Here is a 56,119-nt window from a genome sequence, read left to right as displayed (position 1 = left end):
GGCATCAACGCGCTGCTCAACTACCGCAACCTGGCGCGCGCGCAGGACGACATCCTGGCCAGCACCTGGCTGGACTATCTGCAACGTGGTCGCACGTTTGAGTGGTCAGCCGAGATGGACAAGAAGATCTCGGCCCTGACGCCAGATGCGGTCAACGCCGCGCTGCGCAAGTACCTGCGTCCCGACGGCTTCAGCACCGCCGTCGCCGGCGACTTCAAGAAGAAAGCCGCGCCTTGACCTGAACCGATCCGGGTACTGCCGGCGCCTGAGCGCGCCGGACCCCGCGGTTACGCCCTAGCCCCTGCCGGATGACGGCAGGGGCTTTTTTGCGCCATCTGCCGTCCCGGCGGTAAGGAAAGTTTCCCTGGAGGGCCGCGACCATGCCAAGACCATGCCAAAAACGGGGAGATTTTTCACTATCACGCTTATTACTCGGTTATTTGGAAAGATGTTTTCAACAAGCAAGGGTTTATCCCAGGTTGGATCAAGCGCAGAATTCAGTCATCGGGAACAAACAACGAACCACGACGGAGGGCCGCCGGATTCGGTCCCCATCCAAGATGATACGGAGGTCTCAATCATGAAAACCCTAACCACCACCCTGTTGCTATCCCTGGCGCTTGTTGGCGTTGGCGCCCAAGCCGCCGGTCTGGAACAAGCCAAGACCCGCGACCAGGTCGTGACCGAATTGCAGCAAGCCAAGGCCAGCGGCCAATACACGTTTGGCGAACTGGACTACCCGCCCGCCCAACCCCAGGCAGCCAGCCTGAGCTCGGACGAAGTGCGCGCCCAGCTGCAACAAGCCAAGATCAGCGGCGAATACACCTTTGGTGAACTGCAATACCCGCCCGTCATTGCCACCTCGGCCAGCGCGAAGTCCCGCGCCCAGGTGCAGCAGGAACTGGCGCAAGCCAAGGCCAGCGGCCAGTACACGTTCGGCGAGCTCGAATACCCGCCGATCACCCGGTGAGCTGCTTGCTGTAGCCCGGCCGGTCTCGGGCGGCATCATGGCCTGGGACCGGTTTTTTCCGGCACAGCGGCAACCGCAGTAGTAGTAGCAGTACTTAGCAGTTGAAGTACCAGCAGTTGAAGTACCAGCAGTTGAAGTACCAGCAGTTGCAGTACCAAGCAGTTGAAGTACCCAGCAGTTGAAGTACCCAGCAGTTGAAGTACCAGCAGTTGAAGTACCCAGCAGTTGAAGTACCAAGCAGTTGCAGTACCAGCAGTAAGGCCGCGGCGAGCCAGCCGCGGCCTTTTTACGTTGGGCGATCCTCCACGCCTCCGGGGCCAGGATGATCGCGCATTGCCAAACGCCCCCCAAAAAGAAAAAGCCGCGATTTCCATCGCGGCTTTTTAGCGTCCTTCAACCCGATCAGCTGAAGAATTCCTTCACCCGATCCGTCCAGGACTTGCTTTGCGGCGAGTGGCGATCGCCCCCGTCGTTCAGCGACGTCTCGAACTGGCGCAGGATGCTCTTCTGGTCTTCGCTCAGGCGCACCGGCGTTTCCACCACCACGTGGCAGTACAGATCACCCGGATAGCTGCCGCGCACGCCGCGGATACCCTTGCCGCGCAAGCGGAAAGTCTTGCCCGACTGCGTGCCCTCGGGAATCGAGATCTCGGCCTTGCCACCCAGCGTGGGCACCTGCAATTCGCCGCCCAGTGCCGCCGTGGTGAACGGAATGGTCAGCTCGCAGTGCAGGTCGTCGCCATCGCGCTGGAAGATCTTGTGCTGCTTGATGTGGATTTCCACATACAGGTCGCCCGGAGGACCGCCGTTGATGCCCGGTTCGCCATTGCCGCTGGAGCGGATGCGCATGCCGTCATCAATGCCGGCCGGAATCTTCACCTGCAAGGTCTTGTTGCGGCGGATGCGGCCCACGCCATCGCACGACGGGCACGGGTCGGTGATTTCCTTGCCGTTGCCGTGGCAGGTCGGGCAGGTTTGCTGCACGCTGAAAAAGCCCTGCTGCATACGCACGGCGCCCGAGCCACCGCAGGTGCGGCAGGTCTTGGGCGACGTGCCGACCTTGGCGCCGGAGCCGTGGCAGGTGTCGCAGTTTTCCCAGCTGGGCACGCGGATCTCGGTGTCGAAACCGGCGGCAGCCTGTTCCAACGTGATTTCCAGCGCGTATTTCAGGTCGGCGCCACGATACACCTGCGGGCCGCCGCGACGGCCGCCGCCGCCCGCGCCGCCAAAGATCTCGCCAAAGATGTCGCCGAAGGCGTCGGCAAAGCCGCCGCCCATCCCTGCCCCGCCCATGCCGGCGGAATTGGGATCCACGCCCGCATGGCCGTAGCGGTCATAGGCGGCACGCTTTTGTTCATCGCCCAGGACCTCGTAGGCTTCCTTGGCTTCCTTGAACTTCTCTTCGGCTTCTTTGCTGTCCGGATTGCGGTCCGGATGGTATTTCATGGCCAGCTTTCGATAGGCCTTCTTGAGTTCGTCGTCCGAGGCGTTTTTTGCTACGCCCAGAACTTCGTAATAGTCGCGTTTTGCCATGATCCGTGGGCTCGAATAGAGCCGTCTTTTCAGTGCTACAGAATGAGTACGCCCGGTAGGCGGATTTCTCCGGCTACCGGGCGGCAGAGGCTGGTCAGCGCCCGGCCATTATTGGTCGCGCTTGACTTCCTTGAAGTCGGCGTCGACGACGTTGTCGTCCACCGGCTTCGCGTTATCGGCCGCTTGCTGCTGGCCGGCGGCTTGTTGCGCCTGCATGTCGGCGTACATCTTTTCGCCCAGCTTCTGCGACGCGGTCGACAAGGCTTCCACCTTGGCGTCGATCGCGGCCTTGTCGCCTTCCTTCAGCGTGTCTTCCAGGTCCTTGATGGCGGCCTCGATGCTTTCCTTTTCGGAAGCTTCGAGCTTGTCGCCGTACTCGGTCAACGACTTGCGGGTGGCGTGCACCAGCGCATCGGCCTGGTTGCGCGACTGAGCCAGTTCGGCAACGCGGTGATCTTCCTCGGCGTTGGCCTCGGCATCCTTGACCATGCGTTGGATCTCGTCTTCCGACAGACCCGAGTTGGCCTTGATGGTGATCTTGTTTTCCTTGCCGGTACCCTTGTCTTTCGCGGACACATGCAGGATGCCGTTGGCGTCGATGTCGAACGTGACTTCGATTTGCGGCATGCCGCGCGGCGACGGCGGGATCCCTTCAAGATTGAACTCGCCCAGCGCCTTGTTGCCCGCGGCGATTTCGCGTTCGCCCTGGAACACCTTGATCGTCACGGCCGGCTGGTTGTCGTCAGCGGTCGAGAAGGTTTGCGAGAACCGGGTCGGGATCGTCGTGTTCTTCTGGATCATCTTCGTCATCACGCCGCCCAGGGTTTCGATACCCAGCGACAGAGGCGTCACGTCCAGCAGCAGCACGTCCTTGCGGTCGCCCGACAGCACGGAACCTTGGATGGCGGCGCCAGCGGCGACGGCTTCGTCAGGGTTCACGTCCTTGCGCGGATCCTTGCCGAAGAATTCCTTCACCTTTTCCTGGACCTTGGGCATGCGGGTCATGCCGCCGACCAGGATCACGTCGTCGATGTCGGAAACCTTCACGCCGGCGTCCTTGATGGCGACGCGGCAGGGCTCGATCGTGCGTTCGATCAGTTCTTCAACCAGCGCTTCCAGCTTGGCACGCGTGATCTTCAGGTTCAAGTGCTTGGGACCCGAGGCATCCGCCGTGATGTACGGCAGGTTGATTTCGGTCTGCTGGGCCGAGGACAGCTCGATCTTGGCCTTTTCAGCAGCTTCCTTCAGGCGTTGCAGCGCCAGCACGTCCTTGGACAGATCAACGCCTTGTTCTTTCTTGAACTCGGAGATGATGTAGTCGATGATGCGCTGGTCGAAGTCTTCGCCGCCCAGGAAGGTGTCGCCGTTGGTCGACAGCACTTCAAACTGCTTTTCGCCGTCAACGTCAGCGATTTCGATGATGGACACGTCGAACGTGCCGCCACCCAAGTCATAGACGGCGATCTTGCGGTCGCCCTTTTCGGTCTTGTCCAGGCCGAACGCCAACGCGGCCGCGGTGGGCTCGTTGATGATGCGCTTGACTTCCAGACCGGCGATGCGGCCGGCGTCCTTGGTGGCCTGGCGCTGGCTGTCGTTGAAGTAGGCGGGCACGGTGATCACGGCCTCGGTCACTTCTTCGCCCAGGTAGTCCTCGGCGGTCTTCTTCATCTTGCGCAGCACGTCGGCCGACACTTGGGGAGGCGCCATCTTCTTGCCGCGCACTTCGACCCAGGCATCGCCGTTATCGGCGCGCGCGATGGTGTAGGGCATCAGGTCGATGTCCTTTTGCACGGCCTTTTCTTCGAACTTGCGGCCAATCAGGCGCTTGACTGCGTACAGGGTATTGCGGGGATTGGTCACGGCCTGACGCTTGGCGGGAGCGCCAACCAGGGTCTCGCCGTCGTCCATGTAGGCGACGATCGAGGGGGTGGTACGGGCGCCTTCCGCGTTTTCAATGATTTTGACCTGCCCGCCGTCCATCACAGCCACGCAGCTGTTGGTCGTGCCCAGGTCAATGCCAATAATCTTGCTCATGGTGGGTTACCTTGAATTGATCTATGAAAATAGAGAGAAACTTCTTGTCCCCACATAACTGGGGTTAGTCGCAGGGTTTTCAAGACGCCTTGCCGGAATTTTCCGCATTCGGGTCCTGCAACCGCGAAATTGCCGCCGTGAACTGGGGCAATCCGGGCCAACCGGTGATACGACCCAGCCGTTTGCCAGCCCGGTACAGCACGAAAGTGGGGACACCATGCAGGGAAAAGCGCCGGCCCAGGGGTTCGTCGGCGTAAACGTCGGCCTCGAACCAGGTCAGGCCCAGCTTCAGCAACGTTTCCTGGTGCAGCAGCGCCGCCTGCTTGAAAAGATTGCAGTTATAGCAATCCTGTCCCCATAAAAACACACAGCGCAGATCCGTTCCCGGCGCCTGGACCACGGTGGCATCAAAGCCCTCGGTGTCGACATGACGCATGCCGAACACCTGGAAGACTTGAGCCGGATCGAAACGGGGATCGGTCATGACACGCGGCCGGCGTTTCAGCCTTGGCCGGCCGATACGACTACCAGCGCCGGACGCAGCGTGCGGTCGGCAATGGCGTAGCCCTTTTGCAGCAGCTGCACCACCGTGTTGGCGGGTTGCTCGTGGGGGATCGACGAAATCGCCTGATGCAGGTGCGGGTCGAATTTGTCGCCCTGGGCCGGCGCGATGTCCTTGAGCATGTTGCGCTCGAACGCGGCCGACAACTGCTTCAGGGTGACTTCGACGCCTTCGCGCAGCGTCTGGACGGTCTGGTCGGGCTGGGCCAGGGCGGCTTCAAGGCTGTCCTTGACCGGCACCAGGCTTTCGGCAAACGATTCGATGCCGAACTTGCGCGCCTTGGACACTTCTTCCTGCGCGCGGCGGCGCACATTTTCAGCTTCGGCGTGCACACGCAGAAGCTGATCGTGCTGCTCATTGACGGTAGCTTGGGCGGCGTCCAGCTGGGCGCGCAACTCGTTCAGCTCGGCCTCTGCCGCGCCCTGGTCGGCGGGTGCCGCGTCGGCGTTCTGGCCGGCTTCGGGCGTCTTATCTACAGGCTCGTGGGGTGCCGTCATGGGGAATCCTCCAAAAAGAATGGCTTTCGCAGACATGAATGGGGGCCAATACCCCTATTTCAAGCCCGGGAAAGGGAAATATTCCCTGACGGCGCCCGCCCGAGGCAGCAAGCCCGCCCGGGCTTGGCCCGGCGGGGCCGGCTGCTTACTTCTTGTGGGGCTGCGCCGGGGCGACCGGGTCGCTGGCGGGGAAGCTCTCTTCGAGCCCGCGATCCACCTTGTCGTCATCGTCGTCCGGTTCAGGACGGATGGCGATGGGATCGCTGGCGGGAAAGGTCTCGGCTAGCGCTTCATCCAGATCGTGTTCGACCTGATCCTCGTCCACCGGGGTGGCAACGGTCCCCTTTTTTACGCTCTTGCCGCTCTTGGGATCATGGTGCATGCGCCTTCTCCTTCAAGTCCGTGTTGGCCTGGATCTTCAACGGCCAGCCCTGCAAGTTGCGTTCCACCAAAGTGGCCAAGCCGGCGATCCATGCGGGATCGTCGTTCAGCGCAGGGATGTAACGAAACTGCTTGCCGCCCGCCTCAATAAAGGCGTCCCGGCATTCCAGGCTGATCTCTTCCAGGGTTTCCAGACAGTCTGCCACAAATCCCGGGCACACCACATCCACCTCGGTAACACCCGAAGCGGCTAACGCTTTCAGGGTCGGTTCGGTATAGGGCTCAAGCCAGCGGGCAGTACCAAAGCGGCTTTGGAAGGTGACTTCGATCTGTTCGCGCGGCAGCGACAGCCGCTGGGACAACAGGCGGGCCGACTCCATGCAGTCGCGGTAGTAGGGGTCGCCCAGTTCGATGGAATATCGCGGCAAGCCGTGAAAGCTCATGACCAGCTTCTGCGGCTTGCCGTGGTCGCGCCAGAACGACTCGATGCGGGCGGCCAGCGGGTCCAGCCAGGCGGGGTCCTCGTGAAAGCGCTTGGTAAAGCGCAGTTCAGGCTGATCCCGCAGGCGCCCGGCATGGCGGGTAACCGCGTCCACGACCGTGGCCGTGGTGCTGGCCGCGTATTGCGGGTACAGCGGCACGGTCAGGATGCGTTCGCAACCGGCCGCGCGCAAACGGGTGATGGCGTCGGGGATGGACGGGTTGCCGTAGCGCATGCCCAGTTCCACCACGGCGTCGATGCCCGCCGCCTCCAGCGCGGCGCGTACGCCGTCCGCCTGACGCTGGCTATAGACCATCAGGGGCGACCCTTCTTTCAGCCAGACGCCCGCATAGCGCGGCGCCAGCTTCTTGGGTCGCAGCGTCAGCACCAGCCCGTACAGGATGGGTTTCCATAAATAACGTGGAATTTCAATGACGCGGGGGTCGGACAGGAATTCGCCCAGGTATTTGCGGATGCCCTGTTTGTCCGGCGTATCCGGCGTACCCAGGTTGACCAGCAGCACCCCGACTTTGCCGGGCGCGCGGGCCGGCGGGTCTTCGTTGAAGGGGTCCTCCTGCTCGGCTTCCGGCAGGTAGCGTTCAGGCCACAGGTACTTGAACAGGCGAAGAAACACAAAAACTCCCCTTCCTCCGCGAGGAGGATGTAGCTTTGAATGGGACTACTGGTTGTGGCTGAGCGCGTTGGACAGCAGGCGCGCCGTGATGTCCACGATGGGAATCACGCGTTCGTAAGCCATGCGGGTCGGGCCGATGACGCCCAACGTGCCCACGACCTTGCCGTCCACGCCATAGGGCGCGGTAATGACCGAGACCTCTTCCATGGGCACCAATTGGGAATCGCCGCCGATGTAGATCTGCACGCCCTGTGCGCGGCTGGACACGTCCAGCAGTTGCAGCAGGTCGGTCTTTTTCTCGAACAGCGAGAACATCTTGCGCAGCCGATCCATGTCGGACGCGATATCGGTAACGTCCAGCAGCTTGCGCTCGCCCGAGATGACCATGGTGTCGCCGTCTTCCGCGGCCTCGGCGCTGGCCTCGACCGCCGCCTGCATCAGCCGCGAAATGTCTTCGCGCAGCTGGGCCAGTTCGGTCGATAGCGTCTGGCGCACGGCGTTGAACGACTTGCCCGCGAAATGCATGTTGAAGAAATTGCCGGCTTCCAGCAATTCCGCCTCGGCGTAATCGCGCTGGACAAAGAGAATGCGGTTCTGGACATCGCCATCCGGCGTGACGATGATAAGCAGCACGCGCTTGTCCGACAGCCGGATGAATTCGATCTGCCGGAACACCTGGGCGCGCTTGGGGGTCAGCACCACGCCCGCGAATTGCGTCAGGTTGGACAGCAACGCGGCGGCGGCGTTGACGGCGCGGGTAGGTTCGGCCGCCGACAGCATTTCGCCCATGTTGTGCGGTTGCAGCTGATAAGACTGCACGGCCAGCAGGGAATCGACGAACATGCGATAGCCTCGCGGCGTAGGCACGCGGCCGGCGGAGGTGTGCGGGCTATGGATCAGCCCCAGCTCTTCCAGGTCCGCCATGACATTGCGGATGGTGGCCGGGGACAAGTCAAAGACTTTCGATAGCGTCCGCGAGCCGACGGGCTGCCCATCGGCGATGTAGCGTTCTATCAACGCTTTCAGTAGTGCGCGTGCGCGGTCATCCATAGCGGGCATTTTAAGGAATCTTTTAGGATAAAGGCGATTTTTGTCCCGCAAGCAGATATGCGGCCCCATATAATCGGCTAATCGGCCCATTCCGGGCAGGTTTTGGCTTCGGCTTCGCCCTTTTGATACGCCCGCATCCATGCACTTTCCTACCGTCGCCCTGATCGGCAGATACCAGGACACCGGCCTGGACACCCCGCTAAGAGCCCTTGCGCACGCGCTGACGCAAGCGGGCCGGCATGTGCTGATCGATGCCGACACCGCGCGCAACACCGGCCTGACCGAATACCCAATAGCTACCCTTGAAGAGATTGGCCAGAACGCATCGCTGGCCGTCGTGATGGGCGGCGACGGCACGGTGCTGGGCGCCGGCCGGCATCTGGCGCCATTTGGTGTCCCCCTGGTGGGCATCAACCACGGGCGCCTGGGCTTCATCACCGACATCCCGCTGCAAGACGCGCACGGTGCATTGGCGCGCGTGCTTGAAGGCAGCTTCCAGATTGAAGAACGCATGCTGCTGGAAGGCAGCGTGTGGCGTGGCGACCAGAAAATGTATTCCGCGTCGGCGCTCAACGACGTCGTGCTGAACCGCGCCGGGCGCGGCGGCATGATCGAAGTGCGTGTCGAACTGGACGGCGCCTTCATGTACACACAGCGCGCCGATGGCCTGATCATCGCCACCCCTACCGGCTCGACCGCGTATGCGCTGTCCGCCAACGGCCCCATCCTGCACCCCGGCATGAACGCCATGGTGCTGGTGCCCGTGGCGCCGCAAACGCTGTCGAACCGCCCCATCGTCATCCCGGACACCGGTGTGCTGAACATGACGCTGACCGCGATGGGCCGCGTGGAAGTGGGCGCCAGCGTGCATTTCGACATGCAGACCTGGTCCGACCTGCAACCGGGCGACCGCATCGTCGTGCAGCGCGCGCCGTACACCATCCGCTTCGTGCACCCCGAGGGCTACAGCTTCTTTTCCACCTTGCGCCGCAAGCTGCATTGGAACCTGATGCCCCAGGCCACCGACAACGTAGAGTAGTAAGCGCCCCGACATGCTGCGCACCCTGCATATCCGCGACTTCGTCATCGTCGAACAGACCGAAATCCATTTCGGCCCCGGCTTCACCGTGTTCTCCGGCGAGACCGGGGCGGGCAAATCCATCCTGGTGGACGCGCTGGCGCTTGCGCTGGGCGAACGCGGCGACGCCAGCATGCTGCGCGAAGGCGCACCGCGCGCCGACATCACTGCCGTGTTCGATACGCCGAAGTCATTGCACAGCTGGCTGAACGAACGCGAGATCGACGTCGATGACGAACTGTCGCTGCGCCGGGTCATCGACGCGCAGGGCCGCAGCCGCGCCTACATCAACGGCACGCCCGCCACCGTGGGGCAGCTGCGCGAATTGGGCGACAGCCTGGTCGACATCCACGGCCAACACGCCCATCAAAGCCTGATGCGCCCCGACGCACAGCGCGATCTGCTGGACGCGCACGGCGGCCATGCCGATCTGCGCCAGGCCGTGGGTCAGGCGTGGAAGCAATGGCGCGCGCTGGCGCGACAACTTGAAGCCGCCGAAAAAGACGCCGCTAGCCTGGCCAACGAACGCGACCGGCTGCAATGGCAGGTGGACGAACTGGATCAGCTGGCACTGGGCCCCGACGAATGGGAATCCTTGCAGTCCGAGCACACGCGCTTGTCGCATTCGCAGTCGCTGCTGGACGGCGCCTCGCAAATCCTGGAAGCGCTGGACGGCGAAGGCGATTCCGCGCACCACCGCGTCACAGCCGCCAATCACCGCATTCAGCAAATGCTGCGGCATGACCCCGGCCTGCAAGGTGTGTACGACGAACTCGAGTCCGCCCGCATCGCCATCAGCGAAGCCGTGTCCGACCTGAACAACTACGTCAGCCGCGTCGATCTGGACCCCAAGCGCTTGGCCGACGTCGAAGCACGCCTGGGCCTGGTGTTCGAGACCGCGCGCAAATTCCGCGTCGAGCCCGACGCCCTGTGCGAATTGCGCGATTCCCTGCATGCCGAGCTGGCCGCCTTGCAAGCGGCGGGCGATATCGATGCGCTGCGGGCTCAGTCAGTTGCGGCGCAGTCGCAATACGACACGGCGGCGGCCAAGCTGACGAGCGCCCGCCGCAAGATTGCCAAGGACCTGGGCAAGCAAGTCACCCAGGCCATGCAGACGCTGGCCATGCAGGGCGGCAAGTTCGAACCCACCTTGACCGCCGCCGCGCCGTCCGCGCACGGCAACGAGCAGGTTGAATTCCTGGTGGCCGGCCACGCCGGCACCACCCCGCGCCCCCTGGCCAAAGTGGCTTCGGGCGGCGAGTTGTCGCGGATTTCGCTGGCGCTGTCCGTCATTGCCAGCCGCGCGGCGCGCGTGCCGACGTTGATCTTCGACGAAGTCGACAGCGGCGTAGGCGGCGCGGTGGCCGAAGCCGTGGGCAAGCTGCTGCGCGAGCTGGGCGAACGCCATCAAGTGCTGTGCGTGACCCACTTGCCCCAGGTAGCCGCCTGCGCGAACAACCAATTCCTGGTCAGCAAGACGGAATCTCGCGGCACCACGCGCTCCAGCATCGAAGAACTGGACGCGGCGGCGCGTGTTGAGGAAATCGCCCGGATGCTGGGCGGCATCAAGCTGACCGCCACCACGCGCGAGCACGCCCGCGAAATGCTGGAAGGTTTCGGCCAGCCCGCGGCCTGAGCCGGTTGAGCGCAGCCGGGGGCAAGTCCAGCCCTGGCTCCAAGGCAAATTCGCGCGAACGCCGTACAAAATGCGGCCCGAAGCCGCGAGAAAGCCATGCAAAAACCAGGCAAAGCCAGGCAAAAGCCCCGCCCCCTCGCAGACAAAAAAAAGCCCCTTCATCAAGAAGGGGCTTTTGATCTCACTGGCCCGCAACGAGCGCGGCCACGGACCGTGGGGCGGACGCTAGCGGTTTAGCGCCCTTTCACGCAGCTGCTGCACACGCCGTACAACACCATCGCGTGGCTTTCCAGCGCGAAACCGTTGTCCTTGGCGATCTTCTGCTGGCGCTTTTCGATCTCCGGGTCTGAAAACTCGACCACGGTGCCGCAATTCGTGCAGATCAGGTGATCGTGGTGATCGCCGTCGTTCAGTTCGAACACAGCCTTGCCGCTGTCGAACTGGCTGCGGGCCAGGATGCCGGCCTGCTCGAACTGGGTCAGCACACGGTAGACGGTTGCCAGGCCGATTTCGACGTTTTCGCCGATCAGCGCGCGGTAGACGTCTTCGGCGCTAAGGTGGCGTTGGTCGGATTTGCGGAAAATATCAAGAATTTTCAGGCGCGGAAACGTCGCCTTCAAACCCATGTTCTTCAGTTCGCTTTGGTCGCTCATGGTGTAATCGCTCTCCGTCCGCGTAGGCATGGGCAGGATCAAGGGTGCACCGCGAGTCGGCTCACCTGATTTCATGCCGCCTCGCGGAACTATCCTTATGAAACCTTTATGATAACGGTTTTGTCTGCTTCCAAATAATAGGGGCGCGTAGTGTCCATGATTGCACGAATTCCCTCCCGCTCGCTGAAGACCGGATTGGCCGTCGCCGCCCTGGCCATTGCCCTTGCCGGCTGCTCGGGGGACAAGTGGGGCTTCCCCTACAAGGCCGGTGTCCAGCAAGGCAACTGGATCACCCAGGAGCAAGTCGCGCTGCTCCAGCCGGGCATGAGCCGCGAGCAAGTCCGCTTTGCGCTGGGCAGCCCTACCCTGACCAGCGTGCTGCACGCCAACCGTTGGGACTACCCCTACTATTACAAGCCCGGCTATGGCGAAGCCCGTGAACGCAAGTTCACCGTCTGGTTCGAAAACGACCGCCTGACCCGCTGGGAAGGCGACAAGCAGCCTGATTTGCAGCCCTATCAGCTGAACACGCCCAGCAGCACCGCCGACGAAAAGGCGGACAAGCGCCTGGACCAGGACGAAACCCGCATCCAAGAAGAGGAAGACCTGAAAAAGCGCGATGCCGCCGCTCCGGTCAGCCCGCTGAATCAGTACCCCGGCCAACCGGGCAACGCGCCCGAGCCGCTTCGGTAACCCCTCAAGGATTTTCTTCATGCGTATTGCAATTGCCGGCGCCAGCGGCCGTATGGGCCAGATGCTGATCGACGCCATCCTCAAGTCCACCGACCTGCAATTGGCAGTGGCGTTGGACCGCAATGGGTCGACGTCGCTGGGCCAGGACGCGGGCGCCCCGCTGGGCCAACAGACCGGCGTGCTGATCACCGATGATCTTGACGCGCTGGCCAACGCCGATTGCCTGATCGATTTCACGCGGCCCGAAGGCACGCTTGCCCACTTGCAGGCCTGCGTGAAGCACGGCACGCACGCCGTCATCGGCACCACCGGGTTCGACGACAACGGCCGCGCCGCCATCGAAGTTGCCGCGCAGAAAATCGGCATCGTGTTCGCGCCCAACATGAGCGTGGGTGTGAATGCCACGCTCAAGCTGCTGGACATGGCCGCCCGCATTCTCAATTCCGGTTACGACGTTGAAGTGTTTGAAGCGCACCATCGCAACAAGGTCGATGCGCCTTCGGGCACCGCGTTGAAAATGGGCGAGACCATTGCGTCCGCCTGGGACGTGGCGCTGCCGGACGTGGCCACCTGGAGCCGCCATGGCGACACCGGCGTGCGCAAGCCCGGTACCATCGGCTTTTCCGTGCTGCGCGGGGGCGACATCGTGGGCGACCACACCGTGTCGTTCTGCGGCATTGGCGAGCGCATCGAAATCACGCACCGTTCCAGCAGCCGCGCCACCTACGCAGAAGGCGCCCTGCGCGCGGCACGCTTCCTGCAAGACAAGCACAACGGCCTGTACGACATGCAATCCGTGCTGGGCTTCTGAGCCAGACGGCGGCGGTGCACGCCGCGCCGCCGGAGCGCCGGCCGCCGGATCGCCGGGCGCCGGATCGCCGGCCGCCGGAGCGCCGGGCGCCGGAGCGCCGGGCGCCGGAGCGCTCGCCACAAAACCAAAAAGGATCCCTCGGGATCCTTTTTTATCGCACCGTTCGCACCGCGCCCTACACCACCACAGGCTCGGGTTCCAGCATGACACCGTAGCGCGCCTGCACCGACGCTTGAATCGCGCCGGCCAACGCCATGATGTCGGCAGCGTTGGCGCCGCCGCGATTGACCAGCACCAGCGCCTGCCTGTCATGCACCCCCGCCGCGCCCAGGGCCTGCCCCTTCCAGCCGCACTGGTCGATCAGCCAGCCGGCTGCCAGCTTGTAGCGGCCGTCCGGTTGCGCGTACGACACCAACCCGGGAAAGCGTTCGGCCAGATCGTCCCGCACGTCGGCGGTCACGATGGGGTTCTTGAAAAAACTGCCGGCGTTGCCGGTCACGGCGGGGTCCGGCAGCTTTGCGCGGCGAATGTCGCAAACCGCGTCGAAAATGTCGCGCGCGCTTGGCACGCCATGGGCCAGCCGTTCGTGGCGTTGCAGGTCCGGGTAGCCCAGCACGGGGCGCCAGGGGCGCGGCAAGGCGAACCGCACGCTGACGATGATCCAGCGGCCGGGCGCGTCGTGCTTGAAGGTGCTATCCCGGTACGAAAAGCGGCAATCGGACGGGCCCATTTCAACAAGCCTTGCCGCCGTCACATCCCAGGCAGTCAGGCTATGGAAGCGCTGTTCGAACTCGACGCCGTAAGCGCCGATGTTCTGCACCGGCGCGGCCCCGACCGTACCGGGAATCAACGCCAGGTTTTCCAGGCCATCCCAGCCCTGATCGACGCAATGTTCGACAAAGCCATGCCAGCTTTCGCCACCCGCCGCTTCCACCAGGCGGACGTCGGGCGCGTCTTGCAACAGCTGCACGCCCCTGAAAGCCACCTTGGCCACCAGGCCGGAAACGCGTTCGGGCAGGACAACATTGCTGCCGCCGCCCAGCACCAGGAGGCTGTCCGCGCGGCGTGCCAAGTCGGACAAGGCCGGCAATTGCGCGGCATCGTCCAGTGTGACGAAGGCTTCAGCTTGCGACGCCAGACCCAGCGTATTGAGCCGGCTTAGATCGTGGGCGGCGGGAGTCAGCGCGGCTGGCGCCGTGTTGATAGCAGGGGCAGTTGACATGGGTGCTACGGGCTATGCTATAGTTTCGGTCTTCGCTCATATTACTTGATTGAGTGTTTTGGTTTGAGTACCCCGCTTTTCAACAGTCGCTCTTTATAGAGAACACGGCGAAAACGCGAAAAATCTCAGCCCAATGACAAGCTCGAAAAAATCATGTAAGATGCGCGCCTTCTGATCGATAACCAAGTTGATCAGAGTGCATAAGAAAACGGTTCTGAGCAGTTCATGACGGAACCCATGCGGGAGTAGCTCAGTTGGTAGAGCGCAACCTTGCCAAGGTTGAGGTCGCGAGTTCGAGACTCGTCTCCCGCTCCAAATTCAGATGTGCAGCGGTCAAGCAACCCCGTGTTCTTGATCTCTGCAGTCACCTAAGAAGGGCCCGACACTTGTTGTCCGGCCCTTTTTTCATTTCCGCCGCCATTAGCTGTGCCCGCCATTAGCTGCCCCCGCCAAAACCAGACCCCTGCCATTACCAGACTCCTCTGATTGCTTCTTGCGGATCCGGATGCTCTGCTCTTGGGTTGCATCGCGGACGCCGCGTCGCCGCGTTCGCCGCGCTCCGGAGGCTTGGCCATGACATTGACCCGCGCGGTGTTGCTGCACCGCTTGAAAACCGCCTGCTACACCATCAGCTCCATCGTGCTGATCAGCTGGGTGACCGATGCGCTCAATGAAGGGCTGATGTTCAAGCCTTTGCTGCGCTACTTCTACCCCACCACCGTTGAAAAGTATCAGCATCCGTTCACGGACCACCCCAGCCTGTTGATCTGGCTGGTTCCGTTGCTGGCGGGTTTGTCCTTGACGATTGCCTCGTCGGCGATGGCGGTGCACCACCTGAAGCGGCGGCCTCGGTATCGGCTAAGCGCCGCACCCGCCCCACCCTCACAATTGATCGGGCTGGCATCGGGCGGCCGCGCGCTGTCTTCTTTCTGCGCCGCCCGCGGTTCCTTCCAGCCACGCACATTCCATGCCCTGTATCGGCACGCCGACGAGCTGGCCGCGCTTGAAGCGCCATGCGCGGCCGCCGGGGTGCACCTTCAAGGCCATCCGTTGCCAGACGTGCAAGACATGCAAGACATGCAGCAGCATCACGCCCGCCTGCACCATCTACTGGCCGGCATCCGCCGCGCAGCTGGCCCCGACGCGGCCATCGGCTTTGACCTGAGCGGGCTGCCGGCCGAGCTGGCCAGCATCGCCACGCTGGCGGGTCCGCAGCACGACATCATGCTGTGCCAGGTCGACAAGCAGGGGCAAGCACGCACCTATCGCGTGGTGGCGGACATGCACGCCTGAAGCCCATGAGAGCCGCTCCGCCAAAAAAAAGCCCCCACCGGAAAACCGGCGGGGGCAGCGCATCACGCAACCATCGCGCGACGCTTAACGCTTAGTGCTTAACGCTGCATCCACGCATCGCGCCAATGCGAACCCGTGCCGGGCGCATAGTGCGACGGCGACTGGCTGCACCAGCCGCTGTACGGGAAGATCTTGCATTCAAACGTCTTACCCACGTTCACGACCTTGTCACCCGCCTTATAGATGGTGCCCGCCTTGTACTGCGGGTGCCCACCCACGGCTGCCTGCGCCTGCACCGTCACGGTGTGGCTGGCCTGGACTTCGCCGCGCGAGTTGCTCACCGTCAACGTAAAGCGGTAAGGCGTGTCCTTCGTGCTGGTCGGCGCGACAAAGCTGATGTCCGCCTGGTCCAACGCACCGGCGGAGATACCCGCGGGCACGGTCCAGCGGTAGCGCAGGTCCGTTCCGGTGGATGCCTTGCCGGACAAGACGACGCGCTCGCCGCCCTTGACCGTGGCGGGGCCGCTCAACTTGGCTTGCGGCGCAATGACTTCAGGCACCACGACCTTGGCCTTGGCTTTCACCACGTGAGTGGCGGTTGCGGTACGACCGCGCTCGTCCGTCACGGCCAGCTTGAACGTCAGGTTGCGATCCTGCGCCAGCGGGGGACCATAGAACGTAACGGTTGCGCCGTTGGCCTGTAGCCCGATCTCGTCCAGGCTCGTCCACACGTACTTCAGGCCTTGGCCCGTGGAACCGCTGGCCGACAAGGTGGCCGGCTGCAACGCCGCGACTTCAGCGGGACCGCTGATGCGAGCAACGGGCAGCGGAATCGGCGTGGGCTCCAGGTCGCAGGACTCGGGCATCTTCCACGGCTTGCCGTACTGCGCCGAGTTCTTGTCCGGCGCGGCGTCCACGTTCCAGTAGTTCTGGTGGTAGACCTTGCCGTTGTACGACACCGCTTCGTTCGGCACGTTGTACACCTTGCGGGCATCCCACGCGGGCGCGTTGGCGCACACGCCCGCCGCCTTCGCCTTGACCAGCACACCATGGTGCGTGGACGCGCTGCGCCCTTGCGAGTCGGTCACTTTCAGCGTGATGCGGTAGGCGACGTCCTTTGCGTTTTCCGGTGCAACAAAGCTGCCGTTGACGCCCTGCTCAACGAACGTCAGCGCGGGCTGGCTGCTCCACGCATAGTTCAAACCCTTGCCAGTCGAATCCGCGGCCGACAACACCACCTTGTCGCCCGCATTCGCTTGCACCGAGCCGACGACATGCGCTTGAGGCGCCTGCCCGCCGACGCTGTCGCCGCCCAGCAGCTCCGCCGCACGCACCAGATCGGGCTGCACGCCGATCGGACGAGCCGGATTGACGATGGGCACGGGGTTGCCGCTGTCCACCAGGATCTGCCGCATGACCTTGGGCGGGATATTGCCCAGGCCGCGCTCGCGCGCCAGGCTTTGCAGCCACGCCACGCTACCCGCAATGATGGGGTTGGCGGACGACGTGCCGCTGTACGCCGTGGTGTACAGGTTGTGCTGACCTTCCTTCCAGTCGGTGGTGGTGACGCGCCCACCCCAAGAGAACATATCGACGCGGCTGCCCGTTTCCGAGAACCACGCGACCTGGCCCTGCACCGGGTCGGCCGCGCCGACGTAGATGGCGCCCGAATCGCGCTTGGTACGGTCATAGCGTCCACGGAACCACGGGTCGTCCAGGTTGGCCGCGCCGTTGGCCGCCGCCAGCACCACGTGCACGCCCTTTTCCTTGGTCAGATACGAAATGGCGTCATAGACCACATCCACGTGTTCCACGGGCAACCAGCATGCCGTGGTCGGGCCGCAGCCGTTGCTGAACTTGTAGTGCACGCCGATCTGCACCACGTCGCCGGCCTGCAGCACGTTGCGCAGATCGACCATGCCGCTGGGGCTGTACTTGGTATAGCCGGCCTGCGCTTGCGGCACGATGCCCGTCACGCCATAGCCGTTGTCCTGCCCGAACATGATGCCGGCCGACATCGTGTCGTGCGAATCGGGCTTTTCCACATACTGCCCGTGATGCAGGAAAGGCTTGGGCAGATCAACGTGGTCGAAATCCCAATGGTTGATCTCGTTCGAAATCAGACGCACATTCGCGCCATAGTGCCCGGTCAAGCGCTGCGCCTCGAAGGCGTTGACGCCGCCCAACGGCCAATAGCCGGGCTTGGGCGACTGCATATAGTTCTGGCACGTCGGCGCCATTGCGCCGTCGCACTTGGTGTAGTCCGGCGTGCCGGGCGCCGCGCGCGTGATCGCCATGGCGGGATCGGCTTGCAGGCCGTCACCAATCGACATCGGCACGGGCTCGATCTGCGCGCTTTCCACCAACGGGTTTTCAAGCAGCTGCTTGACCAGCAATTCCGCGTCGCGGCCGCGCATCATCTCGGCCGAAATCTTGTAGTAGCGCGTAAGGTTATGGCGTTCCAGTGCCGCGATATCCTCGTAGTTGCGCATCATCGGCGACATCGGGATCAGCGGCTCCATGCCGGGCGTCAGGCGCGTCAGCGCATCCATGGCGCCGGCCACTTCGGGCGTGGGCGCCGTGCGCTGGGCCGGGTTGGGAGCTTCGGCCTTCAGCCGAACGTAAATAGGCCGGGGTTCGTCGGCTGACGCCGCATGCCCCGGAGCGGAAAACGCCGTGCCTAGTGCCAGCACGAGCATCGAAAACGGTATTTTGTTTTTCATGGCTATTCAGTGATTCGCCTTGACGGCGAATCCAACAACGCAAAAAGAAAGCCCACCTCCCATCGCTGAGAGGGGGCTGGCGTCCAACGCGGGCCAAGGCGTGTTGACCCTGGCCCGCGACACAACGACGGCTTACTTCACCAGATCCCAGGCCTGGGTCCAGTAGCCGCCCTTACCGGGCTCGTAATGGAACGGCGACTGGCCGCACCAGTTCGTGTAGGGCCACGGCTTGCACTCGTAGACCTTGCCCAGGTTCGTCACGCGCTCAAGCGCCTTGTAGGCAGTGCCGGCCTTGTAGGCGGGCGGCGTATCGCCGGTGCCACCATTGCCACCGTTACCGCCGGTGCCGCCATTACCGCCATTACCACCATTACCGCCTTCGTCAACGATGACTTCCGGCTTGCCCTTGACCGTCACAACGTGGGTCGCATCCGATGCGCCCTTGTCGTTACGCGTGGTCAGCATGAACGAGTACTGCTGGTCCTTCGTTTGCGTCGGCGCCACGAAGCTCAGCGTGGGCTGGTCCTTCACCGCGACGGTGATGCCGGCCGGCACGGTCCACGAGAACTTCAGGTCGGTACCGGTCGAGGCCGAGCCCGACAGCTGCACCTTCTGACCCGCTTGCACATTCACCGGGCCGGTGATGCTGGACAGCGGCGGGATCACCACGGGGTCCGGCTTGATCTCGGCCGCTTCCTTGGTCACCACAAAGTGGTACTTGCTGCCGTCCATCGAATAGACGTGCGACTTGTCCACACCTACGATCGGCGTCACGGTCTTGCCGTCAGCGCCCAACTGGCCGATGCGCACGCGCTTGGACGTGCCGTTGACGGCATTGCCCAGCACTTGCGTCCAACGCTCGCCCTGCACGGCGTTCTCGTCCAGCGGCACGCGCAGCTGTTCCAGGTATTCGCCGTTGCGCTTGGGGTCAGCCAAACGCCACACCAGCGAATCGCCCACCTTGGTTTCACCGATGGAGTACAGCGCGCCGATATCCGACGGCTTGATGACGTTGGACACGCCCTCGATGTTCACGTCGCCGCAAGCGCGATAGGACTCGCCCGAGGTCACGCCGTCGCCCACGTGGTTGGTGTTCCAGACGCTCATGATCAGATGGCGGCCGGTCTTGCCGGCGGGCAGCGTGCAGCTGTATTCCTGCTCACGACCTTCGCCCGCCGCGGCCGGCGTGAAGTCGCGCTGTTCGCAGAACTTTTCAAAGTCGGAGAATTGCAGCGGCTTGGTCGAGTCATACGGCATCTTCGTGATGAAGAATTGCAGCGACTTGGTGCGGTGGGCCACGGTGTGGTTCCACTTCAGCGTGACGTTGCCATTGGCGTCCGGCTTGAGCGTGGTGATGGGCCATTGGGCCAGCGCGTTCAGGCCGCGATGGGACGGCTTGGTGCCACCGTCGCACAGGCGGTCGCCCGGCGTGGTGGCAACGGTCTTTTCGCCGCCCGGCTTCTGCCAGACTTCACGCCAGTCGTACACGCTGCCGCCCTGCGCCTTGAATGCGGCGCAACCTTCGCTCTGACTGCCCGCGTGGCAATGCAGGATGCGCGCCTTCGGATGCGACATGGTGCCGTGAGCCAAAACCGAACCGGATACGGCCGCCAGTACCAGGCCGCCCACCAGAGTTAATTTGAATTTCGCCATTTTTTTATAAACACTTCAGAGTGAGGTTGAATAAATCACCTTCCATGCAGCACGCAGGACAAGGTGAATTCATTCTCGGCCGGAAGCCCTTTGATAATCAAAGTTGATAAACGATTCCTTAAAGCAATTTCCCCACACTCATTAAAAAAAATAATCTGGCGGCAAAAAAAATCCCCCGCGCTTTCGCACGAGGGACCAGGAACTTCATTTTTCCGCGTTATTCACTGCGGATTTTCAAGCAGTTTCAGCTCAGACTGAGAACAGTGAAGGGAATTACTTCACCAGGTCCCAAGCTTGCTGCCAAGCCAGGCCCTTGCCGGGAGCGTAGTGCAACGGCGAAGCGCTGCACCATGCGGTCACGGGCCAGATCTTGCACTCGTAGACCTTGCCGCCGTTGGTGACCTTGTCGCCAGCTGCGTACGTGGTGCCTTCCTTGTAGGCCGGGTATTGGCCGGTCTGACCGTCGTTGCCGCCGGTGTTGCCGCCTTCGTTACCGCCGGTGTTGCCACCGTCAGTGCCGCCGCCGGTTTGGGCTTGCTTCTTGACCAGGACCGAATGCGTCTTGCTCGACGAACCCTTTTCGTTCGTGACCTTGACGGTGAACGAGTAGGACTTGTCTTGCGTCAGCGTCGGAGCCGTGAAGCTCAGGTCAGCCTGGTTCAGCGCCGAAGCGGTGATGCCAGCCGGAGCCGTCCACTGGAACTTCAGCGTACCGCCACCGTTGTTCGAACCCTTGGCCGACAGCGAAACGCGCTCGCCAGCATTGGCCGTTGCCGGGCCAGTCAGTTGAGCCGTAGGCGCATTGATGACGACGGGCGGCGGATCCACCGGCTCGGCAGCCTTCTGGTCAATCGCGAAGCCAACCTTCTTGTTCAGGCCATAGACCTGGTTTTCGGTGTCGCTTTGCTGCGGCAAGACTTGGCCGTTGGACTGCATCTTGCCGACCTTGATGACGGACGACTTGTTGTTGACTTCCTTGGCCAGGGCGTACATCCACTGGGCGGCCTTTTCTTCACCGGCCTTGACGATGATCGAATGGCTTTCCAGATCGCCGGCACGGCTCAGATCGAACACGCGCAGGGTCATCTTCGAGCCGACGTTGACTTGGCCGCCTTGCAGCGCGCCGCTGGCTTGCCATTGCACGTTGGCAGGCATCACTTCCACGTTCGAGCAAGAGTAGAAACCTTCCTTGGCGTCGCTCGGGTCACGTTGCCACACGCTGTAAATCACGCGCTTGCCGGTAAAGTGGGCGGGAATCTTGACATCCAGGGGCGTAACGGCGTTCACGACTTCCGGGCGCGGCAGAAAGCCGGTATCGCCGATCAGTTCCAGATCTTCCCAGCGCAGGCCGCGCTTGGGGTCGTAGCTGTCTTTGCTGATGTAGGTCTTGAAGTACGTGGTGATGTGCGGTGCCGTTTGCAGGTACTTGAACTGCGCATTGCCGTTGGCGTCAGGCGTAACTACCGTGGTGGGCCACTGGTGATCGCCATCCAGCGCCTTCCAACTGTCCTTTCCGCCCGCGCACAGCAGGCCATCAGGGATAAGATCCTTGTGGTTGTTGAACACGCCGCCGATCAAGTTGGACTGCCAGTTTCCAATAAGGTCGTTCGCTTTGCCGCAACCGGAGAACTTGGGATTATTCCAAGGAGTATCAAACTTGTGGCAAGCATATTCCCGGCTCGGGGGATCGATCATGGAACCGTGAGCCGAAGCGGTCGTCGGCGCCATGGCCATGAGCACAGCCTGCGTCAGCGCCGCGACCGGCAAGCCAAGCTTGGCGGCTGCACCGCGCAATGTGGTTTTAGTCATCAAATATCCTATGTTTAGTGGATTGTTTTTCGCATTCTCATGAACCGGAAATCACACGGATCTCGTGAAAGCGAAGCCATTATTCCCGGCGCTGGAAAACGGCAAAACCTTTCTCAATACACTATTAAAAGCAGGTGTTGCATCCTTGCCGCATCGCATTGATGACGCGGTACAACGCGATAAATCACGCAATACATAACGTCCAGACGGCCAAAAAAAAGCGCCACGAGGGCGCTTGTTCATGAGGCGGGATTAAGGCCCGTTCGATAACCGGACCGCGCTTCCTGGCGATTGCCTTCCGCGCACGGCATCGGCGTCAATGGAAATGTGAGCGAAAACTCGCTTCCCTTCCCAGGACGCGAACTGACCGACAATTTTCCGCCGTGCGCATCCACCACCGTGGCCACCAGCGCCAAGCCCATGCCCACGCCGTCACGGCTGCCGGGCTGCACCTGAAAAAACGCCTCGCACAGCTGCGGCATGACCGAATCCGCAATGCCGATACCCTCGTCGATCACACTGATGCGGGCCATATCGCCCTGGCGCTTCAGGCACAACGTGATGCGTGTGGACGGGTTGGAATACTTGATCGCGTTGTCCAGCAGGTTGATGACGGCGCGTTGCAGCATGCAGTAGTCGCCCGACACCCACAGCTTTTCCCCGCATTCGCGGATATGCACGTCGATGCCCTTGCGCTCGGCCAGCAACAGGGTTTGGTCGGCGGCTTCCTGGCCCACGTCGAGCATCGAAACGGGCAGGAAATTCGCCTTATCCAGGCGCTCCGCGCGGGAAAGATGCATGAAGTCCTGCGCCACGGTCAGGCTGTACTGCGCCAGGTCACGCACGGACTGCGCAAAGGCTTCCTGCTTGGGGCAATCGCTTTCGGCGCTTTGCTTTTCCACCATCACCAGGATCGTCGACAGCGGACTGCGCAGGTCATGCATCATTTGCAGCATCACTTCGTTGTCGCGAGCGCAGTTCGGCTTGGCGTGGGTTACGGCAGGCGCATCCACCGGCGCGGCCGTGCGTGCCAAGACACGTTCACGGCGCGCGCCCCGCGTGGCCATGCGCCAGCGGACTACGCTGATGTACGCCAGCGCCACGCCCACCACGGGCGCCACCATCGGCGTCCAGCGGCGTGCCGTGATCACGACAAAAGCGGCCAGCAGCCAAAACCCGATCAGCCAACCCAATGCCCGCAAGCGCATTTTCGATTGGCCCGCGATCACGCTGAACAACGCCAGGCCCGCCAGAATGCCGAAGTCCGCCAGCACGCCGGGCGCGGCCGCCGTCAGGGGCTGCCCATCGCTGGGCATGGCAAAACACAGCAGGATGATGCCCAGGTTGCAGAACAGCAGCGCATCGTTTTTTCTGGCGCCCAGGCGCGTATAAGGCCAAATCAGGAATTTCATCGTCACGCTCGAAAGGTGGGTCGCGATGCGTCAGGCACGCGGTCGGACCGGCAGCGCACGTCAGGCGCGGACTGCGATTGGAAGGGGAAGTTGCGTGTACTGCCGAAGCAGCGCGGCGCACTGGCCGGGGCGAATGCCTGCCGGCTTAATACATGCGTTCGAGGCGGTAGCCGTAGTTGTACACGGTAGCGATCACATAGCCATTGCGCGAGCGCAGGCCCAATGACGAACGCAGGTTGCTGACATAGGTTGCCAGGCTGGCGTCGTACTTGCGGTCAACGGTGCCCCAGATGTGCTGGCACAACGCGTCTTTGGTGATGATGCGGCCGGGGCTGCGGAACAGCATCGTGGCCAGATCGAATTCCCGCGTGGGCAAACTGACGGGGCGCCCGTCCACGGTCAACGTCTTGGCTTCCAGGTTGAACGCAAAATGGCCCACCTGGAACTGCGACGCGGTGGCTTCGCCGCGCTGGGATTTGCGCAGCTGTGCGCCCATGCGGGCCAGCAACTCACGTTCGCGCACCGGCTTTTGCAGGTAGTCGTCGGCGCCCATGTTCAGCGCCTGCACGATGCTTTCCTCGTCATCGCGCTGCGTCAGCATCAGGATGGGCATGTTGGGCGCCAGGTTGCATCGCGCCCACTTCAGTACCGCAAGGCCCGATGCGCCGGGCACTTCCCAGTCAAGCAGAACGACGTCCACGCGCTGTTGTTGCAGCAGCGCGATGAAGCCGTCGCCATCGCGACGCGAGAAGGCCTGGTGGCCGTGGCTTTGCAGCAGTTTGGTGACCCACTCGACCTGAGTGGGCGAATCTTCAAGAATGGCGACGATCATTGAGTCAACTCTTATGTAAGCGCAATTCCCGAAGATTTTTATTATTACGGCAATCACAATTGATACCCCGACAGAATGATTTCATGCAGGGATAGTCACAACAATAAGAAATTTCTCAAAGCCAAAGCGGGAAAGCCAAATGTCAAGATATGACAACCAGGGCTGAATATGCGGATATTTTCTCGGGCTCTCCAACGGAGAGACCGCGGATGATCAAGAAAATTCCTGGACGCATTTATCTTTTTAATGAGTGATGTGTTGATTAACGCCCATAAATACAAACTTCCAATCCTGATAACTGGATTTTCCTGACATATCGCCCAACTCGGCATCAAAACCATCCTGCTTGATGGGCTTTTTTTCCGACAGGCTATATACCCCCATGATGCCGCCGTCGGGCGATTTGACGATGCCCCATTCCGTGCTGCCTGTTATCGGGTCAGCGTACAGCCGGCGCAGGTGCCTGCGCGTAAACGACACGCGGTCGTCCTTGAGCAAGGCCTCCATGGTTTTGGGATAGGCCGGCGCGGTGCCGGACAGGTAATACGACGCCAGCGCTCGTTGATATTGCTGGCCGACGAAAAGCAGCTCGGCCTCCTGGTCGCGCAGCTTTTGCATCGACCAGGGCTGCACCACCGCCGTCAGCCCCGTGGCCACCGCCATAACCAGCATCAGCACCGTCAGATAGCCGAAGCCCGCCTGACGGCGCGACAACGCACCGCGATCACCACCGCGCATAGTCCAACCCATCCAGCCCCCTGCCGGTCGCGCCGCTGATTACATCGTTCACGCCCGGCGCATCCCCGTTCTGCGGCAACCAGCTGTCGCGTTTACCCGTCACCGGGTCCATGGGAAGCTCGCGCAGGTATTTGTCGGCCACAAGCACATCCAGCGAATCGGGATTGTTGCCATGGTCGGCGCGGTAATCGTCGATAGCGTGACGGATCGATTGCAGGTTGTGACGCAACACCGTTTCGCGCGCACGGTCGTTGCTTTTGAAAAACGACGGCGCCACCAGCGACATCAACGCACCGATGATAGCCATGACCGCCATCAGCTCAATCAGCGTAAAGCCGGCACAGCCGCGCCTACCATTCTTTGTACGGAACGCCATTGAGGCCCCTTCTTTGACTTTTTGAACGCACGTCGAACACGTCGCGTCCCGATGAAAACGCATCGACCGAACTGTCATAGCTTCGGGTATCCCAGGTGTCGGCCGCCGAGCGGTTCTCACAGTTTTCACACATCGGGTCCTTGGGCAGGCGGCGCAGGAAATACAACATGCCGCCGTTGGGGTCCGTCTTGTTCTGCACGCCCTTGACCAGGGATTCCAGGTCCGGCGGATAACCGCTGCGGTCCAGCGGCTTGTCCACCTTGCCCTCGCGGCTGGCCTGGTAATACGCGTCGATGGCGTTGCGCAGCGTGTGCAGGCTTTGCCGTAGCTCGCGCTCCTGTGCGCGTTGCTTGACCAGCGCCGAGAACGGCAGCGCAACGCTCAGCAGCAGGGCCAGCAAGGTCATGGCCGCCATCATTTCGATCAGCGTGAAACCCGATTGCTTGCGCATGTCGCGTCCTTAGAACGGCGGCTTGGCCAGCACCGCGTCCAGCGCCGGGGCGTCGCCGCCCGTCGCCGCGGCTTCCGGGGCGGCGGGCGCCTGGGTGGTCATCGGCATGACGGTGACGCGCGACTCGGTGCCCGACGGGAAGTAGCTGTCGGCAGCCGACGGCAAGGCCATCGAACGTTCGATATGCGGCGTCAACAGCAACACGATTTCCGTGTTCTGGTCCGTCTTCTTCTGACCGCCGAACAAGCTGCCCAGCCAGCCCATCACGCTCAGTCCGGGCACACCGCTGCTGCTGCGCGTCTGCTGTTGGTTGACCAGGCCGGCCAGCACCTGCGTTTCGCCATCACGCGCCGTCATCACGGTTTCCGCATTGCGCGTGCTCATCGGGTAGACGACGCCGCCGCCAGCCGTTTTGACCTCGCCCTTCAGGTTGCTGACTTCCATGCTGACGCGCACGCTGACTTCATTGCTCAGGCTGATACGGGGCTCTACTTGCAGGATCAGGCCCACGTCCTGATAGTTGACGGATTCCGTCACCACGCCATTGGCGTTGGTGGTGGTCACGACCGGCACCTTTTCACCGATCTTGATGCTGGCCTTTTCCATGTTGCGAACACGGATCTTGGGATTCGCCAGCACCTTGGTCTTGCCGCGCTTTTGCAGCAGGTTCAGCGCCGCCGACAGATCATTGCGGCTGGTCACCCCGATCTTGCCCTGGTTCAGGCCCAGCAGGTCGCCCACCGTGATGCGGCCGTTTTCACCTTGGGGCAGCACGGAAAACCGCAGGTCGCTGGGGTAGTCCACGCCCACTTCAAGTTCGTCGCTGGCGTTCACCTCCAGCACCTGCACATCCATCGTCACTTCCGACTGCGCGATGTCCAGCGCCGCCACCACGCGTTCCACCACCGCCATCACTTCAGGCGTGTCGCGCACCAGCACGGCATTGGCGCGTTCGTCCAGGTGCACGTTCTTGGGCGCGCTGATTTGCCGCAACGCCGCCAGCACGTGCGTGGCATCGGCATGGTTCAGGTAGAACACGCGCACCATCAGCTCGCGATACTCCTTGTCCTTGTCCGGGCGCGACGGATAGATCAGCAGGGTGTGCGCATCCAGCACCTTCTTTTCCAACTGATTGGTCCGCAGCAACAGGTTGATCGCGTCTTCGGCGGTGGTCTGTCGGGCCATGATGCTGGCCGGCATGGTCGTCTGCACGTCCGGGTCCAGCACGAAGTCCACGCCGGCCGCCAGCGAAATCGTGTCCAGGATCTGCACGATGGGTTGCGCCTTGAAGTTCAGCGTCACGGGCTTGCGCAGCGCGTCGGCCAGCCGGGGCTTGACCGATTGGCGGCCGACGTCGCGGCGTTGCAGCTGGGCGCGCAGCGCTTCGGCTGACGGAAAGCCAGGCTGCTCCTGCAAGATGCGATTGACCTTGTACAGGGCCTCGCGCGGGTGGTCGAATTGCAGCCTCACCGCTTCGGCCAGCTCGGCGTTCAGGTGCACACGTTGTTCCAGCTGCGTCTTGAGTTGCTGGGCGCGCATATTGCCAGGGTTGATCGTCAGCAGCTCCAGCACGTCCTGCAGCGCGGCCTCGTCATCGCCCGCGTCCATCTTGACGCGCACACGTTGCAGGATCTCGCGGGTCAACGTCACGCCATCGCGCGCCACGTCCTTGCCCGCTTCGATATCGTTGGGGTTCTTGTCCAGCTTCGCGCGGCCGGCGGCCAGGCGTTCAGCAGTGGTCGGCGCGTCGCCGCCCAGTGCGCGTTTCAGTGATTCCGGGGCCGCGCATCCGCCCAGCAACAGGGTGAAGAATGCGGCCATTACGACAGGTTTTGCAATCATGATGTCTTGCCATTCCCAAAAGAATTTTTCGTTTCGATGAGCGCCATGCTCATTGCGCCAGCGGCGCCAGGTCCACATGCAGTTCCTTGCCCTGCGGGTCCAACAGCACGGCGCGTTTCGCTTCCAGCGCCTTCAGGCGGTAGTGCGGCGTCAGGTTGCCGCCCGGCCGCACCGCGCCGTCCATATCGCAGCGCTGGCAGATCAGATAGGTTTCCCCTTGATGCGCCAGCACCACGATGCGGCGCCCGGTGTCGGACCATTCACCGATGGCCGTAAAGGCCGGTGCCGCGGTCGCGCCGACGCCTTCGGGCGCGGTGGGCATGGTGTCGTCCAGGGCCGGCGTGTCGGTCGGCGCGGCGTTAGCCTGGGCGGCGGTGTCCTGGTTAGGTTCGCTGCCGCGATCCAGCAGCGACGCCCAGCTTTGCGAGGGGAACAGATCCACCTCTTGCGTGGTCTCGGCCCACGTGGCGGCCGGCGCCAGGGCGGTGATTACCGCGGTCATCCATCGCTTCATCACACCACCCCCAGCATGCTCAAGCGCATCTTTACGTTCACCAGCATGTTTTCCGGTTTCTGCCTGTCCAAGGACAAGGACTCCAGGCGCAACAGCGGCTCTTCGGTCAACTTGCGCAGACCCGCGCTCAGGTCCTGGTACGAACCCACCGCCGTCACATCCACCGACGTGCGGCGCAAGCGGCCCTGGATGGTGTCTTCGCCCTGATACTGGATGTCGACCAGCAGCAGGCCCGAACGCACCAACTGTTCCATCACGGCCAGCTTGCGCTGGTCGGGGTCCAGGCGCAGTTGCACGCGCAGTTCGTCCATGTCATTGCCGGGTGGCGCAACGTGGGGTTGGCAGGCATGCAGCTCGGCGTTCAGTTCCAGCGCCCGCATTTGCAGCGTGCCCTTTTCCGGCCACAGCACCACGACGCAATGCACGATCAAGACCAGCAAGGCGGCCAGGGCCAACAGCCCGCCGCGCCCGAAGCGTTCGGCCCAACATTGAGCATGCCAACGCAGCGGGGAACCGCCGTTGCCCTGGCGCAGCGCGGCCAGGCGGCGACGAATTTCAGCAAAGGACTTCATCGCAGCTCCACCCGCACGGTGGCCATCGTGGCCAGGTTGGGGTCACCCGACTTGATGCCATGGCGCATCACGGTTGCCCGGATGCCTTCCCCGGCGTTCACGCGCCCGGCAAAGGCGAATATCTCGGTCAGGTCCACCGCCATCAGTTCCAGTTGCACGGTCTTGCCGGCGCCTTCGATCTTCAAATTCATCACGGCCACGCGGGGGCTCCAGGCCTGTTCGATGGCGCGCAGCAGCACGGGCCGCAACCGGTCCTCGGCACTTTGCGCGGACACCAGCGCGTCCACCTTCTTTTCTTCCGGCGACTGCGCAAGCGCCCGTCGCTGCTCGCGTTCCTGTTGCATGCGGCGTTCGACCAGCTGGCTTTCAAAGCGCGTGACCTCGACCCGCAGCGCCCACAGGTCCCATTGACGCCAGGCGCTCAAGAGGCCGACGCACAGCAACAGCAGCACCACGATGGCGGCAAACGGTTGCGTCGCCCCGCGCTTGGTGAAATTGAGCTTGTTCATCTTCAACCCGGGCATGTCCGTCCTCCCAACATGGCATGGGGAAAGCCCAGCCAGCGCGCGTCTTCGGGCAGCGCGACGTCCGGGGATACCAAGGTGGACGTCCACGCGCATTGCGGCATGACCGGCCGGTCGCACAGCGCCTGCGCCGAGGCAACGGCGGACGCGTGGGATTGGCCCGGCGACAACTGCAAGGTGATCATGTCTTCCCACCCCTGCGCCGACGGCCACAGGCACGTCACCGCGCCGGCTTCCGCCAGGACCAGGCAGGCGCCGTCCGTCCGCACGGCGCGTTGAAAGCGATGCAAGGCCGACGACAGCAGATCGTGGCAGGCCGCCACCGTCCACTTCTGTTCGCGCAGCTGGGCTTCCAGGGCGTCCAGCATCACGGCGTCGGCCGCGACGGCCAGGCGAGCCTGCCCATGGCTGGCCGGCCCCAGGCGCACGCGGGTCGGTATCGCGATGCCGCGCTCGCGCAGTAGCGCCTGGGCATAGCCGCACCAGTGCGTATCGCCACCGGGCAAGCCCGGTTGCCACGGCAGCAACACCGTGTGCACCCAGGGATAACCCAGCCAGATGCGCACGCGGTTGCGCCAGCGCGGGCGCACTGAGGGGCGGCTTGCCAGCAAGGCGGACACGGCTTCGGCGGGCTGGCCGTCATGGACGATCTTCAGCCGCTCGTGCACGGCCGTTGTCGTGGACAACAGGCTGACGTGTTCGGCATCGATCAGAACGGCGTGATCATTCCATAGCGACGGCACGGCAAACCTCCTGATACGTGGTCAGACCATGGGCCACCGCTTCATGGGCGGCGTCGCGCATCGATTGATAGTCGGGGCATTGCGCCAGGGCTTCCTGGCGGCGCTCGGGCGAGCGGTCCAGCAGCGCGGTCTTCATGCGGCTATCCAGGCGCAGGACTTCAGCCAACGCGATGCGGCCCAGAAAGCCCGTGTGACGGCAGGCCTCACAGCCGGGGCCCGCGCGCGCTTCGCCCGCGGGCGCGCAATGCGGACACAGGCGCCGCACCAGACGCTGCGAGACCACGCCGTTCAGCGATTCCAGGAACGTGGCGGGTTCGACGTCCATGTACAAAAAGCGGTCAATCACGCTGAACGCGTCGTTGGCGTGCACGGACGACAACACGCGGTGGCCGGTCAGCGCGGACTGCACGGCGATGGCCGCGGTCTCGGCGTCGCGGATTTCACCGACCAGGATCGTGTCCGGATCGTGGCGCAGGATGGACCGCAGGCCGCGCGCGAAGGTCAGGCCCTTTTTCTCGTTCACCGGAATCTGCAAGATGCCGGCCATTTCGTATTCCACCGGATCTTCGATGGTGATCAGCTTTTCGTCGCCGCTGTTCAGCTCGGACAGCGCGCCATACAAGGTGGTGGACTTGCCGCTACCCGTGGGGCCGGTAATCAGCGTCAGCCCATAGGGCAGCTGCGCCAGCACACGAATGCGGCGGGCCGTTTCGGCCGGAAAGCCCAAGGTGTCCAGGCTCAGCTTGTCGCCCCGCTGCGATCGGTCCAACAGACGCAGCACGGCGTTCTCGCCGTGATTGCCCGGCATGATCGACACGCGGAAATCCACCTCGCGCCCTTGCAGCACCACTTTGAAGCGGCCATCCTGCGGCACGCGCTTTTCCGCGATGTCCAGGCTGGACAGCACCTTCAGGCGCGACATCACCTGGTTGGCGGTCACCTGCCCCGGCACCTGGCGGATGCGCAGCATCACGCCGTCGATTCGATAGCGGATCAACAGCCCCTCCTCGTCCGACTCCAGATGGATGTCGCTGGCACGGCTTTGCAAGCCGTCATACAGCGTCATGTTGACCAGGCGGATTACCGGGCTTTCGTCCTTGGCCAGCGAGGCCAGCGAAATCGATTCGACCGCCTTGGCCAACGAGTCGTCCGCCATGTCGACGGCAACGCCGTCCAGCACGCGTTCCGTGGCTTCGGCCTGCTTGAGCCACGCGTCCACCGCGCCGGTCGGGCACACGGCAAAGCGCAATGCGCGGCCGGACAGCATCGCCTGCAACTTCAGGCGCGCATCGCGTGAGAAAGGCGCGGCCATCGCCAGCAGCAATTCGCCATCAACCTGCAAAGGCGCCACGCGGCAGGCCATGGCGTCGGCCAGCGGCAGCACGTCAAAGCGCGGAGTGGCCTGGCGGCATTGCTGCGCGCTTAGCGGCTCCATGCCCAGCGCTTGCGCCAGCACGGGCAGCAGCTGCGGGCGCCGCGCCAGTTCCTCGTCCAGGTAATCGGCCAGGGACAGGCTCAGTTCCGCGGCGCGCTCGCGCCACAACCACCATGCCTCGTCGGCGACGGGTTTGGTTTCCATTGCGACCTTCTCCTGACTGATTTCAACTTGGTTCATTGCGTTCATCCCAAACTCCCGGCCATCTCGAAGATGGGCATGTACAGCAAGATGACGATGGTGCCGACCAGCCCTCCGACCACCAGCATCAGCAGCGGCTCGAACACCTTTCCAAAGACTTCGATGGCGTGGTCCAGCGTGCCGTCATGAAATTGGGCGATGCGTTCGCACATGCCGCCCAGATCGCCGCTTTGTTCGCCTACGCGCAGCAGCCGTTCGGCCACTGCCGTGGTCAAGCCGTGGCGCGCCAGCGTTTCCGACACGCTGCGGCCGGCGCGCAGCTCCTGCAACGCCAGGTCCAGCCGTTCGCCGTAGGCGGGCGGCAGGATGCGTTCAGCCAGCTCGAATGCCTGCAATGCGGGCGTGCCGCCTTCGATCAACAGGCCAACGGTGCGATAAAAGCGCGCCAGCACAAACAAGTTGCCCACATCGCGCAGCTTGGGCAGGCGCCAGAACAGATTCATCAACGCCGCCTTGACCCGCTGCGTGCGCAGCGCCAAGGCAGCAAAGAGCAGGCTGCCGCCTATGCCCGCGCCCAGCCATTGGCCGTCGGACTTGACCAGGCGCGCCCACCACAACATGGCCTCGGCCGTTGCCGGCAAGGTCCGCATGCTTTCAAACACGATGGCAAAGCGCGGCACCACGAAAAACAGCATGAACAGCAAGATGCCAAAGCCCACTGCGATCACGACCAGCGGATACACCAGCGCGCCCACCACCTTCTTGCGGATGTTCTCGATCCGCGTTTCGTAGTACTGGTAGCGCCGCAGCACCACCGGCAATTGGCCACTGCCTTCGGCGGATGCCACCGTGGCCACCAGCAGCGCCGGATACACCAGGGGTTGCGCCTGCATCGCCTTCGATAGCGGCTGGCCCTGGTACAACAAGCGCAACAACTGGCTCAGCGACGATTGCAGCGCCTTATTGCCCTTGCCTGCCTTGTCGCTTAACGCCTCCAGCGCTTCGATCAACGCCAGCCCGGCGTCCAGCAACGTGGACAGCTCTTGCAGCAACAGGCCCAGCGAAAATGTCTTCTTGCCGCGCGCCTTGATGCCGCGACGCACGGCCGAACGTTGAATGTCCAGAACCATGCCGTCGGCATCGCTCAACTGCGCGCGGGCCTCGCCTTCGCTGGAGGCGCGCACGGTGTGCACGCGCAACGTGCCCTGCTTGAGCAAGCGGATCCTGAACTCATTCATATCAACGCTCCGCGTGTTGGGACTGGCGATAACGGGCGTCGCGCGCCTGGGTCAGTTGCAGATAGTGTTGCCACACGCGATTCACGTAGCGCTTGCGCGCCGCTTCGCGGTTGGCGGCGCCGCCGGCGTTGTAGGCACCGACCGCGCGCCAGGTGTAGCCATAGCGCTTGATGAAGCCGGCCAGGATTTCGGCGCCGGCATCAATTGACAGACAGGGCTCGTCCAGCAAACGCTGGCGCGTGATGCCCCGCTTGGCCAGGGCCGGCAGATGGATGCTGTTGATCTGCATCAGGCCGACGTCCTGGGTACCGTTGGTGTTGTTGTTGATGGCGCGAGGGTTCAGTGACGACTCCACCTTCGCAATCGCAAACAGCAGCAAGGGGTCCACGCCGTGGCGGTCGCCCGATTCCTGCCAGCAGCTGGCGGCGGCGGCCGCCGAGAACGTCATCCCGACGAGCCCGGCCGCCACCCACTTAGAGGCCGTAGACCAGTTCACCGCTGCCTCCCGCCCGGCCTTCCTCGCCGAAAGAAACCACTTCTGCGTCCGAGCTGCGCCCGGGCACGTTCAGCACGTAGGGACGGCCCCACGCATCGGCCGGCACATCCTTGGCCAGGTACGGGCCGTGCCAGTTGGGTGCGCCCTGCGGGGCCTTGACCAGCGATTCCAGGCCTTGCTCGGTGGTGGGATAGCTGCCCACGTCCAGGCGGTATTGGGTCAAGGCATCGCCCAGCGTCTTCATCTGCGCCTGCGTGGCGCGCACCTTGGCGCGGTCGACCTGGGAGAACAACTTGGGGCCGACGTATCCGGCCAGCAACGCAATGATCAGCAGCACGACCAGCAATTCCAGCAAGGTGAAACCTTGTTGCAGGCCAAGACGGCGTCGGAAGGTAAGAGTCTTCATGAGTCCACTTTTTCTGAATGAGCGATTACCGCGCGGCGGCAATCTGGAGTGAAGTGCGAGGGGGGGCAGAGGCGGGCATCGTGAGCAACGATGCCGATCCGAGCGCCGGTGTGGCCGGGCGCATCAAAGGCGGAAAAATCTCTACGCAGGCCGGCATATTTCCATGCGGACGATGGGCCAACAACGTTTCTAAAGAGAGCCTAAAGGGGCCGAGCGGAGGGGCTTTTGGCCTTCAGGAAGTGTTGAGGAAGATGGCGCGGCAGGGGGTGGCGGCGCTTCAATCTCGCCTCTTGGCCAAGCCCCGCCGCACGCGGAGCCGGCTGGCACCGCTAGAAGGAAGACCATGCATTCCCCCCCCGCCGCCCTGGCCACACAGGCCTACTCCACCTCGCAAATCGCCTTGCATTGGCTGAGTGTCAGCCTGATGGGCATCCTGATTCTTGCCGGCGAATTACGCCACGTGCTGACCGCGCAGACGGGCGTGTCGATGCGCTCGGTAATGATCGTGCACATCGGCTGCGGCATGGCGCTGCTTGCCGTCACGATGGTGCGCACGGTCGTGCGTATCTCGCGCCGCCGCGCCGCCGGCGCTGACTTCAGCATGCAGGATGCCTGCGCCCACGCGGTGCACCTGTTCATCTATGCGTTCATTTTTGCGTCGTGCATGGTGGGCTGGGTCGTGGTCAACGCCAAGGGCCTGGCCGTGCCGGTGCCCTTTACCAACCTGGAGTTTCCGCGCTTGGTCGCCGCCGATCCGGCGCTGGTGGTTACCACGGTGTGGATGCACGACATGCTGACGTGGGGGCTGTACGGCCTGCTGGGGCTGCACATTGTGGCGGCGCTCGCCCACCACTTCATCGCCCGCGACGACACCTTGTCGCGCATGGCCTGGCGTCGCGCGCCGCGCAAGCAGGCCGCGCCGGCGTCCTTCAAACCGGCGCGGGTACGCACCGCGGCATCAGGATCCACGGCCAGCGTGCATTTTTCAAAAAATTAGGTATACTTCCGCCTCGCTTGCCAGAAAACGACATCAAGACGCGGATGGCAATGCATGGCGATAGCGGTAAATCGCAGCAGTGAAGCGGTAGCGATAAAGCGGTAGCAGTACATTGCGGGAGTAGCTCAGTTGGTAGAGCGCAACCTTGCCAAGGTTGAGGTCGCGAGTTCGAGACTCGTCTCCCGCTCCACATTCAGATTGGCAGCATTGGGTTTTTGCCTGCTGCAAATCAAAAAAGGGCCTTCGGGCCCTGGTAGTTGAAAAAAAGGGCCCCCTGGGCCCTTTTTTCATGCGCGCTCGATACGCTGGTTGGGCGACATGAATTCGCGCGCCGCGTCCAGCAGCATGCGGCCGGCATAGTCCGCGAAGCTGCGGCGCACTACCACTTCCACGCCGCGCGCCTCCAGCGCGCGCACCATCACACCCGCCTTGAAATAGTGGCTTTGCGCGCATTGCCCCGGGCCGAAGACGCGTGGATGCAAATCCAGCGGGCAACCTTTTTCCAGCACGTCGCGCGCGGAGTCGCCCAGCAATTGCAGCACCGTATAGCCGCTGCTGACATCCACCACCGTTGCCGATAGCCCGGCCAATGCCGGACGCAGCGCGCCTTCAAGCGCTGGCCGCGCCAGCGCCAGCGACTGCAACCACCATTCATCCGGCCCCATCCAGGCCACCAGATGCAGGCGACCTTGGACGACCGTGTTGGGCGCCAGCGGCGGCGCGGCTCCCAGGGCGCGTTCAAGCGCGTCGGTAAAGCCGGGCGACCGTGCATTGCCGCGCAGCACGGCCAGATCCAGAAATGGCCTTTCGACGATGCGCAAGCGCTTGGTGTCGCTCGTTTGCGCGGGTGCCTGTACGGGTTTGAGGCCCTTCAAGGGCGACTCCTGATAGGTTTCAGTCCACATGCTGGCGCCCTCCTTCGGGATCGTAGAAAACCGTGCTGTGTATGGTGGCCGGCATGAAGCCGCCCGTGGGCAGCGCCACTTCCACCAGCTGCCCCATTCGTTCTTGCCCGTCCTGCACCCACCCCAGCGCAATCGACCGGTTCAACGTGGGGCTCATGTAGCTGGACGTGACGTGGCCGATCATGGGCACGATGGGCGCACGGCTTGCACGGTGCATGATCTGGCTGCCCTCGGGCAGCACAACCGCCGGATCGCGCGCCAGCAAGCCGACGAATTGCTTGCGCTGCGCGCTTGCCGTGTGGGCGCGTGAAAGCGAACGCTTGCCCAGGCAGTCCTTAGACTTGGCAACCATGCCGCCCATGCCCAGGTCCTGCGGCGTCATGGAGCCGTCCGTGTCCTGGCCCACGATGATGTAGCCCTTTTCGGCGCGCAACACGTGCATGGTTTCGGTGCCGTAGGGCGTGATGCCGTGCTCGTGGCCGGCCTCCATCAACGCATTCCAGACGCGCTGCCCCAGGTTTGCGGGCACGTTGACTTCGTACGACAGTTCGCCCGAAAAGCTGATGCGCATGATGCGCGCGGGGCTGGACCAGCCGGCACCGGCAACCGAGCCGTCACGAAAACTCATGAACGGGAATGCCGCGTTTGAAAAGTCCATGTCGGGGCAGACGCTCTGCAAGACCTTGCGCGCCAGCGGCCCCGCCACGGCGAAGGTGGCGAAATGGTCCGTGACGGTGGTCAGGTGCACATCCAGATGCGGCCATTCGGTTTGCAGCCACCGTTCCATCCATGCCAGCACGCGGGCGGCGCCGCCGGTGGTGGTGCTCATCAGATAGTGTTGCTCGCCCAGGCGCATCGTGACACCGTCGTCGAACACCATGCCGTTCTCGTCCAGCATCAGGCCATAACGGCCCTTGCCCACTTCAAGCTTGCTCCACAGGTTGGTGTAGACCCAGTTCAGCAACGTTGCCGCATCCGGACCCTGGATGTCGATCTTGCCCAGCGTGGACGCATCCAGCATGCCAACGCCGTTGCGCACGGCCAGGCATTCGCGCGCCACCGCGGCCTGCATGCTCTCGCCGGGCAACGGAAAGTACCACGGGCGCTTCCAGTTGCCGACGTCTTCAAAAACCGCACCCCGCGACACGTGCCATTCGTGCACGCTGGTCTTGCGGATGGGGTCGAAGAAATCGCCCAGCTCGCGCCCGGCCAGCGCGCCGAACGCCACGGGCGTGTAGTTTGGCCGATAGGTGGTGGTGCCGGTTTGCGCAATGGTCTTGCCCAGCGCGTCGGCCAGGACGGCCGCGCCGTTGATGTTGCCCAGCTTGCCCTGGTCGGTGCCAAAGCCCATGGCGGTATAGCGCTTCACGTGCTCGACCGAGTGATAGCCTTCGCGCACGGCCAGGTGGATGTCGGCCACTGTGACATCATTCTGGTAGTCCACGAATTGCTTGGCGCCCCGGCTGGGACGCACACGACCGGCCACCTGCCACAGCGGCATCAACGGATCTTGCGCGATGTCGGCGGTGCGCCAGGCCAGCGCGCCCGCCGGGTTCAGGCCCGCCAGCATCGCTGCCCGGCTGCCCGCCTTTGCCCCGCCTTCCAGCGCCAGTGCCAGCGAGAACTCTCCGTTGGCCGCGCCGGCGCTGGCCTGCGCCTGTTGCGAACCCATCGGCACAAAGCAGGCATGGGCATCGTCCCAGCGCGTCTGCCCGCCCGACTGCGCATGCAGGTGCAACGCCGGGTTCCAGCCGCCGGACACGGCGACCAGATCGCAAGCCAGCCGGGCAGTGGCCGGCCCGGCTTGCCCGCCCACGTAAGAGGCCAGGACCACGCCCTTCACGTGCCGCCCGCCGCGCGCCTGCAACACCACTGATTCATTGCGCACCTCGATGCCGGCGCTGCGCACGGCGTCGGGCAAGGCCCCTCGCCCTGGCGGCCGGGGGTCCACCACGGTCACGTTGGCGCCCTGCTCGCGCAAGTCCAGCGCCGTGCGATACGCGCCGTCGTTGTTGGTGTAGAGCACCACGCGCCGCCCGGGCAGCACGGCGTAGCGCCGCACATAGGTCGACACCGCCGATGCCAGCATGATGCCGGGCAAGTCGTTATTGCCGAACAGCAACGGCCGTTCGTGCGCACCGGTGGCCAGCACGACCTGCTTGGCGCGAACCTTCCATAGCCGTTGACGCACCCCGCGACGCCCCGTGACGGGGAGATGGTCGCTAAGCTGCTCGCACACCGTCACCAGGTTCTGGTCGTGATAGCCGAACGCCGTGCTGCGCGACAAGATGCGCACATCGCTCATGCCTTGCAGCGCGGCATGCGTCTGACGGATCCAGTCGTTGTTGGCCGCGCCATTGATCAGCGCGGGGCTGGACAGCAGGCCGCCGCCCAGTTCGGACTGGTTGTCGACGAGGATCACGCGCGCGCCCGCCATGCCCGCCGCCATCGCCGCGGCCAGGCCGGCAGGCCCGCCTCCCACCACCAGGACATCGCAATGGGCGTAGCGCTTGTCGTAGTGGTCCGGGTCGGGCTGCGCCGGTGCACGCCCCAGCCCGCCCGCCTGACGGATAAAGCGTTCGTAGCGAGGCCACCAGCGCCTGGGCCACATGAACGTCTTGTAGTAGAAGCCCGCCGGAATAAAGCGCCCCACCCGTTGCAGGATGGCCATGCGGTCGCGCTCAAGGTCGGGCGCGGCGTTGACGCTGGTGGCGCGCAGGCCTTCATACAGTTCAACTGTCGTCGCGGCCGGGTTGGGCACGGTATGCCCGCCGTCTTCCAGCTGCACCAGGGCATTGGGCTCTTCGACGCCCGCCGTCATGACGCCGCGCGGGCGGTGGTACTTGAAGCTGCGCCCCACGAAATGCTCGCCGTTGGCCAGCAGCGCGGACGCCAGCGTGTCGCCCTGGCAGCCGTAAAGGGTGCGGCCATTGAAGGTGAATTCGATGGACGTCGCCGTGTCGAGGCGTCCGCCGTGCGCGAGCCGATGGGGTTGCCTCATTTGCGTTCTCCGGCCGCGTGCTCGAAAGTGTGGAAGCCATGAAATTCATGGCTGACCGTATCGCGTTCCGCCAGGAACCAGCGGCGGCAACCGTGGGCGTGCTGCCATTGCTCGCGCGCACGGCCGCGTTCGTTGCGCCGCATGAATGCGTAGTCGGCCCATTGCGCGTCGGTCAGGGCATCGCAATCCAGCGGCCGAACGATGTCGGCCTCGCCGCCGCAGGTGAATTCCGTTTCGGCGCGCGGGCCGCAGTAGGGACAAGTCAGCATCAGCATGGGTAAGCTCCGCAATCAGTGCGCGACGGCGGCCGCGCCGTGTTCGTCGATCAAGTGGCCGGTATGGAAGCGGTCCAGCGAAAACGGGGCGTTCAGCCGGTGCGGCGCGTTGTTGGCCACCGTGTAGGCAAAGACCCATCCCGACCCCGGAGTGGCCTTGAAGCCGCCCGTGCCCCAGCCGCAGTTGAAGTACAGCCCCTTGATGGGCGTCGTTGAAATGATGGGGCAGGCGTCGGGCGACACGTCCACGATGCCGCCCCACTGGCGGTTCATGCGCACGCGGCTGAATGCCGGGAACATCTCGACAATCGCCTGCAAGGTGCTTTCGATCAGGTGGAAGCTGCCGCGCTGCCCATAGCCCACGTACTGGTCGATGCCCGCGCCGATCACGAGATCGCCCTTGTCCGACTGGCTGATATACGCGTGCACCGCGTTGGACATCACGACGGTGTCCAGCACGGGCTTGAGCGGCTCGGACACCAGCGCTTGCAGCGGATGGCTTTCCAAGGGCAGCCGCAGGCCCGCCATGTCGGCGATCACGCTGGAATGGCCCGCGGCCACGACGGCAACCTTGCCCGCCTGGATGAAGCCGCGTGCCGTTTCCACGCCGCGCACCTGACCGTCTTCGCGACGTATCCCCGTGACCGCGCAGTTTTCAATGATGTCCACGCCCAGCCGGTCCGCCGCGCGCGCGTACCCCCACGCCACCGCGTCGTGCCGCGCCACGCCGCCGCGCCGCTGGAACGACGCGCCCAGCACGGGGTAACGGCAGTCCAGGTTGATGGCGGGAACAATTTCCTTGACCTGCGCGGGCGTCAGCCATTCTCCGTCGATGCCGTTGTAGCGGTTGGCAGTGATACGCCGCTGCGTATCGCGCACGTCTTGCAGCGTGTGCGCCAGGTTCATCACGCCGCGCTGGCTGAACATGACGTTGTAGTTGAGCTCCTGCGACAGCCCTTCCCACAGCTGCATCGATTTTTCATACAGCTGGGACGATTCATCCCACAGGTAGTTGGATCGCACGATCGTGGTGTTGCGCGCGGTATTGCCGCCGCCCACCCAGCCCTTTTCAAGCACGGCGATGTTCTTTAGCCCGTGCTCCTTGGCCAGGTAGTACGCCGTGGCCAGCCCATGGCCCCCGCCGCCGACCACCACGATGTCGTAGGCGGGCCGGGGGTCCGGGCTGCGCCAGGCGCGCGGCCAGCGTTCGTGGTTTGAAAAGCCATTGCGGATCAGGCTGAACAGGGAATAGCGGCTCATCGTGGCTCCTAGACGGTGATCCATTCTTCTCTGAAGGCGCCGGCCATGACGTGCCGCGTCGGCCATGAACTTGCCTGATCCCGACAAGCCCGCCGCCCAGGCGCCCGCTGGCGCATACCGGCTGTTTCATGTCGCACGCGTCAAGGTTGACGGCATTGCGGCTTGCCAAAATCTGGCGGTAGCGGGCACCGGCCCGCATTGATCCGGCCCGGCCGGCAGGGAGACGCAGTCATGGCAGCGAACAGAGGCGTGGTGTACGTGGGCGACGGGCGGGTCGAAGTGCAGTCGATCAGCTTTCCCAAACTGGAGGACCCGCGGGGACGCAAAATCGAACACGGCGTCATCCTGAAGGTGGTCTCCACCAACATCTGCGGCTCGGACCAGCACATGGTGCGCGGCCGCACGACCGCGCAAACGGGCCTGGTGCTGGGCCACGAGATCACCGGAGAAGTCATTGAAGTGGGCCGCGACGTGGAAACGCTGGCGGTGGGCGACCTGGTGTCGGTTCCCTTCAACGTGGCGTGCGGACGCTGCCGCACGTGCAAAGAACAGGACACCGGCGTTTGCCTGACCGTCAACCCGGCGCGCGCGGGCGGCGCCTATGGGTATGTGGACATGGGCGACTGGATCGGCGGACAGGCCGAATTCGTCATGGTGCCGTATGCCGATTTCAACCTGCTGCGCTTTCCGGACCGCGATCAGGCCATGGCCAAGATCCGCGACCTGACCTGCCTGTCGGACATCCTGCCCACCGGTTTCCACGGTGCCGTCAGCGCGGGCGTAGGCCCGGGCAGCACGGTATACGTGGCCGGCGCCGGCCCGGTCGGCATGGCCGCCGCCGCGTCCGCGCGGCTACTGGGCGCGGCGGTGGTCATCGTGGGCGACATGAATCGCCAGCGGCTGCAACACGCACGCAAGGTCGGCTTCGAAACGGCGGACCTGTCGTTGGACGCGCCGCTGGGCGTGCAGATTGCCACGCTGCTGGGCACCCCGGAAGTGGATTGCGCCATCGACGCCGTCGGCTTTGAAGCGCGCGGGCATGGCTCGACCGGGTCGCAGGCGGAAGCGCCGGCCGCCGTGTTGAACGCGCTGATGGACGTGACCCGGGTGGCGGGCCGCATTGGCATTCCCGGGCTGTACGTTACCGACGATCCCGGCGCGAACGATCCCGCCGCGCGCCGCGGCAGCCTGTCAGTGCGCTTTGGCCTGGGCTGGGCCAAGGCGCACAGCTTTCACACGGGCCAAACACCGGTGCTGAAATACAACCGCGCGCTGATGCAGGCCATCTTGTGGGACCGCATCAACATCGCGGAAGTCGTGGGCGTGCAGGTCATCACGCTGGACGCCGCGCCGGACGGCTATGCGGCGTTTGACGCGGGCGCCCCGAAGAAATTCGTGATCGACCCGCACGCGATGCTGTCCGCCTGAGCCCGGGCTAATCCAGCGCCTGCCTGCGCTCGCTGCTGGGCGAACGCCCAAAGCGGGCGCGGTACGCCTTGCTGAAATGGCAAGGCGACTGAAACCCGCAGGCCACGGTCACGCCCATGATGGTCATGTGGGTCTGAAGCAGCAGTTCGCGCGCGCGCAGCAAGCGCAACCACAGGTAATAGCGCATGGGCGACATGCCCAGGTAGTACTTGAACATGCGTTGCAGCTGGCGTTGCGACAGCCCGATCTGGACGGCGATCTGCCTGAACGACAGCGGGTCTTCGATATGCTCCTCCATCAGCTGCGCGACGTTCAGCAGTTCCTGGCGGTTGAATCCCACGCGGGCCACCATCGGAATGTGCTGCCGTTCCGACGGCAGGCGGATCCGTTCCAGCATGAACTGTTCGGACACGCCCTGCGCCAGCTCGGGTCCGAAGCGTTCGGCGGTGATGCCCAGCATCAGGTCGATCGGCGCGGTGCCGCCGGAACTGGTCATGCGGTCGCGGTCGATGACGAAGAGTTCTTCGGTCAGCTCGACAGCAGGAAACTCCTCGCGCACGGCATACAGGTTTTCCCAGTGCATGGCGCAGCGATACCCGGTCATGAGGCCGGCCTTGACCAGCGCGTAGCTGCCGGTGCAGATGCCGCCCAGCGCCACGCCTTGGCGGGCGGCGCTGTGAAGCACTTTGATGACGGGTTCAGTCACCTGGTCCTGCACCTGGAGGCCGCCGCAGACGATCAGCGCATCCCAGTCGTCCACCAGCCCCCGTGAGGGCAAGGGCCGGATTGGCAGCCGGTTGCTGGCTTGCACCGCCGCGCCATCCAGCGTCATGACCGACCAGCGGTAGAGTTCGCGGCGGCTGACGTAGTTGGCCATGCGCAGGACTTCCACCGCGCCAGAAAACGCGATCATCGAAAAATTGGGCAACAGCAAAAAGCCGAAATGCACCTGGCCGGGCTCGACGGCGGGCGCCTCGAGCACCGGCCAGGACGGGTCGGCAATGCGCGCGGACGCTGCGTGCATAGGCATGGGTATTGGCCCCCTCTTCATTTGTCGATGAGCAAATTGCTTAACGGCCGGCTGCAGCATAGCAACACCATGCCCTGATCGATTTCGCGTTGCCGGATACCGCCCTGGTGCTGCATGTTGACGTTGCCTTCCAGCAGCCGCACCTTGCACGTGCCGCACAAGCCCTGGGTGCAGGAAGCCGCCATCCGCAATCCGGCAGCGCGCGCGGCCTCCAGCAACGGCTGGTCGGCCGCGCAGGCAATGGTGCGGTCGCTTTGCTGGAAGCGGATGCTATAGGTGGTGGTGTCCGTGGCGGTATCTGTGGCGGCATCGGCGGCCCTGGGCGGGTTCGGCGGCGATGCCTCATTGCGCGCCGTCGCCGCATCAGACAGCGTTTCAAACGAGAAGCTCTCTTCGTGATGACGCGCCATGTCGAAACCCACCGTGCGCAGCATCTGGCTTACCGCCTGCATATACGGCGCGGGGCCGCAGACGAAGATCTCGCGCTGGCGGAAATCAGGCGCAATCAATTCCAGCATGGGCAGGCTCAAGCGGCCGGTCAAGCCGTGCCATCCGGTGTGCTCGCCCAGGCTTTCGCAGATGAAGTGCGCGCGAAAGTGGCGCTGGCTGGCGGCAAACAGCGCAATTTCGCGGCCGAAGATGATGTCGTCGGGCGTGCGGGCGCTATGCACGAATACCGTGTCGCGGTCGTCGCAAAGGTCGCGATGGGCGCGCGCCATGGACATCAACGGCGTAATGCCCGACCCGGCCGACAGGAACAGATATCGCTCGGCCGGATGCAAGGCGGACGAAAACACGCCCGCCGGACCCAGCACGCGCAACGGGTCGCCCACCTCCAGGCAGTCATGCAGCCAGTTCGACGCCTTGCCGCCCGGCACGCGCTTGACGGTGATGGACAGGGTATGCGGCCGCGTCGGCGGCGACGATATCGTGTAGCAACGGTTCAGGCGTTCGCCGTCGATATCCAGCTCAAACGTCAAAAACTGCCCCGGCGAAAACTGAAACGCATGGCCCGCGCGCGAGCGGAAATAGAAGCTCTTGACGTCGGCGGTCTCTTGCCGAACTTGGCAGCACAGCAGGGTTTCTTCGATGTCGCAGTCCCACGGGGAAGGCAGCCGCTGCCAGAATTCCGGCTGATGAATACGTAAAAGCGCGTGCGGCATGGCGGTCTCTTAATCCAGATAATGGGCCGCCAGGCGGCCGACATACCAGTTGCAGAACTTGTCGACCAGGCTTTCGGTAAACGGCGAATACGGTCCGGGCTGGTACGCGGGGCTGCGCACACCTTGCTGCGAGATCTCGACCAGCGCACGGTCCTGTGCATTGGTGGCCCGCCACACGGCCGTCAGGTTCTGGACGTCGTAATCCACGTTTTCCACCGCGTCCTTGTGCACCAGCCAGCGCGTGCGCACCAGGGTCTTTTCCGGCCCCAGCGGCAGCGCCGAGAACGCGACGATGTGGTCGCTCATGAAGTGGAACCACGCGTTGGGCTGCGTCCACAGCGACAAGCCGCCCAGGTCGCGGCGCGTCAGGGTTCCCAACAGCTTGTTCGAGGCCGCGTTGCCGTCCAGCGTCTGCGACTCGCCGGCCAGATCCAGCGGCAGGCGCCGCACCCGATAGCCCGTCACGCAGCTGTCCAGCGCTTCGCGCTCGGCGCTGGGCAGGCCGGCGGCTTCCCATTCGCGGCAACGCGCGGCCGACATTTGCTCGAACTGATCCATTTGCGCGGCGTTGGACAGCGAGGGCTGGTAGCCGTAGCCAAACTCAAACAGCGAGACGGTCAGTTCGGGATGGTTGACGGCGCAGTGGTAGCACTCGCGGTTGTTCTCCATCGTGAGCTTCCAGTTGCAGTCTTCGACGATATCGATCTGCGCGGCGACCTTGGTTTCGCGCAATTGATGGGGCCGCAGATAAGGTTCCACCTGCGCGCGCATCATCGCGAAGTCGTCGGGCGCGTCCGGGCTCAGGCAGACGAAGATCAGGCCGCTCAAGGTTTCCACGCGGACAGGCTTCAGGCTGTAGAGGCTTTTGTCGAAGTCTTCGCCCATGTGTTCCGCGTAGGCCAGCTTGCCGTTCAAGGTGTAGGTCCACTGGTGGTAGGAACAGACCAGATTGCCGACCGAACCCTGCGGCGTCACGCACAGGCGCGCGCCGCGATGCCGGCAGACGTTGTGATAGCCGCGCACCTGCCCGTCGTCGTCGCGCACCAGCACCACGGACTGCCGGCCGATGTCGACGGTGAGGTAATCGCCGGGCTCTGGGATATCGGGCTCAACCGCCACGAACAGCCAGTGCCGGCCGAAGATGGCTTCCATGTCCATGTCGTACACGGCCGGACTCAGATAGAAGTCGGCGTCCAGGCTATAGCCCGGCCGGCGCGCGGCGATCAGCTTGCGTAGCGATGCATCGATAGGGGGTCGCACCGCGCAAACCTGCTGGATGATGGTCATGTTCCACCTCAGTAGTCGATCAGGCTGTGGGTGCGCAGGTAGTCGATGACCGCCTGCGCCTTTTCGTCGGGGGTTCCTTCGGTGATGACTGTGCCGCCACGGCTTTCCATCGTGATGGCCGCCAGCAGGCGCGCGCGCCCCGACCGCGATTCACGCGCCGCCAACTTGCGCGGGCTGCCCGTGGCGGCCTCGATGCGCGTGGCGGCCAGCGCCGCGGCCGGAACCTTGGGCACGTGCGTCGTCACCTGCCCGGCGCGCTCTTGCGCATAGACGTGCCGCACGTCGAACGCCGCCAGCGGATGCACGGCCACCACCGCGGGCAGGGATGCGGCCACTTCCCGCCGCCGCCCTTTGGGCAGGCATTGCTGCGTGACGACGCTGCCCGCGTCGATGCGGGCCGACAGCACGGCGGGCAACAAAGGCAGGTGCCGTTTCTGCGCCACCAGATAGGGCAGCAGGCCGCTGCCGTCGCCGCTTTCCGCGCGCGTGCCGCACAGCACGAGGTCGTACCCGCGCACGTACTCGGCCAATGCCTCCGCAACGTCGCGCCCCGGCGGCACGTCGATGGCATGGACCGTCGGCGCGCCCAGCGCCAGGTAGTCGCGCAGCGCCGGATCGGCCGGGTTGCCGGCATGGACAACATCAACGTTGGCGTCGCCGCTTGCCATCGTCCGCGCCAAGGCCAGGGCCAACGCGTCATTGCGGCTGAAGCGGGCCGCCCCGCTGACCGGGTGCGCGCCAATCGACACCAGTACCGCAATGCGCAGGTCAGCCATCGGGAGCCTCGCGATGTCGATGCGCGCCTCGCGCCTGCTTGACCCGGGCAAGCAGCGCCCGCGCCACGCGTTGGGTATCGTCGATGATGCTGAGGTCGGCGCGCCGGACCAGCGGCGCGGCGGCGTCCAGGTTGATCGCAATCACATGGCGGCAGTTTTTGATGCCTTGCAGATGCTGCACCGCGCCCGATATGCCGAACGCCAGATAGGCGCTGGCGCTGACGGTTTTTCCCGTTGCGCCGATCTGCTGGCCCCGCGCGAATCGCCCGTCATCCACGGCCACGCGGCTGGCGCCGATGGCCGCGCCAAGCTCATCGGCCAGCGCATGAAAGCCTTCCAGGTCGCGCATGCCGTTACCCGCGGACACGATCAGGTCGGCCTCTTCCAAGTCCACTTCCGTGGCGGGCAGCGTGCGCGTGCCATGGTCACGGTAGGCCGATGTCATCGGTAGCGGCATGACGCGAGCGGCTTCTCCGTGGCCCACGAAGGGCAAGCGATCATCGACGGCATCCGGGGCCAGCAACACGATGCGGGGCAAGGCGCGCCGCGTGCGTCTTGGACCCGTGTGTTGGGGCGTGGGCAGGGTCGGCGGGTTCGGCACGCTCGGCGACCGCGACAGGCCGGCGTGAGCCGAGGCGGCCGGCGTCGATGCCGCGCGGCCGAAGGCGCCACGTCCCACGGCCACCTGGCGATACGGGCTGGCCACTCCGTCGCGGCTCAGTTCCACGACGTGCGTGGCGACCGTCTCGCGCGTGGCGGCGGCCAGGCGTCGGCCCAGGTCGCCGTCGGGCAGCCCGTTGTCGGGCAGGAAGACGTGCAGCGGGCGGTCGCGCTCCATCAGCGCCAGCACCACGGCCAGTTCGGCGTCGGGCGCATAGGCCGGCGGCGTGGCGATGACGGTCAGCCTGTCTGCGCCCAAGTCGGCGGCATCACCCTGGAATTCTCCAAACACCAGCAGGTGCACCCAGGTGTCGTGCGCGGCCAGCAGAGCGGCTGCCGCCACCGCTTGGCAAGCGTGGGCATCCAGCTGCCCGCGATCGCTGTGCGCCACCGCCAGCACGCAGCGCAACGCTTCGGTGGCGCGTACCGGCTTGTGCACGGTGCGCGCTTGCCGGCCAATGGCATCGCCCGAGGGGTCGGCGCCAAGCACCAGGCGGCGAATACCCGAAGGCGCCACGGTGTACTGCCTGCGCGGGTCGATTCTGCGGATCGGGTTCATCATGCCTCCAAGGCGTCGGCGACAAGTTCGGCGATGTCTCGCACGTCGGGGCGGGGGCCGACCACGCCCTCCAGCATGGCCGTGCAATTGGGACAGGCCACCGCCACCAGGCTTGCGCCGGTATCGCGCGCGTCCTGGATGCGGATGTCGGGAATGCGGCGCTCGCCGGGAATATCCGTCAACGCCGCTCCCCCGCCCGCGCCGCAGCAGCGCGCGTTCAAGCCATGGCGTTCCATTTCGTTGATACGCAGGCCCAGTCGGCGCAACAACTTGCGCGGCGCCTCGGTTTCACCGTTGTAGCGGCCCAGGTAGCAGGGATCGTGATACGTCAGGATGCGCGCGTCGTCAGCCGGCTTGAATCGCAGCCGCCCGGCGTCCGCCAGTTCGGCAAGCAGGCTGGTGTGATGCTGCACCTGGTACAGGCCGCCCAGCGCGGGATATTCATTGCGCAGGCTGTGCAGGATGTGCGGGTCGGCCGTGACGATGCGCGTAAAGCTCAGGCCCGCCAGCGTCTGGATCAGGCGCGTGGCCAGCACCTGGAACGTGGCTTCGTCGCCCAGCCGACGGGCAATATCGCCGGTGTCGGTCTCGCGGTCGCCCAGCACCGCGAAATCCACGCCGCCCGCGTGCATCGCCTTGACCAGCGCGCGCAGACTGCGTTGGTATCGCAGTCCGAAGGCGCCCTCGCCGACGATCAGCAACACGTCCACGGCCTGGTCCGGCTGTATCCACGGCACGTTAAGGTCCACCGCCCAGTGGTGGCGCGCGCCCAGGTCATAGCCGCCTGCCGTGCCGGTCTCGCGCAGGTTGGCCAGGACGGTGGGCGCCGTCCCGGGCGCGGCGCCGTGCTGCAACGTCTGCTGGCGACGCATATCGATCACGGCGTCCACGTGTTCGATCAGCATGGGGCATTCGTGTACGCAGGCCCTGCACGTGGTGCAGGCCCACAGCGTCTCGGCCGCCACCAGGCCGGGCACTAGCGGTTTGTCCGCCGCGCCTTCGCGTGCGCCGACGGGCACACCCGGCATGGGGCTGCCGGTATAGGCGGCGTCCGACCCGCCCGCCATGCCGACGACCATGTCCTGTATCAACTTCTTGGGGTTCAGCGGTTGCCCGGCGGCAAAGGCGGGACACGCGGCTTCGCACTTGCCGCACTGCACGCACGCATCGAAACTTAGCAGTTGGTTCCAGGCGAAGGCGGCCGGTTTGCCTACACCCAGGGGCTCGGCCGTCGGGTCGCCGCCCAGCGCCAACGGGCGCAGGGCCGCTTTCTGGCCGGGCAACGCGCGGCCGAAGCGTTCGGGCCGGGGGTGAAAAGCCAGGTGCAGCAGGCCGGCCAGCGCATGTTTCATGGGACCACCACGCGCCATGCCGACCGTCAGCTCCCAGGCGCCCAGCGCCAGCAGCGCCACGGTGCCCAGGCCGGCCGCGCCCGCCAGCCAGGGCGCGGACACGCCGCCCAGCAGCAACAGGCCCAGTGCCAATGCGCCCAGCATCCACGGCAGGCGGTCCCACAGGCCGCGCGACAGGCGCTTGGGCGGTTTGCGACGGCGGTGCCAGACGAATATCAGCCCGCCCAGCATCACCAGGGCGGCCACGGCAATGGCCATATCCAACGCGGGCGAGTACAGCGCCAAGCCGTAGTTGATGGCCACCAGCACCATGGCCGCGACCGCGCCGCCCGCCGTCGCCACATGAGTCCGGGCGATGTAGGGGTCGCGCGCCACCACGCGATGCAGGTCGACAAAATAGCGCTTGGGCACCGCCAACAAATCCAGCCAGCGCACCGGCGCGGCCCGGCCCACGCGCCACAAGGCAGCCCGCCGCCATCCGCCGACGCAGACCCCAAGCAGCGACACCCAGAACAGTGCGGTAACCACGACGGCAAACTGTTCCATGGTCAAAAGTCCTTGCACAGCCGCAATGCGTCATAGATGGCGGCGTGGATGTTGTGCATCGACACGCAGTCGCCCACCCGAAACAGCAGGAAACGGCCGTCGCCCAGAGGCTGGCCCAGCGCGGGCTGCGGGTCGGCCGCATACAAGGCGTGCAGGTCGGTCTGGCCCATGTTGACGGACTTGCGCTTGAGCATGCCGTACAGAGCGTCATTGGGCACGATGCCGTTTTCAATGACCACCTGATCCACCACGCGCTCTTCGCGATCTTCGGTGTATTCGTTGCGCAGCAGCGCCACCTTCTTGTCGCCTTCCGCACTGACGCGTTCAAGCCAGTGGTTGGGCGTCATCACGACCTGCTGCGCATACAGGCGGCGGTAGAAGATCGGGAACGTGGTGCCGCCCACGTCCTCGGCCACCTTGGTGTCGGGCGTAACGATCTCGACGTGCGCACCCCGGCTGGCCAGGAAGTCGGCTACCCCCGCCCCCGCGTGGGTGCTGACGCCGTCGTACACCAACACGTTTTTCGCGGGCTCGACCTGGCCGGAAAGTATGTCCCAGGAGCTCACGGCCAGACCGCGCGCCACGCCCCAGCCCTGGTGTTCGTAAACGTGGCTGAGTCCGCCGGTGGCCAACACAACAATATCCGGGCGCTGCGCCAACACCATTTCTTCGGTTGCCAGCGCGCCCAGGCGGCAGTCCACACCCAGGCGCTTGAGCTCCAGCGCGAACCACCGCACGATGCCGTCCATCTGTTCGCGCTGCGGCGCCTTGGCGGCCAGCAGGATCTGGCCGCCAATGGCGGCGGCGCGTTCAAACAGCACGACTTCATGCCCGCGCTCGGCGCACACGCGCGCGGCTTCCATGCCCGCGGGCCCGGCGCCAACCACCACCACTTTTCGCTCCACGCCGCGCGATCGCGCGATCACGTGCGGCATGGTTTCTTCACGAGCCGTTGCCGCGTTCTGGATGCACAGCACGTCCAGCCCGTCGTACTGCCTGTCGATACAGTAGTTGGCGCCCACGCATTGTTTGATCTCGTCTTCGCGGTCGTCGCGGATCTTCACGACCAGATGCGGGTCGGCAATATGCGCGCGCGTCATGCCCACCAGGTCCGCATGGCCGGCTGCCAGCAACCGCTCGGCCTGCACCGCGTCGCGGATGCTTTGTGCGTGCATCACCGGTATCCGCACTACCGATTTGATGCCGGCCGCCAGGTGGGCGAAGGGTTCGGGGGGCAACGCCATCGGCGGCATGCAGTTGGCCAGGGAATTGTGCGTGTCGGCACCGGAGCCGATGACGCCCAGGTAATCGATCAGGCCGGTGTCCGCCATGGCCTGGGCAATTTCGCGCAGCGCCTCGTGGTCGAGCCCATCGTCGTGGAATTCGTCGCCGCACATGCGCAGGCCCACGCAGAAATCGGCGCCAACCGCCTCGCGCACGGCGTGCAGCACGTCCAGCCCGAAGCGCAGACGGTTGCGCAGGCTGCCGCCATAGGCGTCGGTGCGAAAGTTGGTGCGCGGGCTCCAGAACTGGTCGATCAGATGCTGGTGCGCGGCGGATATCTCGATGCCGTCCATGCCGGCCTGCTGCACCCGCTTTGCCGCGGCGGCAAAGTCGCTGATGATGCGGCCGATCTCTTCGACTTCAATCGTCTTGGCGTTGCCCCGATGCACGGGCTCGCGCACACCGGACGGCGACAGCAGGTGCGGCCAATGCTCCCCGTGCCATGCCGAACGCCGGCCCATGTGCGTTGCCTGGATCATCACCTTGGCGCCGTGGCGATGCATGGCTTCGCTAAGTCTGGCCAACGGTTCGATGACGCGGTCGGTGGTCAGGTTGACCGACCGCCACCACCCTTGCGGGCTATCCAGCGACACGGGGCTGGAGCCGCCGCAGATGGCCAGGCCAAGGCCGCCCTTGGCCTTTTCTTCGTAGTAGGCAATGTAGCGGTCGCCCGGCAAACCGCCCGGGTCCGCGTGCACTTCGGCGTGCGCGGTGCTGACGATGCGATTGCGCAGCACCAGGCGGTTCAGCGTCAGTGGCGCAAACAGGTGGGGATAACGCATGCCGGCCTCAGGTGATGGGGCTAACGGTGAACTCGCAGTGCGCGTGCCCTTCGGCGGCGCATTGGCTTTCCACGCACTGGGCACGCGTGGCGCCGCCGTGCTGGTCGGCCACCCAGTCCATCGCCCCCGCGAACCATCCGGCAAACATGTGGCAGCGCTTGCCCTCGCCCTGGGGCTGGCCCAGCACGAATGCGGAATGGCGCAGCACGATGCGCGCCGTCATCGCGGTGGGGTCCGCGTCCGTCAGCCGGAACAGCCCCCAGCCGCGCTGCGACAGCCGCATCAGGTAGTGTTCATAAACCGCCAGCCCGCTCAGGCGATGCTCGCGCGACTCTTCATTGCACCAGTGGTAGGCCGAGCGGTGCCCGGCGTCGTACAGAATGCGCGCATAGGCCTCCTGGCCCAACGCCGCCTCTACCGCCGTGTGGTTGTTGATGAAGAAATGGCGCGGCACATACAGCATCGGCATGCCGTCCGTGCTCCACACGCCCGTCTGTTCGTTGACGTCGATCGGAAGCTGGGGATTCATGTTGGTTGCTCCTTAAGCCGCCGGCGCGTCGGCAGGCCAGACGTCGCCAAACACGCGCAGCCAGTTTTCGCCCAGTATTTTTCGGATGTGAATTTCGCTCCAGCCCGCGCGCTGCATCGCATCGGTCAGGTTGGGAAATTGGCCTATCGTCTGGATGCCTTCGGGGTTGCGGATGGCACCGAAGTCCGTCAGCCGGCGGTACCGGCCCTTGTCATGCGTCAGCCAATCAAAAAACGGCTGTCCGTAGCCTTGGGTGAAATCGGTGCCGATGCCCACCGCGTCTTCGCCCACCAGATTCACGACGTAGCCAATGGCTTCGACGTAGTCGTCCACCGTGGCTTGCACGCCGCGCTTGAGGAACGGCGGGAACATCGTCACGCCGATGAAGCCGCCGCGTTCCGCGATAAACCGCAGCTGCGCGTCGCTTTTATTGCGCGGGTGTTCTTTCAGGCCCGCCGGCAGGCAGTGCGAATAGCAAACGGGCCGGGTCGATGCCAGGATCGCTTCTTCGGAGGTTTGGGCGCCCACGTGCGACAGGTCAACCATCATGCCGACGCGGTTCATCTCGGCGATGACTTCGCGGCCGTAACCGGACAAGCCGCCGTCGCGCTCATAGCAGCCGGTGCCGATCAGGTTCTGCGTGTTGTAGCAAAGCTGGACCACGCGCACGCCCATGTCGGCAAAAGCTTCGATGGCGCCCAGATTGTCTTCGAACGCCTGGCCGTTCTGAAAGCCAAGAATGATGCCCGTCTTGCCGTCGCGCTTGGCGCGGCGGATATCGTCCGTGGTGCGCACTAACGTGACCAGATCCTCGTTGGCGCGGATCAGGGCTTTCATGGCGGCAATGTTCGAGACCGTTTGCTCGAACCCTTCCCACACCGACACCGTGCAGTTGGCCGCGGTCAGGCCGCCTTGCTTCATGTCTTCAAAAACGGACCGGTCCCATTTCGAGATGATCAGGCCGTCGATAACCATGCTTTTCTGATGCAGCGTAGCCATGGGATTTTCCCCCCGATGTTGTGCCGCTTAGTAGATGGGATGGCGCTGGCACAGCGCGTGGACTTCAGCTCGAATGCGTCGTTCGGTTGCTTCGTGTTCGTCGGGGCTGGTGGCCAGCATGTCCACGACATGCACGATCATTTCGCCCACGGCGCGAAACTCGTCCTCGCCAAACCCGCGCGAGGTGGCGGCCGGCGTGCCCAGCCGGATGCCGGAAGTGACCGACGGCTTTTGCGTGTCGAACGGAATGCCGTTCTTGTTGCACGTGATGCCGGCGCGTTCCAGCGTGCGCTCCACATGTGCGCCGGTCAGCCCCTTGGAACGCAGGTCGAGCAGCAGCAGGTGGTTGTCGGTGCCGCCGGAAACCAGGTCGATGCCGCCTTCACGCAGCACGTCGCCCAGCACGTCGGCGTTTGCCAGCACGCGGTCGATGTAGCGTTTGAAGTCCGTATGCAGCGCCTCGCCGAAGGCCACCGCCTTGGCCGCCACCACGTGCATCAGGGGTCCGCCCTGCAAGCCGGGAAACACGGCGGAATTGATCTTCTTGGCGATGGCGCCGTCATTGGTCAGGATGAAGCCGCCGCGCGGGCCGCGCAGGGTCTTGTGCGTGGTGGACGTGACGACGTGCGCGTGCGGCACCGGGCTGGGGTGCCTGCCCGCCGCCACCAGGCCCGCGATATGCGCCATGTCGACCATCAGCATGGCGCCGGCCTCGTCGGCGATCTGGCGAAAGCGGGCAAAGTCCGGCTGCCTGGGGTAGGCTGAAAACCCCGCGATGATGAGCTTGGGCCGATGCTCCAGCGCCAGTCGCCGGACCTCGTCGTAATCGATCAGGCTGTCTTCCCGGCGCACGCCGTACTGCACCGCGTTGAACCACTTGCCCGACATTGCCGGCCGTGCGCCGTGAGTCAGGTGCCCGCCGGCATCCAGCGACATGCCCAGCACGGTGTCGCCGGGTTCCAGCAGCGCCAGCATCACCGCGCCGTTGGCCTGCGCGCCGGAGTGCGGCTGCACGTTGGCGTAGTCGGCGTGAAACAGTTCGCGTACGCGCAGCAGCGCCAGCGACTCGACCTCGTCCACGTGGTCGCAGCCACCGTAATAGCGCCGGCCGACGTAGCCTTCGGCGTACTTGTTGGTCAGCACCGAACCCTGCGCTTGCAACACGGCGCGCGACACCAGGTTTTCGGACGCGATCAGCTCGATCTGGGTTTGCTGGCGGCGCAGTTCCCGGTCCTGCATGGCCATCACGACGGGATCGCGCTTGTCGAGCGGCGATGAGAAGAACGGGGATGAAGACTGGAACATGTCGACCTGCCTGAAGGAGCAATGACGTTCAAGAATCCGGCGTAAGCGGGGCCTGTGAAGCATTCTTTCTTAAAGGTCATGTGCACTGTTATCTGAACCGGACCACATCTTGTCCGATTGCGACAGGGGGTCGCACAGCGCGCAAAGGCATATGTCGTAATCCTCTGCAATTTTCGTATTGTTCCTAAGGGCAGACGCGTCCGGCTGGCCTACGATTGCAACGGTCAACTGCCGGAAGGTCAGTACCGGCATTCAGTCCGTGTATTCCTACCAAGGAGCCTAGCCATGACTGCACGTTCGCCGAACCGTGATCGCCGGCACTTGCGCCACTTCGGTTTCCTGCCCTTGCCGCAGTTCACGATGCTGTCGTTCTCGACAGCGATTGAAGTGCTGCGCATGGCCAACCACCTGTTGGGCCGGCAGTATTACCGTTGGTCGGTGGTAGCGCCGTCATGCGGGCCCGTCACGGCCAGCAATGGCTTGCAGGTGCACGCCGACGTGCTGGACGAGGCCACTTTGCCCGACGCCGTGTTCGTTTGCGGCGGCAAGCGCAACCGCGTGGACAACGACCCGGCCACGCGAGACTGGCTGCGGCGCCTGGCGGCGTGCGACGTAACGTTGGGCAGCCTGTGCACCGGCGCGCACATGCTGATGCAGGCCGGTCTGCTCAACGGCTATACCTGCGCCATGCACTGGGAAGACCTGGTCGCGCTGCGCAGCGAATTTCCGCATAGCAGGCTGTCGCACAAGCTGTTCGTTATCGATCGCGACCGCATCACCTGTACAGGCGGCACCGCGCCGCTGGACATGATGCTTAACCTGGTGGGCGAATCCGTGGGACCCGCCATCGTCGCGCTGATCGCTAACCAATTCACCATCGGGCATGTGCGCGACCACAAGGACAGGCAACGCATGCCGACGTCGATTCGCATGCCCGCCTCGCATCCCGCGCTGGCAGAGGTGATCGCGCTGATGGAGGTCAATCTGAAAGAGCCGCTGTCGCTGGAGGAACTGGCGCAACTGTCGGGCGCATCGCAGCGGCAACTGCAACGCCTGTTCCGCGAGCACCTGGGCACGACGCCCAAGCAACATTATCTGAGCCTGCGCCTGCGGCATGCGCGGGCACTGCTGCGGCAGACGCCGATGTCGATCACGCACATCACCACCGCATGCGGATTTCAATCGCCTTGCCATTTCAGCAAGACCTACCGCGCGGTCTATGGCGCGGCGCCCAGCTCGGAACGCCGCAATCCCCGCACGTTCGACCATGACGCCCATGGGCCGGGTTTTGCCTCGGCGATAGGCGCGGAAACCGGGCCCGACGCTTTTTTTCTTCGCCCCACGCGCCCCGCTACACAAGCCTGAAATTCTGTGTATAATCGCTGTCTTTGGTGGACACGGCCTTTGAGAAAAGCTTCTCAAACTTCACCAAAACCGGTGGCGGTTCCAGCAGGAATTTCCTTCGGCAAAGCAGGAAATACAGCAAAAGCAATGGCTGTAAGCAGTACCCCGCGGGAGTAGCTCAGTTGGTAGAGCGCAACCTTGCCAAGGTTGAGGTCGCGAGTTCGAGACTCGTCTCCCGCTCCAAATACAAGAAGGAAGCATCGGCCAACACCGCGCTTCCTTTTTTCTTGCAAGTGCTGGCGCAATGGCAGAGTGGTTATGCAGCGGATTGCAAATCCGTGTACGTCGGTTCGATTCCGGCTTGCGCCTCCAGCATCTTTCCCCCCCTCCCCCCAGCATCTCGTTACGCATCCCTACGCGCTGACAATCGAATGATTGCTAAGGTGACGCCGTTTTCCATTGACGTCGACACTATGCACCGCATTCTGAATTTTCGCGCTCGTTCCCCCGTGCTTGCCCTGTCCGCCGCCGCGATGTTGACGTTGGCGCCGATAGCGGCCGAAGCCGACTCCGACCGCCATCATCATCGCCATGGGCGCGAGTACAAAGAAAAGTACTGGGATGGCGCGTGCAAGGTCGAGCGCAAATGGAAGCGCAACGGCGAATATCAGGAAAAGCGCAAGTGCCGCGATGACTATCGCGAAGGCTATTACGCCGCGCCGCAGGTCGTGATGCCGATGCCCGCGCCTGCCATCGTCATCACCCCGCCTTCAATCATCATCCGGCCCTGAACATGGATCAATCGGTGAAGGACGCCATTGCCCGCTGGCCCAACGTGCCGGCCGTGTATGGCTGGCTGTCGCTGGACGGGCGCGGGCGCTGGCGGCTGCATCCGCAGGGGCAGGCTGCGCAAGGCGGGCCCGGCGAATCCATCACCAATGCCCAGATCCTGGATTTCATGAATCGGAATTATGAACACGATGACGCGGGCCGCTGGTTTTTCCAGAACGGCCCGCAACGCGTGTTCGTGCGGCTGGATGGCGCGCCCTTCGTGCTGCGCCTGAACGACGACAATCACGGGTTGCGCACGCACACGGATGCAGCGGTCGACGCCGTCAGCGCCTGGTGGCTGGACGATGGCGGCCAGCTATATGCGTCCACGGCGGCGGGCGCCGGGCTGGTGCTGGACCGTGATCTGCCCGCC

At 64.2% G+C, this 56,119-nt stretch carries 53 protein-coding genes and 4 tRNA genes (2 of these 57 only partly in view); 17 read left to right on the top strand and 40 right to left on the bottom strand.

Translation table 11 applies throughout. From position 1 onward, the window contains the following. Positions 1 to 237, top strand: the end of a protein-coding gene (locus DVB37_RS04870) for a pitrilysin family protein (RefSeq protein ID WP_120154093.1). Its footprint begins 2,520 nt before the window's first position; 237 of the gene's 2,757 nt are visible here — the last part of the coding sequence; its start codon lies off the left edge, out of view; it ends in the stop codon at positions 235 to 237. Between the two features lie 343 nt (positions 238 to 580). Then, on the top strand, positions 581 to 970 hold the full coding sequence (locus tag DVB37_RS04865) for a DUF4148 domain-containing protein (RefSeq protein ID WP_104143605.1): 390 nt from the start codon (positions 581 to 583) through the stop codon (positions 968 to 970). A 402-nt stretch (positions 971 to 1,372) separates the two neighbouring features. On the opposite strand, the gene dnaJ is transcribed toward DVB37_RS04865, so the two are convergent. The 7 genes from dnaJ to hrcA all read right to left on the bottom strand — a co-directional run bounded on the left by dnaJ (position 1,373) and on the right by hrcA (position 8,142). Further along, entirely contained in the window at positions 1,373 to 2,503 is a 1,131-nt protein-coding gene (gene dnaJ / locus DVB37_RS04860; RefSeq protein WP_046803410.1) for a molecular chaperone DnaJ, read from the bottom strand. Positions 2,504 to 2,611: 108 nt separating this feature from the next. Further along, entirely contained in the window at positions 2,612 to 4,537 is a 1,926-nt protein-coding gene (dnaK, locus tag DVB37_RS04855) for a molecular chaperone DnaK (RefSeq protein ID WP_046803411.1), read from the bottom strand. 79 nt (positions 4,538 to 4,616) lie between these two features. Beyond that, entirely contained in the window at positions 4,617 to 5,021 is a 405-nt protein-coding gene (locus tag DVB37_RS04850) for a thioredoxin family protein (protein ID WP_120154091.1), read from the bottom strand. A gap of 17 nt (positions 5,022 to 5,038) precedes the next feature. Further along, positions 5,039 to 5,596 (bottom strand): nucleotide exchange factor GrpE, encoded by a 558-nt coding sequence (gene grpE / locus DVB37_RS04845; RefSeq protein WP_046803413.1) that lies wholly within the window; start codon positions 5,594 to 5,596, stop codon positions 5,039 to 5,041. Positions 5,597 to 5,741: 145 nt separating this feature from the next. Next, a complete protein-coding gene (locus tag DVB37_RS04840; RefSeq protein ID WP_046803414.1) occupies positions 5,742 to 5,978 on the bottom strand; it encodes a hypothetical protein in 237 nt (78 codons plus the stop codon). Then, positions 5,968 to 7,092 carry a ferrochelatase gene (gene hemH / locus DVB37_RS04835; protein ID WP_120154088.1) on the bottom strand — a complete coding sequence of 375 codons (1,125 nt, stop codon included), beginning with the start codon at positions 7,090 to 7,092 and terminating at the stop codon, positions 5,968 to 5,970. Before hemH ends, DVB37_RS04840 begins: the two co-directional genes overlap by 11 nt. Before the next feature lie 45 nt (positions 7,093 to 7,137). Beyond that, entirely contained in the window at positions 7,138 to 8,142 is a 1,005-nt protein-coding gene (gene hrcA / locus DVB37_RS04830; RefSeq protein WP_046803416.1) for a heat-inducible transcriptional repressor HrcA, read from the bottom strand. A 139-nt stretch (positions 8,143 to 8,281) separates the two neighbouring features. Between hrcA and DVB37_RS04825 the strand changes: the two genes are divergently transcribed. Both DVB37_RS04825 and recN read left to right on the top strand, forming a co-directional pair. After that, positions 8,282 to 9,181 carry an NAD kinase gene (locus DVB37_RS04825; RefSeq protein WP_046803417.1) on the top strand — a complete coding sequence of 300 codons (900 nt, stop codon included), beginning with the start codon at positions 8,282 to 8,284 and terminating at the stop codon, positions 9,179 to 9,181. 13 nt (positions 9,182 to 9,194) lie between these two features. Continuing rightward, positions 9,195 to 10,856, top strand: coding sequence for a DNA repair protein RecN (recN, locus tag DVB37_RS04820; protein WP_120154086.1), 1,662 nt, complete (start codon positions 9,195 to 9,197; stop codon positions 10,854 to 10,856). 233 nt (positions 10,857 to 11,089) lie between these two features. On the opposite strand, the gene fur is transcribed toward recN, so the two are convergent. Further along, entirely contained in the window at positions 11,090 to 11,509 is a 420-nt protein-coding gene (gene fur, locus DVB37_RS04815; protein WP_046803419.1) for a ferric iron uptake transcriptional regulator, read from the bottom strand. Between the two features lie 156 nt (positions 11,510 to 11,665). Here fur and DVB37_RS04810 point away from each other — a divergent pair, with 156 nt between their 5' ends. Beyond that, a complete protein-coding gene (locus tag DVB37_RS04810; RefSeq protein WP_120154083.1) occupies positions 11,666 to 12,202 on the top strand; it encodes an outer membrane protein assembly factor BamE in 537 nt (178 codons plus the stop codon). 19 nt (positions 12,203 to 12,221) lie between these two features. After that, positions 12,222 to 13,013 carry a 4-hydroxy-tetrahydrodipicolinate reductase gene (dapB, locus tag DVB37_RS04805; RefSeq protein WP_046803421.1) on the top strand — a complete coding sequence of 264 codons (792 nt, stop codon included), beginning with the start codon at positions 12,222 to 12,224 and terminating at the stop codon, positions 13,011 to 13,013. Positions 13,014 to 13,188: 175 nt separating this feature from the next. Here the strand turns inward: dapB and murB are convergent, their stop codons facing one another. Next, positions 13,189 to 14,235 (bottom strand): UDP-N-acetylmuramate dehydrogenase, encoded by a 1,047-nt coding sequence (murB, locus tag DVB37_RS04800; protein WP_120154080.1) that lies wholly within the window; start codon positions 14,233 to 14,235, stop codon positions 13,189 to 13,191. 239 nt (positions 14,236 to 14,474) lie between these two features. On the opposite strand from murB, the gene DVB37_RS04795 reads away from it, so the two are divergent. Both DVB37_RS04795 and DVB37_RS04790 read left to right on the top strand, forming a co-directional pair. After that, positions 14,475 to 14,550, top strand: a tRNA-Gly gene (locus DVB37_RS04795). A 258-nt stretch (positions 14,551 to 14,808) separates the two neighbouring features. Continuing rightward, positions 14,809 to 15,528, top strand: a complete 720-nt coding sequence (locus DVB37_RS04790) for a hypothetical protein (protein ID WP_162941161.1) — start codon at positions 14,809 to 14,811, stop codon at positions 15,526 to 15,528. A 98-nt stretch (positions 15,529 to 15,626) separates the two neighbouring features. On the opposite strand, the gene DVB37_RS04785 is transcribed toward DVB37_RS04790, so the two are convergent. From DVB37_RS04785 to gspG, 17 genes are all read right to left on the bottom strand, one after another. Beyond that, entirely contained in the window at positions 15,627 to 18,251 is a 2,625-nt protein-coding gene (locus DVB37_RS04785) for a S8 family serine peptidase (protein WP_120154075.1), read from the bottom strand. 132 nt (positions 18,252 to 18,383) lie between these two features. Continuing rightward, positions 18,384 to 19,904: a lytic polysaccharide monooxygenase gene (locus tag DVB37_RS04780; RefSeq protein ID WP_120154073.1), complete on the bottom strand. Its 1,521-nt coding sequence runs from the start codon at positions 19,902 to 19,904 to the stop codon at positions 18,384 to 18,386. Between the two features lie 273 nt (positions 19,905 to 20,177). Further along, complete coding sequence (locus DVB37_RS04775) at positions 20,178 to 21,713, bottom strand: lytic polysaccharide monooxygenase (RefSeq protein WP_120154071.1); 1,536 nt, start codon at positions 21,711 to 21,713, stop codon at positions 20,178 to 20,180. Between the two features lie 239 nt (positions 21,714 to 21,952). Further along, a complete protein-coding gene (locus DVB37_RS04770; RefSeq protein WP_120154069.1) occupies positions 21,953 to 23,125 on the bottom strand; it encodes a sensor histidine kinase KdpD in 1,173 nt (390 codons plus the stop codon). Between the two features lie 145 nt (positions 23,126 to 23,270). Further along, complete coding sequence (locus tag DVB37_RS04765) at positions 23,271 to 23,957, bottom strand: response regulator transcription factor (RefSeq protein WP_046803427.1); 687 nt, start codon at positions 23,955 to 23,957, stop codon at positions 23,271 to 23,273. Between the two features lie 243 nt (positions 23,958 to 24,200). Beyond that, positions 24,201 to 24,629, bottom strand: coding sequence for a type II secretion system protein (locus tag DVB37_RS04760; protein WP_240434128.1), 429 nt, complete (start codon positions 24,627 to 24,629; stop codon positions 24,201 to 24,203). Positions 24,630 to 24,681: 52 nt separating this feature from the next. Next, the gene (locus DVB37_RS04755; protein WP_046803429.1) at positions 24,682 to 25,071 is read right to left on the bottom strand and encodes a type II secretion system protein; all 390 of its coding nucleotides are present in this window, start codon (positions 25,069 to 25,071) and stop codon (positions 24,682 to 24,684) included. Next, entirely contained in the window at positions 25,046 to 25,522 is a 477-nt protein-coding gene (locus DVB37_RS04750) for a type II secretion system protein (protein WP_104143582.1), read from the bottom strand. Before DVB37_RS04750 ends, DVB37_RS04755 begins: the two co-directional genes overlap by 26 nt. A 9-nt stretch (positions 25,523 to 25,531) precedes the next feature. Continuing rightward, complete coding sequence (locus DVB37_RS04745; RefSeq protein WP_162941160.1) at positions 25,532 to 27,364, bottom strand: type II secretion system protein GspD; 1,833 nt, start codon at positions 27,362 to 27,364, stop codon at positions 25,532 to 25,534. 49 nt (positions 27,365 to 27,413) lie between these two features. Beyond that, on the bottom strand, positions 27,414 to 27,866 hold the full coding sequence (locus DVB37_RS04740; RefSeq protein WP_162941159.1) for a hypothetical protein: 453 nt from the start codon (positions 27,864 to 27,866) through the stop codon (positions 27,414 to 27,416). An 11-nt stretch (positions 27,867 to 27,877) separates the two neighbouring features. After that, entirely contained in the window at positions 27,878 to 28,450 is a 573-nt protein-coding gene (locus tag DVB37_RS04735) for a hypothetical protein (protein ID WP_046803432.1), read from the bottom strand. Then, positions 28,447 to 28,974: a hypothetical protein gene (locus DVB37_RS04730; RefSeq protein ID WP_162941158.1), complete on the bottom strand. Its 528-nt coding sequence runs from the start codon at positions 28,972 to 28,974 to the stop codon at positions 28,447 to 28,449. Before DVB37_RS04730 ends, DVB37_RS04735 begins: the two co-directional genes overlap by 4 nt. Beyond that, on the bottom strand, positions 28,962 to 29,717 hold the full coding sequence (locus DVB37_RS04725; RefSeq protein ID WP_046803434.1) for a hypothetical protein: 756 nt from the start codon (positions 29,715 to 29,717) through the stop codon (positions 28,962 to 28,964). The genes DVB37_RS04730 and DVB37_RS04725 overlap by 13 nt, the downstream gene beginning before the upstream one ends. Further along, entirely contained in the window at positions 29,698 to 31,296 is a 1,599-nt protein-coding gene (locus DVB37_RS04720) for a GspE/PulE family protein (RefSeq protein WP_162941157.1), read from the bottom strand. The genes DVB37_RS04725 and DVB37_RS04720 overlap by 20 nt, the downstream gene beginning before the upstream one ends. Before the next feature lie 41 nt (positions 31,297 to 31,337). Further along, positions 31,338 to 32,531 (bottom strand): type II secretion system F family protein, encoded by a 1,194-nt coding sequence (locus DVB37_RS04715; RefSeq protein WP_046803435.1) that lies wholly within the window; start codon positions 32,529 to 32,531, stop codon positions 31,338 to 31,340. A 1-nt stretch (position 32,532) separates the two neighbouring features. Next, entirely contained in the window at positions 32,533 to 32,979 is a 447-nt protein-coding gene (locus tag DVB37_RS04710) for a lytic transglycosylase domain-containing protein (RefSeq protein WP_046803436.1), read from the bottom strand. A gap of 25 nt (positions 32,980 to 33,004) precedes the next feature. Continuing rightward, entirely contained in the window at positions 33,005 to 33,433 is a 429-nt protein-coding gene (gspG, locus tag DVB37_RS04705) for a type II secretion system major pseudopilin GspG (RefSeq protein WP_046803437.1), read from the bottom strand. Positions 33,434 to 33,776: 343 nt separating this feature from the next. On the opposite strand from gspG, the gene DVB37_RS04700 reads away from it, so the two are divergent. Together DVB37_RS04700 and DVB37_RS04695 are read left to right on the top strand one after the other, a co-directional pair. After that, positions 33,777 to 34,430 carry a cytochrome b gene (locus tag DVB37_RS04700; RefSeq protein WP_052945941.1) on the top strand — a complete coding sequence of 218 codons (654 nt, stop codon included), beginning with the start codon at positions 33,777 to 33,779 and terminating at the stop codon, positions 34,428 to 34,430. 114 nt (positions 34,431 to 34,544) lie between these two features. Further along, positions 34,545 to 34,620, top strand: a tRNA-Gly gene (locus DVB37_RS04695). A 97-nt stretch (positions 34,621 to 34,717) separates the two neighbouring features. Here DVB37_RS04695 and DVB37_RS04690 read toward each other — a convergent pair. Genes DVB37_RS04690 through DVB37_RS04675 form a run of 4 tightly spaced genes read right to left on the bottom strand, consistent with a single transcriptional unit; the run spans position 34,718 to position 39,871 of the window. Further along, positions 34,718 to 35,335: a sarcosine oxidase subunit gamma gene (locus tag DVB37_RS04690; protein WP_120154056.1), complete on the bottom strand. Its 618-nt coding sequence runs from the start codon at positions 35,333 to 35,335 to the stop codon at positions 34,718 to 34,720. After that, entirely contained in the window at positions 35,325 to 38,336 is a 3,012-nt protein-coding gene (locus tag DVB37_RS04685; protein WP_120154053.1) for a sarcosine oxidase subunit alpha family protein, read from the bottom strand. The genes DVB37_RS04690 and DVB37_RS04685 overlap by 11 nt, the downstream gene beginning before the upstream one ends. After that, entirely contained in the window at positions 38,333 to 38,611 is a 279-nt protein-coding gene (locus DVB37_RS04680; RefSeq protein ID WP_046803450.1) for a sarcosine oxidase subunit delta, read from the bottom strand. The genes DVB37_RS04685 and DVB37_RS04680 overlap by 4 nt, the downstream gene beginning before the upstream one ends. Positions 38,612 to 38,626: 15 nt before the next feature. Beyond that, positions 38,627 to 39,871, bottom strand: coding sequence for a sarcosine oxidase subunit beta family protein (locus DVB37_RS04675; RefSeq protein WP_046803451.1), 1,245 nt, complete (start codon positions 39,869 to 39,871; stop codon positions 38,627 to 38,629). A 64-nt stretch (positions 39,872 to 39,935) separates the two neighbouring features. Between DVB37_RS04675 and DVB37_RS28285 the strand changes: the two genes are divergently transcribed. After that, positions 39,936 to 40,073, top strand: coding sequence for a hypothetical protein (locus tag DVB37_RS28285; protein ID WP_162941156.1), 138 nt, complete (start codon positions 39,936 to 39,938; stop codon positions 40,071 to 40,073). 29 nt (positions 40,074 to 40,102) lie between these two features. Further along, positions 40,103 to 41,299, top strand: a complete 1,197-nt coding sequence (fdhA, locus tag DVB37_RS04670; protein WP_104143571.1) for a formaldehyde dehydrogenase, glutathione-independent — start codon at positions 40,103 to 40,105, stop codon at positions 41,297 to 41,299. Positions 41,300 to 41,306: 7 nt separating this feature from the next. Here fdhA and DVB37_RS04665 read toward each other — a convergent pair whose 3' ends face one another. From DVB37_RS04665 to glyA, 10 genes are read right to left on the bottom strand one after another with little or no spacing between them, the layout of a single operon-like run. After that, positions 41,307 to 42,329 carry a GlxA family transcriptional regulator gene (locus DVB37_RS04665; RefSeq protein ID WP_082134371.1) on the bottom strand — a complete coding sequence of 341 codons (1,023 nt, stop codon included), beginning with the start codon at positions 42,327 to 42,329 and terminating at the stop codon, positions 41,307 to 41,309. Between the two features lie 17 nt (positions 42,330 to 42,346). Further along, positions 42,347 to 43,492, bottom strand: coding sequence for a hybrid-cluster NAD(P)-dependent oxidoreductase (locus DVB37_RS04660; RefSeq protein ID WP_120154051.1), 1,146 nt, complete (start codon positions 43,490 to 43,492; stop codon positions 42,347 to 42,349). Positions 43,493 to 43,501: 9 nt separating this feature from the next. Continuing rightward, the gene (locus DVB37_RS04655; RefSeq protein WP_120154049.1) at positions 43,502 to 44,779 is read right to left on the bottom strand and encodes an aromatic ring-hydroxylating dioxygenase subunit alpha; all 1,278 of its coding nucleotides are present in this window, start codon (positions 44,777 to 44,779) and stop codon (positions 43,502 to 43,504) included. Between the two features lie 8 nt (positions 44,780 to 44,787). After that, positions 44,788 to 45,555, bottom strand: coding sequence for an electron transfer flavoprotein subunit beta/FixA family protein (locus tag DVB37_RS04650; protein WP_120154047.1), 768 nt, complete (start codon positions 45,553 to 45,555; stop codon positions 44,788 to 44,790). After that, on the bottom strand, positions 45,548 to 46,777 hold the full coding sequence (locus DVB37_RS04645) for an electron transfer flavoprotein subunit alpha/FixB family protein (RefSeq protein ID WP_205571604.1): 1,230 nt from the start codon (positions 46,775 to 46,777) through the stop codon (positions 45,548 to 45,550). Before DVB37_RS04645 ends, DVB37_RS04650 begins: the two co-directional genes overlap by 8 nt. Then, positions 46,774 to 48,672, bottom strand: a complete 1,899-nt coding sequence (locus tag DVB37_RS04640; RefSeq protein WP_120154043.1) for a (Fe-S)-binding protein — start codon at positions 48,670 to 48,672, stop codon at positions 46,774 to 46,776. The genes DVB37_RS04645 and DVB37_RS04640 overlap by 4 nt, the downstream gene beginning before the upstream one ends. A gap of 2 nt (positions 48,673 to 48,674) precedes the next feature. Then, positions 48,675 to 50,738 carry an NADH:flavin oxidoreductase gene (locus DVB37_RS04635; protein WP_120154040.1) on the bottom strand — a complete coding sequence of 688 codons (2,064 nt, stop codon included), beginning with the start codon at positions 50,736 to 50,738 and terminating at the stop codon, positions 48,675 to 48,677. Positions 50,739 to 50,745: 7 nt separating this feature from the next. Next, positions 50,746 to 51,267: a 4-vinyl reductase gene (locus tag DVB37_RS04630; protein WP_120154038.1), complete on the bottom strand. Its 522-nt coding sequence runs from the start codon at positions 51,265 to 51,267 to the stop codon at positions 50,746 to 50,748. A 12-nt stretch (positions 51,268 to 51,279) separates the two neighbouring features. After that, a complete protein-coding gene (locus DVB37_RS04625) occupies positions 51,280 to 52,266 on the bottom strand; it encodes a dipeptidase (RefSeq protein ID WP_120154035.1) in 987 nt (328 codons plus the stop codon). A 27-nt stretch (positions 52,267 to 52,293) separates the two neighbouring features. Further along, positions 52,294 to 53,571, bottom strand: a complete 1,278-nt coding sequence (gene glyA, locus DVB37_RS04620; RefSeq protein WP_046803461.1) for a serine hydroxymethyltransferase — start codon at positions 53,569 to 53,571, stop codon at positions 52,294 to 52,296. A gap of 285 nt (positions 53,572 to 53,856) precedes the next feature. On the opposite strand from glyA, the gene DVB37_RS04610 reads away from it, so the two are divergent. From DVB37_RS04610 to DVB37_RS04590, 5 genes are all read left to right on the top strand, one after another. Beyond that, a complete protein-coding gene (locus DVB37_RS04610) occupies positions 53,857 to 54,936 on the top strand; it encodes a GlxA family transcriptional regulator (protein WP_120154033.1) in 1,080 nt (359 codons plus the stop codon). A 146-nt stretch (positions 54,937 to 55,082) separates the two neighbouring features. Further along, positions 55,083 to 55,158, top strand: a tRNA-Gly gene (locus DVB37_RS04605). A 55-nt stretch (positions 55,159 to 55,213) separates the two neighbouring features. Next, a tRNA-Cys gene (locus DVB37_RS04600) sits at positions 55,214 to 55,287 on the top strand. Between the two features lie 101 nt (positions 55,288 to 55,388). Further along, entirely contained in the window at positions 55,389 to 55,706 is a 318-nt protein-coding gene (locus DVB37_RS04595; protein WP_104143678.1) for a hypothetical protein, read from the top strand. Between the two features lie 2 nt (positions 55,707 to 55,708). Continuing rightward, on the top strand, positions 55,709 to 56,119 hold the 5' portion of the coding sequence (locus tag DVB37_RS04590; RefSeq protein ID WP_120154031.1) for a DUF2946 family protein. 180 nt of this gene lie beyond the right edge of the window; the window shows 411 of its 591 coding nt (coding positions 1–411); the start codon lies at positions 55,709 to 55,711; the stop codon falls past the right edge of the window.

The organism is Achromobacter sp. B7, from assembly GCF_003600685.1.
GTDB lineage: Bacteria > Pseudomonadota > Gammaproteobacteria > Burkholderiales > Burkholderiaceae_B > Achromobacter > Achromobacter spanius_B.
This window is presented reverse-complemented; position numbering and strand designations above follow the sequence as displayed.

What these genes read in the sequence shown, in the direction of transcription:
- DVB37_RS04770 (WP_120154069.1), bottom strand. Translation starts at nt 23,125, where the DNA reads ATGAAATTCCTGATTTGGCCTTATACGCGCCTGGGCGCCAGAAAAAAC.
- DVB37_RS04780 (WP_120154073.1), bottom strand. Translation starts at nt 19,904, where the DNA reads ATGGCGAAATTCAAATTAACTCTGGTGGGCGGCCTGGTACTGGCGGCC.
- DVB37_RS04660 (WP_120154051.1), bottom strand. Translation starts at nt 43,492, where the DNA reads ATGCCGCACGCGCTTTTACGTATTCATCAGCCGGAATTCTGGCAGCGG.
- DVB37_RS04635 (WP_120154040.1), bottom strand. Translation starts at nt 50,738, where the DNA reads ATGCGTTATCCCCACCTGTTTGCGCCACTGACGCTGAACCGCCTGGTG.
- DVB37_RS04740 (WP_162941159.1), bottom strand. Translation starts at nt 27,866, where the DNA reads ATGACCGCGGTAATCACCGCCCTGGCGCCGGCCGCCACGTGGGCCGAG.
- dapB (WP_046803421.1), top strand. Translation starts at nt 12,222, where the DNA reads ATGCGTATTGCAATTGCCGGCGCCAGCGGCCGTATGGGCCAGATGCTG.
- glyA (WP_046803461.1), bottom strand. Translation starts at nt 53,571, where the DNA reads ATGTTCCAGTCTTCATCCCCGTTCTTCTCATCGCCGCTCGACAAGCGC.
- DVB37_RS04765 (WP_046803427.1), bottom strand. Translation starts at nt 23,957, where the DNA reads ATGATCGTCGCCATTCTTGAAGATTCGCCCACTCAGGTCGAGTGGGTC.
- DVB37_RS04595 (WP_104143678.1), top strand. Translation starts at nt 55,389, where the DNA reads ATGCACCGCATTCTGAATTTTCGCGCTCGTTCCCCCGTGCTTGCCCTG.
- DVB37_RS04655 (WP_120154049.1), bottom strand. Translation starts at nt 44,779, where the DNA reads ATGACCATCATCCAGCAGGTTTGCGCGGTGCGACCCCCTATCGATGCA.
- DVB37_RS04720 (WP_162941157.1), bottom strand. Translation starts at nt 31,296, where the DNA reads ATGGAAACCAAACCCGTCGCCGACGAGGCATGGTGGTTGTGGCGCGAG.
- DVB37_RS04760 (WP_240434128.1), bottom strand. Translation starts at nt 24,629, where the DNA reads ATGCTGGTTATGGCGGTGGCCACGGGGCTGACGGCGGTGGTGCAGCCC.
- DVB37_RS04785 (WP_120154075.1), bottom strand. Translation starts at nt 18,251, where the DNA reads ATGAAAAACAAAATACCGTTTTCGATGCTCGTGCTGGCACTAGGCACG.
- murB (WP_120154080.1), bottom strand. Translation starts at nt 14,235, where the DNA reads ATGTCAACTGCCCCTGCTATCAACACGGCGCCAGCCGCGCTGACTCCC.
- recN (WP_120154086.1), top strand. Translation starts at nt 9,195, where the DNA reads ATGCTGCGCACCCTGCATATCCGCGACTTCGTCATCGTCGAACAGACC.
- DVB37_RS04850 (WP_120154091.1), bottom strand. Translation starts at nt 5,021, where the DNA reads ATGACCGATCCCCGTTTCGATCCGGCTCAAGTCTTCCAGGTGTTCGGC.
- DVB37_RS28285 (WP_162941156.1), top strand. Translation starts at nt 39,936, where the DNA reads ATGAACTTGCCTGATCCCGACAAGCCCGCCGCCCAGGCGCCCGCTGGC.
- DVB37_RS04865 (WP_104143605.1), top strand. Translation starts at nt 581, where the DNA reads ATGAAAACCCTAACCACCACCCTGTTGCTATCCCTGGCGCTTGTTGGC.
- dnaJ (WP_046803410.1), bottom strand. Translation starts at nt 2,503, where the DNA reads ATGGCAAAACGCGACTATTACGAAGTTCTGGGCGTAGCAAAAAACGCC.
- DVB37_RS04840 (WP_046803414.1), bottom strand. Translation starts at nt 5,978, where the DNA reads ATGCACCATGATCCCAAGAGCGGCAAGAGCGTAAAAAAGGGGACCGTT.
- DVB37_RS04665 (WP_082134371.1), bottom strand. Translation starts at nt 42,329, where the DNA reads ATGCCTATGCACGCAGCGTCCGCGCGCATTGCCGACCCGTCCTGGCCG.
- DVB37_RS04675 (WP_046803451.1), bottom strand. Translation starts at nt 39,871, where the DNA reads ATGAGCCGCTATTCCCTGTTCAGCCTGATCCGCAATGGCTTTTCAAAC.
- DVB37_RS04775 (WP_120154071.1), bottom strand. Translation starts at nt 21,713, where the DNA reads ATGACTAAAACCACATTGCGCGGTGCAGCCGCCAAGCTTGGCTTGCCG.
- DVB37_RS04685 (WP_120154053.1), bottom strand. Translation starts at nt 38,336, where the DNA reads ATGAGGCAACCCCATCGGCTCGCGCACGGCGGACGCCTCGACACGGCG.
- gspG (WP_046803437.1), bottom strand. Translation starts at nt 33,433, where the DNA reads ATGAAGACTCTTACCTTCCGACGCCGTCTTGGCCTGCAACAAGGTTTC.
- DVB37_RS04625 (WP_120154035.1), bottom strand. Translation starts at nt 52,266, where the DNA reads ATGGCTACGCTGCATCAGAAAAGCATGGTTATCGACGGCCTGATCATC.
- dnaK (WP_046803411.1), bottom strand. Translation starts at nt 4,537, where the DNA reads ATGAGCAAGATTATTGGCATTGACCTGGGCACGACCAACAGCTGCGTG.
- DVB37_RS04825 (WP_046803417.1), top strand. Translation starts at nt 8,282, where the DNA reads ATGCACTTTCCTACCGTCGCCCTGATCGGCAGATACCAGGACACCGGC.
- DVB37_RS04730 (WP_162941158.1), bottom strand. Translation starts at nt 28,974, where the DNA reads ATGCCCGGGTTGAAGATGAACAAGCTCAATTTCACCAAGCGCGGGGCG.
- DVB37_RS04790 (WP_162941161.1), top strand. Translation starts at nt 14,809, where the DNA reads ATGACATTGACCCGCGCGGTGTTGCTGCACCGCTTGAAAACCGCCTGC.
- grpE (WP_046803413.1), bottom strand. Translation starts at nt 5,596, where the DNA reads ATGACGGCACCCCACGAGCCTGTAGATAAGACGCCCGAAGCCGGCCAG.
- DVB37_RS04700 (WP_052945941.1), top strand. Translation starts at nt 33,777, where the DNA reads ATGCATTCCCCCCCCGCCGCCCTGGCCACACAGGCCTACTCCACCTCG.
- DVB37_RS04630 (WP_120154038.1), bottom strand. Translation starts at nt 51,267, where the DNA reads ATGAATCCCCAGCTTCCGATCGACGTCAACGAACAGACGGGCGTGTGG.
- DVB37_RS04810 (WP_120154083.1), top strand. Translation starts at nt 11,666, where the DNA reads ATGATTGCACGAATTCCCTCCCGCTCGCTGAAGACCGGATTGGCCGTC.
- DVB37_RS04755 (WP_046803429.1), bottom strand. Translation starts at nt 25,071, where the DNA reads ATGGCGTTCCGTACAAAGAATGGTAGGCGCGGCTGTGCCGGCTTTACG.
- DVB37_RS04690 (WP_120154056.1), bottom strand. Translation starts at nt 35,335, where the DNA reads ATGTGGACTGAAACCTATCAGGAGTCGCCCTTGAAGGGCCTCAAACCC.
- fdhA (WP_104143571.1), top strand. Translation starts at nt 40,103, where the DNA reads ATGGCAGCGAACAGAGGCGTGGTGTACGTGGGCGACGGGCGGGTCGAA.
- fur (WP_046803419.1), bottom strand. Translation starts at nt 11,509, where the DNA reads ATGAGCGACCAAAGCGAACTGAAGAACATGGGTTTGAAGGCGACGTTT.
- DVB37_RS04745 (WP_162941160.1), bottom strand. Translation starts at nt 27,364, where the DNA reads ATGATTGCAAAACCTGTCGTAATGGCCGCATTCTTCACCCTGTTGCTG.
- DVB37_RS04680 (WP_046803450.1), bottom strand. Translation starts at nt 38,611, where the DNA reads ATGCTGATGCTGACTTGTCCCTACTGCGGCCCGCGCGCCGAAACGGAA.
- DVB37_RS04750 (WP_104143582.1), bottom strand. Translation starts at nt 25,522, where the DNA reads ATGCGCAAGCAATCGGGTTTCACGCTGATCGAAATGATGGCGGCCATG.
- DVB37_RS04710 (WP_046803436.1), bottom strand. Translation starts at nt 32,979, where the DNA reads ATGACGTTCTCGGCGGCCGCCGCCGCCAGCTGCTGGCAGGAATCGGGC.
- DVB37_RS04650 (WP_120154047.1), bottom strand. Translation starts at nt 45,555, where the DNA reads ATGGCTGACCTGCGCATTGCGGTACTGGTGTCGATTGGCGCGCACCCG.
- DVB37_RS04715 (WP_046803435.1), bottom strand. Translation starts at nt 32,531, where the DNA reads ATGAATGAGTTCAGGATCCGCTTGCTCAAGCAGGGCACGTTGCGCGTG.
- DVB37_RS04645 (WP_205571604.1), bottom strand. Translation starts at nt 46,777, where the DNA reads ATGATGAACCCGATCCGCAGAATCGACCCGCGCAGGCAGTACACCGTG.
- DVB37_RS04610 (WP_120154033.1), top strand. Translation starts at nt 53,857, where the DNA reads ATGACTGCACGTTCGCCGAACCGTGATCGCCGGCACTTGCGCCACTTC.
- DVB37_RS04735 (WP_046803432.1), bottom strand. Translation starts at nt 28,450, where the DNA reads ATGAAGTCCTTTGCTGAAATTCGTCGCCGCCTGGCCGCGCTGCGCCAG.
- DVB37_RS04640 (WP_120154043.1), bottom strand. Translation starts at nt 48,672, where the DNA reads ATGGAACAGTTTGCCGTCGTGGTTACCGCACTGTTCTGGGTGTCGCTG.
- hrcA (WP_046803416.1), bottom strand. Translation starts at nt 8,142, where the DNA reads ATGGATGACCGCGCACGCGCACTACTGAAAGCGTTGATAGAACGCTAC.